Here is a 53,645-nt window from a genome sequence, read left to right on the forward strand (position 1 = left end):
ATGCGGCTCTCCAGCCGGGCTTCGAAGCCGGCGAAGCGCTCGAAATCCTTGAGGCGGGTCAGCGGCCGGTCGATGCCGGGCGAGCTGACCTCCAGCGTGTAGGCTTCGCGAATCGGGTCTTCCACGTCCAGCAGGGCCGAGACGGAGCGGCTGATGTCGGCGCAATCCTCGACAGTCATGGGCGCGCCGTCGGCGCGCTCAGCCATGATCTGGAGAATCGACCGCTGGCCGCCTGAGATCTGAACGCGCACGACCTCATAGCCCATGGCTTCGACCGACGGCGTGATGATCTGTTCGATGCGACCTGTAGCGTCCATTCCACCTAACCCAAAGCCTGCGGCCGGGATCGAACCGGACGAGGTTTCCACAACAGAAGGTTCAAAAAGCGCGCGTTTCCACACGCTGATAAAAAAATAAGTGGGCAAAAGCCCACCCGCAAAGCGTCTCGCCGGCCCGGTTGCCCGGGCCGCCGATCCGTATGGGTTCTCAGAGGGTGAATATAGTCATTCCGCCCGATGCCGCAAGCCTTTTCGGGCCTGATCGGCTTTGCCGGTCGGATTCTCAAGCGGAACGGGTATGCGTCAACGTCGCGGGCGACGGACGAACCGCATGAAGACCGGCTTGCGGCCGGCGGCGATGGCCTTTTCCTCGTACCGGGTCGCCGGCCAGTCGTCGGGCCGGACGCGCCAGTCCGACGGGCGGCGCGCCGTCCATTCGAAATCGGGATGCTTCACCGTGTGTTCAAGCATCCAGCGCACCAGACCCATGTCGTCGCTGGCCAGGCGCAGCTCCGCGCCGTCCTTCAGCACGCGGGCCAGCCGCGGCAGGTTCTCCGGTCCGATGAAGCGGCGGTCTGCATGACGCTTCTTGGGCCAGGGATCGGCGAACAGCACGAAGGCGCGGCCGATGGAGGCGTCGGGCAGGGCGTCCAGCAGCGGCCGGGCGTCGTCGGGCTGGATACGCACATTGCTCAACCCGCCGTCCTCGACCATGCCCAGCAGGCCGGCGATGCCGTTGATGAAGGGTTCGGCGCCGATGAAGCCGACATCCGGATTGTGCTCGGCCTGCCAGGCGAGGTGATGGCCCATGCCGAACCCGACCTCCAGCCAGACCTCCCGCTTGGGCGTGTCGAACAGCCCGGCGGGATCCAGGCTGTCGCCGGGCTTCGGCAGCGCGATCTGAAGCTGCGGCAGCAGTGTGTCGATCAGCTCCGTCCGGCGTTTGCGCAACGGCCGGCCCTTGCGGCGCCCGAACAGGCGGTTGGAGCTTTCGGAAAGGGAACCGGAGGTGCTGTCGTCGGTCATGTCGGAACGCTGCATGGAAATGAGGAAAGCGCAAAAGAAAGCAGGGGCCGTTTCCAGCCCCTGCCGTCTTTTCCGCATCGGCTGCGGATACTATGCCGCGAAGGCGCCTTAGAGGAAGGCGTTCCGCAGGTCGCCGACCAGATCGGTCTTCTCCCACGAGAAGCCGCCGTCGACCTCCGGCTCGCGGCCGAAATGGCCGTAGGCGGCGGTGCGGGCGTAGATCGGTTTGTTCAGGCCCAGATGCGTGCGGATGCCGCGCGGGGACAGGTCCACCAGCTGCTGCAGGATGTCGGACAGACGGTCCTCGTCGACGTTGCCGGTGCCGTGGGTGTCGACATAGACCGACAGCGGCTTCGACACGCCGATGGCGTAGGAGACCTGGATCGTGCACTTCTCCGCCAGTTCCGCCGCGACGACGTTCTTGGCGAGATAGCGGGCGGCATAGGCGGCCGAACGGTCGACCTTCGTCGGGTCCTTGCCGGAGAAAGCGCCGCCGCCGTGCGGGGCCGCGCCGCCGTAGGTGTCGACGATGATCTTGCGGCCGGTCAGGCCGGCGTCACCGTCCGGGCCGCCGATGACGAAACGGCCGGTCGGGTTGACGTACAGGTTCTTGTCGTCGCACATCCAGCCTTCCGGCAGGCAGTTGACGATGTGCGGCATGACGATCTCGCGCACGGCGTCCTGGTCCAGCCCCTCGGCATGCTGGGTCGACAGCACGATGGCGGTGGCGCGGGTCGGGCGGCCATCGATGTACTGCAGGGTGACCTGGCTCTTGGCGTCCGGGCCCAGCTGCGGGGCGGCGCCGGAATGGCGCGCCTCGGCCAGCGACTTCAGGATGGCGTGGCTGTAATAGATCGGCGCCGGCATCAGGGCCGGGGTCTCGCGGCAGGCATAGCCGAACATGATGCCCTGGTCGCCGGCACCCTCGTCCTTGTTGCCGGCGGCGTCGACGCCGACCGCGATGTCGGCGGACTGGGAGTGGACGAAGCACTTGACGTCCATCTTCTCCCAATGGAAGCCGTCCTGCTCGTAACCGATGTCCTTCACCGCGGCGCGGGCGACCTCGACCAGCTGGTCGGCCTTGATGCTGTCGGGGCCGCGGACTTCGCCGGCCAGAACGACCTGGTTGGTGGTCGCGAGCGTCTCGACGGCCACGCGGGCCTGCGGGTCGTGCGAAAGATAAAGATCGACGATGGCGTCGGAAATGCGGTCGCAGACCTTGTCGGGATGACCTTCCGACACGGACTCGCTGGTGAAGACGTAGTTGAGCTTTGCCACGGGAAACCTCGGCATTCGGCGGCACGCTATTTCATGAGCCGAAACGGCAGACCGGTACAGCGGCCGCAGACACCGGTCCAAAACCGGTTTTGACAAGGAATTCACCCGCGGTCAAGAAGACTACCGGCGGTAAGGGATCGGACCAATCAGCGCACACGCCACACGAAGGGGGAGCGCGGGCGCGCCGCGCCATCCCCTTTCGGTGGGTATCACATGCCGCACATCAACCGGCAGGAGTTACTCCGCCGCTTCCGCCACGGCTGCGCTGGCGACCGCTTTCGTCAACTCGAACAGGCGCTTGCGCACCGACGGGTCGCTGATCTTGTAATAGGCGCGGACCAGTTCCAGCGTCTCGCGCTTGGCCATCGGATCGGGCTCGTAGGCGGCGGCGGCCCGCTCGTCCGAAGCGCCCGCCTCATCGTCGTCCTCGACACGGGCGGCGGCGGCATCGGCCGGCATGTCGTCGAAGAAGAAGGAGACCGGCACGTCGAGCACGCGGCTGAGATCGAACAGACGCGATGCGCCGATGCGGTTGGCGCCGCGTTCGTACTTCTGCACCTGCTGGAAGGTCAGGCCGATCGCCTCGCCCAGCTTTTCCTGGCTCATGCCGAGAAGCGTACGGCGGAGACGGACGCGGGATCCGACATGGACATCGATGGGATTCGGCTTTCCGGTCTTCGGACGGCCCGCACCCGCACGGCGCCCGCGCGGCGCCCCAGTTTCAGTCTGCATCTCGTTTATCCCTGTAACGGTTGTGCAACCTAGTTACGACATATCCACGTATGCAGTCAAGTCCGCTCCGGTCAACCCGGTTGCACGAAATTGTTCTGCCTGTGACGGGCCTATTGCCCGTAATGCTGTGTCACCGGTGATATCGCGAGGCCAAGGCCGCCAGAAAACAGCCCAGAAGCCCTATGCCGAAAATCCAGTCGCCCATGCGGGCATAGGCTGTGACGCCGGATGGCGCTTTCGGCAGCGTGGTATCGATGAAGCCTCGTTCACCCAGACCGAGCAATTGTCGCACACGTCCGTAGGCGTCCACCACCCCGGATATTCCCGTATTCGCCACCCGGATCAGCGGCAGCCCTTCCTCCACCGCGCGGACCTGGTTGATGGCGAAATGCTGGTGAGGTCCGGCGGTGCGGCCGTACCAGGCGTCGTTGGTCAGGTTCAGCAGCCATTGCGGCCGGTCGGCGGCGTCGACCACGGCACCGGGGAAGATGCTCTCGTAGCAGATCAGCGGGCTGAAGGGCGGCAGGCCGGCGGCACTGCCCGCAAGATGCAGGGTGCGCGGTCCCGGCCCGGAGGAGAACTCCGCCCCGTTACCGGCAATGGCGCCGACCGGCAGCCACTGCCGCAACGGCATGTACTCGCCGAAGGGGACGAGGTGGAACTTGTCGTAGCTGGCGACCGCCGCGCCGCTGCCGTCCACCGCCACCATGCCGTTGTAGTAGCGCCGCTCGCCGTCCTCGCCGACGGTGGTGCGGGGCGCTCCGGTGATCAGCAGCCCGCCGCGCGGGGTGACGGATGCCATCGCCTGACGCACGCGCGCGTCGTCCTCGATGAAGAAGGGGACGGCGGTCTCCGGCCAGATGACGACGTTGGGCGGCGGCGCGGCGGGATCGGCCGGCGGGGCGGCCGACAGGGCGAGGTGGCTCTGGAAATTCTGCACCCGTTCGCCGGGCGCCCATTTCAGCCGCTGGTCGATGGCCGCCTGGACCAGCCGCAGCCGCAAGTCCGGAACCGGTTCGTCGGCCGCACCGGCCAGCCTCCAGGTTCCCCAGCCGCCGAGCACGGCCAGCAGCGCCAACCCGGCGGCGACGCCGGCCCAGGCGCGGCGCGGCGCGGTGTCGCGGTCGGGCAGGGCGGCCGGCAGCGAGGCGACCAGCACCGTCACCAGCGTCAAGCCATAGATGCCGAAGAGCGAGACGCTCTGCAGCACCGGCAGCACCCCGACCCAGCCATAGCCGATCAGGTTCCACGGGAAACCGGTGAAGACATGGCCGCGCAGCCATTCCCACAGGCACCAGCAGGCGGCGAACAGCAGCGGCCGCGCCAGCCCGGCGCCGAAGCCACGGCGGCGCAGCAGGTGGAAGCACAGGGTGGCGCCGCCGCTGAACATCGCCAGCAGGATCGGCAGGCCGACCGCCGACAGCGGCAAGGCCCACCAGAAGCGTTCGATGTCGGTGAACAGCGCAGCGCTGATCCAGTAGAGTCCCAGCAGGTGATGGCCGAAGCCGAAGAACCAGCCGACCGCGAAGGCGCCCTTCTTCGTCCCGACGCCGTCCAGCAACCAGATCAATCCGGGAAACGCCACCAACAGTACCGGCAGAAGACCGGCCGGCGGCAGCGCCAGCGTGGCGAGCCCGCCCAGCACCGTCGCGGCGGCCATCCGGCGCCATCCGGTCAGCGCGGACAGCCGCGCGGAGACGCGGCCCAGCCGGGCCGGGACGGGCAGGGTGTCGGTGGCGGTCAAGGCTGAAACTCCGGCAGCGGCAAGGGGAGGCGCGGCCATAGGTAATGCCGCCTTGCGGGAGCGCCAAGGTTCTTGTGGGCGTGGCTGGGTTGTGGAAGTGGCGACGGGGCGGATCGTGCTCCTCCCCGTTCTTCAGGCCATCTTCTGTTACGCCGTCTCCGCCAGCTCCGAACTGTTGGCCGGGACGTTGTGGACGCGCAGGCGCTTCAGGCGGCGGGAGTCGGCATCGACGATCTCGAACTCCAGGCCCGAGGGGTGGACCAGCCGCTCGCCCAGGCCGGGCACGCGGCCGGCGATGGAGACGACCAGACCGCCGAGCGTGTCGATGTCCTCGCGCTCCTCCTCCGTCAGCACAGGGCCGACGCGGTCCTCGAAATCCTCGATGGGCAGGCGGGCGTCGGCGATCAGGCTGCCGTCGGGACGTTCGACCAGTCGCGGCGCCGTGGCCTCGTCATGCTCGTCCTCGATCTCGCCGACGATCTCCTCCACCAGATCCTCGATGGTGACGAGGCCATCGATGCCGCCGAACTCGTCCACCACCAGCGCCATGTGCTGGCGGGTCTGGCGCATCTGCACCAGCAGGTCGAGCACATGCATGGAGGGGGCGACGATCTTCGCCTCGCGGATGATGCCGGTCAGGTCCGGCCTGTGGCGCAGGCCCTCCGGTGAGATCGCCTGCTTCGCCAGCAGGGTCAGCACATCCTTGATGTGGATGATGCCGACCACGTCGTCCAACGTCTCGCGGAACACCGGCAGGCGGGAATGGCCTTCCTCGGCGACGCGCTGGACCAGGGTGGGGAAGGGCGTGTCGATCTCGACCGCGATGATGTCGGCGCGCGGCACCATCACGTCGGCGACGGTGCGGTCGCGCAGCTTCAGGATGTTGGTCAGCAGCGCACGCTCGCCGGATCCCAGCGAATCCTCGCCGTCCTCGCTGGCGGCATCGTCCAGGCCTGCGATCAGTTCCTCGATCGTGCCGCGCAGGGAGGTATCCTCGCGGCCGCCCCAGACGGTGCGGAGCCACCCCTTGAACAGGTGGCCCAGGGAATGGTCTTCGGCCCCGTGGTCATCACGGGGCGTGCGACTGTCGGATATTTCGCTCATCGGTCCGGCGGTTGGTGGTTGGCGGCATAGGGGTCGGCGATTCCGAAGCTGGCGAGCAACCGGGTTTCCAGCGCTTCCATCTCCTCGGCTTCGTCGTCCGTCTCGTGATCATAGCCCAGCAGATGCAGAACACCATGCATCACAAGGTGAGTCATGTGGTCTTTGAAGTTTTTCCGCTGTTCGGAGGCTTCGCGGGCGACCGTTTCATAGGCCAGGATGACGTCGCCCAGCATGACGGGCATGCCGTCTTGCGCTTCCGGCTCTTCCGCTTCGGTCAGGGCGAAGGACAGCACGTTGGTCGGCTTGTCCTTGCCGCGATACTCACGGTTCAGCCTGTGGACCAGCGCGTCGTCGGCCAGGACGACCGACAGCTCGGCCGGTCCTTCCTCGTCGTCATAGGCGGCGCCCAGGGCGGCGAGCGCCGCGCGCTCGGCCAGCCACTCGGCATCCTCGGCCCAGTCGCCGGCTTCACGTGAAACAGTGATATCGACCGCGCTGGTCATTCCGGATCTCCAACGATACCGGCCTCGCGGTCGATCGTTTCGGGCGCGGAACCGGTACGGCGGGCCTGCTTGCGCGCCGCCTCGCGGACATCGGCCTGATCGTAGGCGCGGATGATGCGGGCCACCATCGGGTGGCGGACGACGTCGGCATCGGTGAAGCGGACGAAGCGCACCCCTTCAACCCCGCGCAGGATGTCCAGCGCGTCGCGCAGGCCCGACCGGGTGCCCGTCGGCAGGTCGATCTGCGAGATGTCGCCGGTGACGACCATCCGCCCGCCTTCGCCGAGACGGGTCAGGAACATCTTCATCTGCATGGGCGTGGTGTTCTGCGCCTCGTCCAAGATGACGAAGGCGTTGCCCAGCGTCCGGCCGCGCATGAAAGCCAGCGGCGCGATTTCGATCTCGCCGGATTCCAGCCGCTTCTTCACCTGTTCCGCCGGCAGCATGTCGTGCAGCGCGTCGTAGAGCGGACGCAGGTAAGGATCGACCTTCTCCTTCAGGTCGCCGGGCAGGAAGCCCAGCCGCTCGCCTGCCTCGACCGCCGGGCGCGACAGCACGATGCGGTCGACTTGGCCGGTGGTCAGCAGCGCCACCGCCTGCGCCACCGCCAGATAGGTCTTGCCGGTGCCGGCCGGACCGAGCCCGAAGACCAGCTCGCTCTCGGCCAATGCCTGCAGATAGGCGGCCTGGGTGGGCGAACGCGGGGTGATCGGACCGCGCCGGCGGGTGCGCAGCGCGATCTCGGCACGGGTGATGGTCGCCTGCTGGCCGGGGGCGCGCGGCTCCTCGCCCGCCGACACGCCGGCAAACCCGGGATCGGCGGTCGCCATGCGGACGGCGCCGTCGACCTCGCCGCTGTCGATGGTCTGGCCGCGGGTCAGCCGCTGGTACAGACCGTTCAGCGCCGCCTGCGCCGTCTCGGCGGCGTCGGGCGGGCCGGAGATGGTCAAGGTGTTGCCGCGGGAAATCAGCGACACGCCCAGAAGGGATTCGATGCGGGCGAGGTGGCGGTCATGCTCCCCGTACAGCATCGGCAGCAGCCGGTTGTCATCGAATTGAACGTCGATACGCCGTTCGGGCAGACCGTTCAAGCGCTTGCCTCCAAGGTTACGGCTGGCTGGAAGGGAGAGGCGGTGATGTACTCACCGGTCGTGGTTTCGGTAGTGATGACGGTGCCGGCGAGGCTGTTGGCGAGCGCGGCATCGACCCGCACCTCGACGATGCGGCCGAGCAGCCGTTCGTTCGCCTCGGCATGGACCGACTGCATCCACGGGCTGCGGCCCAGCAGCTGGCCGTCGCGGCGGCCGATCCGGTCGAACAGCACCGGGACGCTGCGCCCGACGAAGCTGTGGTTGAAGGCGACCTGCTGGGCGTTCAGCAGCTGATGCAGCGCCGCCAGCCGGGATTCCTTCACCTCTTCCGGCACCTGGGATCCCTCGACCGAGGCCGGGGTGCCGGGGCGCGGGCTATATTTGAAGGAGTAGGCCTGGGCATAGCCGATCTCGGTGACCAGCTTCAGCGTCGCGGCGAAATCGGCGTCGCTCTCGCCGGGGAAGCCGACGATGAAGTCGCCGGACATCGCCAGATCGGGCTTGGCCGCGCGCAGCCGGTCGACCAGACGGCGGTAGTCGTCGGCGGTGTGCTTGCGGTTCATCGCCGCCAGGATGCGATCGGACCCCGCCTGCACCGGCAGATGCAGGTAGGGCATCAGTTGCGGCACTTCGGCATGGGCGCGGATCAGGTCGTCGGCCATGTCGCGGGGGTGCGAGGTGGTGTAGCGGATGCGCTCCAGCCCGTCGATCTCCGCCAGTTCGCGGACCAGCCGGCCGAGGCCCCAGGTGGCGCCGTCCGGCCCGTCGCCGTGCCAGGCGTTGACGTTCTGGCCCAGCAGGTTGATCTCGCGCGTGCCGCCGGAGACGAGCCGTCTTGCTTCCGCAACGATCTGGGCGGCCGGGCGGGAGAACTCCGCGCCGCGGGTGTAGGGCACCACGCAGAAGGTGCAGAACTTGTCGCAGCCCTCCTGCACCGCCAGGAAGGCGGACACTCCCTGGCTGCCGGCTTCCTCCGGCAGGAAGTCGAACTTGGATTCAGCCGGGAAATCGGTGTTCAGCACGCTGCCGGCGGCGCGGCTGGCCTTCGCCACCATCTCCGGCAGGGTGTGGTAGGTCTGCGGGCCGAAGACCATGTCGACGAAGGGGGCGCGGGCGACGATCTCCTCGCCTTCGGCCTGGGCGACGCAGCCGGCGACCGCCAGGATCATCCGGCCGTCCTCGGCTTCCGCCTTGCGGTCCTTCATCTGGCGCAGGCGGCCAAGCTCGGAAAAGACCTTCTCGGCCGCCTTCTCGCGGATGTGGCAGGTGTTCAGGATCACCATGTCGGCGCCGTCCGGCTCATCGACCGGTTGGTAGCCCAGCGGTGCCAGGACGTCCGCCATCCGGGCGGAGTCGTACACGTTCATCTGGCAGCCCCAGGTCTTGATGAACAGCTTCTTGGTCAACCCGCACCCTTCCGCTCAGAACAAAAACGAATAGCGCGCTCACGGTGCTGCGTGGCGCGCGGCGCGCCGTCCGTCCGGCGTCGCTCCTGAAAAGATGGTATCGCGTGTGGGGCGAATCGAGTCAATCCCGCTTCACCCCACCCCTATTTGCAAACAGGGCGTTTCCACAATCCGAACCAAGGGCCCGAATGTTCACGCCGCCCCGGCCTGCAGCCCGCCGCGCCAGAACCAGTCGGTCCGCCGCACGCGATCAGTCCAGATTCGCTCCGCCGCCGTCCGGTTGAACAGGGCGCTGAAAGGGACGGGGGTGTCTCCCGTCTGGATGCCGGCCGGCATGTCGAGGGCCTGCACCAGCACCGGAGTGGCGCCGATGGCGGAGTCCTGTGCATCGGCCGGTTCCGGCTTGCCGATCATGCCGGCGGCACCCGACAGCGCGCCCTCGACCAGTTCCAGTCCCAGCAGCCGGTTCATGTCGACCGGACCCGGCATCTCCATGCCAAGCGTCAGGGCGCGGGAGAAGCCGAACCGCTCGTAATAGGGGGCATCGCCGACCAGGATCACCGACTTGTGGCCCAGCGCCACCGCCTTGTTCAGGCTCATCCGGATCAGCTTGCTGCCGAGCCCGCTGCCCTGCAGGTGGGCGGCGACCGCGATGGGGCCGAGCAGGATGGATTGGGTGGCGCCGCCGACCAGGATCGGCCAGTAGCGGATGGTGCCCACCACCACCTCGCGCCCATGCTCGTCATGCTCGATGGCGACGAGGTTCAGGGCGGGGATGGAGTCGACGCCGTCGCGCAGCCGGTAGGCGGTCTTGGTGAAGCGGTCCGGGCCGAACGACGCGTCCAGCAGGGCTTCGATGGCGGCGGCGTGCTTCGGCTCTTCGACGGTGATGATCATGCGTGGGGCTCCCGGCGGGAAGAAGGTCTTCTCAGAAGGCTTCTGAAGGGCGGATCGCGCCGCCGCCGGAAGGCCGGGGGTGTCAGGTCCCCGTTGTGCCTTTGGCGTTCGCACGCGACCCAAGGACGGCCGCAACCGCAATGCGCGGTGCGAGGCTCCGTCGTCGGATGCGAAGGGCGTGCGAACGAGACATGGACAAGGCTCTTCGGCCGTTGCTGGGACTTGCGCATATATCATCGTCGCCCCCCTGTCGCAAGACCGTGGAGACCCGGCGATGATGCATGACTGTATCCATCACAGTGCGGGCACGGTGCGGGCCGGGGACAGGGATGTCGGAGGATTGTCCGGCCGGGTTCTGGACAGTGGGGAAGGGCGACTTTATTCTGCGCTGAACCGCCGCCCAGCCACCCGGACTCCCCAGCCGCCGGCCCTTTCTCGGCCGGCGCCGTCTTCGGATCGTCTGCCAGGATCGCCAGACATGTACACCGCCGTCACCAACGACATCCGCGTCACCGTCCAGCCCGTGTTCCTGGAAGACCAGTCGGCCCCGGCCGAGGGCCGCTTCGTCTGGGCCTATCATGTCCGCATCGAGAACGAGGGCAGCGAGACGGTGCAGCTGCGCACCCGCCACTGGCGCATCACCGACGCCATGGGCCGCGTGCAGGAGGTGCGGGGGCCCGGTGTGGTCGGCGAGCAGCCGGTCCTGGAGCCGGGCGACCATTTCGAATACACCAGCGGCACGCCGCTCGGCACGCCGTCCGGCATCATGGCCGGCACCTACGGCATGGAAGGGGCGGATGGCCGCGCCTTCGACGTGACGATCCCGGCCTTCTCGCTCGACAGCCCTCACCAGCCGATGCAGCTGAACTGATCCGGGCAAGGGGGATCAGGCAGGGCTGATTGAGCAAGGCCGATCCTGGAAATCAAAAGCAGGCAAATAATACAATAGAATGCGTGTGGATTTAGAGGCTTTCAACACTTGGCTTTGACAAGCCGCATGGCTGCCCGTACCTTGCATCCTGCTTGAAGGCCATAGGACCCGTCCCATCTTGGGGCTTCCGAAGGGCACAGGCGACCGAAGCGGGGCAGGTGCGGCCACTCCGTTCGCAGAATGGGTCCTTTCGTCCTGTCAGCCATCCGGTTGATCCGCCGAGGCTCAGGTTCCGTATCGAGCTAGACATGATGGGCGCGTTGCGCGATCCCGGCCCCGGCTGTCGCCGCCGGTCTGCGCAAGTGCGCTACCCAGTAACGGAAAGGATGTTCCCGTGACGGCTTCCAAGACCCCGCTCGCCAAGCCCCAGGGCGTGGACAACGTGCTTCGCGGCCCCGGCCGTCCCCTGCCGGAGGCGGTCGCCCGTCCGTCGCGCGCGGAAGCGGAGGAAGCCGTGCGGACCCTGATCCGCTGGGCCGGCGACGATCCGGCGCGCGAGGGTCTGGTCGGCACGCCCGACCGCGTCGTCCGCTCCTACGAGGAGTTCTTCGCCGGCTACGGCATCGATCCGGTGGAAATCCTGTCGCGCACCTTCGAGGAGACGGACGGCTACGACGAGATGGTCGTGCTGCGCGACATCCGGGTGGAGTCCTATTGCGAGCACCACATGGTGCCGATCATCGGCAAGGCGCATGTCGCCTATCTGCCGCGCCGCCGCGTCGTCGGCATCTCCAAGCTGGCCCGCCTGGTCGAGGCTTATGGCAAGCGCCTGCAGATCCAGGAGAAGATGACGGCCCAGATCGCCAACACCATCGACGAGGTCCTTCAGCCCGAAGGCGTCGCCGTGGTGGTCGAGGCGCAGCACCAGTGCATGACGACCCGCGGCGTGCACAAGACCGGCGTAACCATGGTGACCAGCCGCATGCTGGGCGCCTTCCGCACCGATCCCTCCACCCGCCGCGAATTCCTGACGATGATCGGCAACCCGACCTCGCGCGGGATGGAGTGAGTTCCAGAGGCCTTTACACCCATAACGCCGCCTGCCAAGCTCCCGCCGCTATCTGTCAGTGAGCGGTGCTGTATACGGGGTGTTGGGCATGGCGGCGAAGGTGACACCGGCGGTCAATGCGGCGAAGGCGGCGGGTGTCGCCTTCCGGCTGATGGAGTACGAGTACGACCCGTCGGCCGACGCCATCGGCCTGCATGCCGCCGAATCGCTCGGGCTCGACCCCGCCATCGTCTACAAGACCCTGATCGTCCAGCTGGAGCCCAAGGCGCTGGCCTGCGCCGTCATTCCGGTGGCGGCCAAGCTGGATTTGAAGGCCATCGCCACTGCGGCCAAGGCGAAGAAGGCCGACCTTGCCGACCCGGCGCTGGCGGAAAAGACCACGGGCTTCCTGGTCGGCGGCATCAGCCCGCTGGGCCAGAAGAAGGCGCTGCCGACCTTCATCGACGCGAGCGCCGAAGCGCTGCCGGAAATGGTGGTGAATGGCGGCAGGCGCGGCCTGCAGATCGTGCTGGCCCCCGCCGATCTGGCGAAGGCGACGAAGGCGACGGTCTGCGCCATCGTCGCGCATTGATCGCCGCGCACTCAAACCGGAGTGACTGAAACCGGAATGGCGGTGGTGACCCCGGCAGGACTCGAACCTGCTGCCTCAAGTTTAGGAAACTCGCGCTCTATCCTGATGAGCTACGGGGCCACTTGCGCCGCACCTTAACGGTTTCGTTGCCAAGGTGAAAGTGGCTTTTGGGGGAAGAGCCGGGTCACGGCGTCAGTCGGAATAGCGCTCCTCCAGCCACGGGTCGGCGTGGTTGTTGTAGCCGCGGACCTCCCAATAGCCTTTGCGGTCGCCGGCCAGCAGCTCGATCCGCTTCACCCACTTCGCACTCTTCCAGAAATACAGCTTGGGCAGCACGATGCGCACCGGCCCGCCATGGTCGCGGCTGATCGGCTGGCCTTCCCAGGTCGTGGCGAGCAGCACGCCGTCGTCGTCGAAGTCGGACAGGGCGACATTGGTGGTGTAGCCGTCGAAGGAATGGAAGACGACGAAGCGCGCCTCCGGCTTGGGCCGTGCCAGTTCCAGCAGGCGGCGGGCGCTGACACCCTCCCACCGGTTGTCGTAGCGCGACCAGGTGGTGACGCAGTGAATGTCGGAGACGAAACTCTCCTGCGGCTGGGCCTGGAAATCCTCCCACGTCCAGGACAGCGGGTTCTCCACCAGCCCGTCGACCGCGAGCGTCCAGTTGGCCGTGGTCACCTTGGGCGTGATGCCGAGGTCAAGCACCGGCCAGTCCGTGACCAGCCGCTGGCCGGGCGGCAGCCGGTCGCGCGCAGGATCGGCGGCATGGCCGGTCAGCGCACGGCCGTCGCGGGCCCATTGCTCCTTGGCGGCGACCAGCTTGTCGCGGACGGCACCCTCCTGTTCGACCTCCCGGTCCGGTTCCAATCCGGTGCTGATGTCCGGTTTGGGGGGTGTATCGCTCATGGCTCGTCCTCTTCCACGTGTTCGGTTTGTCCAGCATGGGTCCCGCTTAAAAAAGGAACAGACAGTCGGGTTGGCAAGCGGAAGCGGGAGAACTAACTTCCCGAAACCCGGCATATTGGAGCCACAGTTCCACGCCAGGGTGCCGGCCGGCCGTGTCCCGCTGCCGTTCTCTGCCGCCCATATCCGAGACCACCCGAGTGATTTGCCGATGATCCGGTTCGCAGCGCCCGCCGCATCTCCCTTCGCACGCGCTTGGCGTCTATTCCTGTCACGTGGCCTCGCCGTTCTGCTGCTTGCTTCCCTGCTTTCCGGAGCGGGGACGGCCGCGCTGGCGGCTTCCCCCGTGCCCGGCGCTGCACCCACCGCTCCGGCACCCGCCGCGCCCGCCGCCGCGGCCCCGGTTGTGGTGGACGAGGCGACCGTGCAGCAGTTGGAGGCGCTGGTCGGCACGCTGGAGAACCAGGACGCCCGGTCCCAGCTGGTCACGCAGCTGCGCAACCTGATCACCGCCCAGCGCGGGCTGGCCCAGGCCAAGGAGGCGGAGGGCGAATCGGCGCTGCCGCAGACCATCGGCGCCCGGGCGCTGGCCTTCCTGGCGGCGCGGATGGACGTGGTCAGCCGCCAGCTGGTGCAGGTCGCCAACGTCTTCGCCGACCTGCCGGGCGCCCTGTCCTGGGTGCAGCGGCAGGTGCAGGACGACATGGCGCGTGAGCGCTGGGTGCAGATCGCCATCCAGCTGGCGATGATCCTCGGACTCGGCGCCGTGGCTGCGCGCGGCATCGCCTGGCTGCTCGCCCGGCCGCGCAATGCGCTGGCCTCCCGCCATGTCGGCTCCGCCCTGCTGCGCATCCCCATGCTGCTCGGCCGTGCCGTGCTGGAACTGGCGCCGATCGTCGGCTTCATCGTCGTCGCCTACACCATCCTGTCGGTGACCGAACCGGCGCCGCGCGTGCGGCTGGTGGCGCTGGCGGTGGTGAACGCCACGGTCATCACCCAGGCGCTGCTGATCCTGGTGCGGATGACCTTCGCTCCCGACGCTCCCAACCTGCGGATCGTCCAGACCAGCGACGCCGGGGCGCGCCGCTGTTACGTCTGGTCGCGCCGCCTGATCGCGGTCGCCGTCTATGGGTATTTCCTGGCGGAGGGCGCCTATGTGCTCGGCCTGCCGCTGGGTGCCTACGGCGCGCTGCTGAAGCTGCTGGGCGTGGTGCTCGCCGCCATGACGATCGTCCTGATCCTGCAGAACCGCGTTGCCGTGGCCGACTGGATGCGCGGCAACCCGCTGTCGGGCGACGGCGACCCGCTGGCCACCGCCCGGCGCGAGGCGGAAGGGCAGGGGGCGGTCCTGCGCACCGCGCGCCGCCGCTTCGCCGAGATCTGGCACGTCCTTGCCATCCTCTATGTCGTGGTGACGCTGGGCGTCTGGGTGCTGAACGTCTATGGCGGCTTCGAGTATCTCTCCCGCGGCACCGTGGTGACGGTGGTGGCGGTGGTGGTGGCCCGGCTGCTGGTGGGCGGTCTGAACCGGGCGCTACGCCGCGGCCTGACCATGAACCGCGATCTGGCCGGCAACCTGCCGCAGTTGCACACCCGCGCCTTCCACTATCTCCCCATCGTCCAGCGCATCGGCAAGATCATCATCTGGCTGGTGGCGCTGGGCGTTGCGCTGAACGGCTGGGGCGTCGACACGCTGGGGCTGGTCGAATCCGCCGCCGGCCGCCGCATCGTCGGCAGCACCATCTCCATCGGCCTGCTGCTGGCCGGCGCCATCGTCGCCTGGGAGGTGGTGAGCGCGCTGATCGAGCATCTGCTGCGCGCCACCGACAAGAACGGCACCCGGATCGAACGCAGCGCCCGCATGCGCACGCTGCTGCCGCTGCTGCGCAACGCCTTCCTGATCCTGCTGGTGACGATGGTGTCGCTGATCACCCTGTCGGAACTGGGCGTGAACATCGCGCCGCTGCTGGCCGGTGCCGGTGTCGTCGGTCTGGCCATCGGTTTCGGATCGCAGACGCTGGTCAAGGACATCATCACCGGCCTGTTCATCCTGTTCGAGGACACGGTGTCGGTCGGCGACGTGGTCGATGTCGGCGGCGGCCATTCCGGCACGGTGGAGGCGATCTCGATCCGCTCCATCCGCCTGCGCGACGGCGCCGGCGCCGTCCACTCCGTGCCCTTCAGCGCCGTGACCACCGTGAAGAACATGAGCAAGGACTTCTCGGTCACGCTGTTCACCGTCACGGTGTCCAACCGCGAGGATCCCGACCGCATCATCTCCGTGCTGAAGGAGACGGGTGCCGAGGTGCAGGCCCAGCCGCAGTTCGCCGCCGACATCCTGAACCCGCTGGAGGTGCTGGGCGTCGACAAGCTGTCCGATACCGGCATCAACATCCTGGCCCAGTTCAAGACCCGCCCGACCCGCCAGTGGGGGGTGAGCCGCGAGTTCAACCGCCTGCTGAAGAAGAAGTTCGACGAGCTTGGCATCGCCATGCCGACCCAGTCGATGCAGCTGGTCGTCGGCCAGAACCCGCACGACCGCGCGCTGGCGGAGGCGCTCAGCCAGGGGTCGTGAGGGGCAAGGCTCCGACTGCATGGAGAGGAAAGCGCCCGGCTCTGCCGGGCGTTTTCATTGCCGTCTTCGCCGTGGTGCCATCCTTACTCCGCCGGTGTCGGCGGGCAGGGCGGGCGGCGCCAGCTGCGCAGTGCGTCGTCCAGCGCGCGGGCGAAGCTGGACCGCTCGGCCGGCGACAGGAAGCTGCCGACGCCTACCGATTGGCCGTGCGAACTCAGCGTGACCTGACCGGCCGGACCGCGGCTGTCGTGGTCGGCGCGCTCGTTGTGGGTGATCCGCAGCCAATAGGGATGGAAGGACCAGCGCCGCTCCGGCGCCTTCCAGTGAACCCGCTGCACCGTCAGGGACGTTTCGGTCAGCCGCACCCGCTCGTACTGGCGGGCGGAGCGGTAGCTGACGCGGAAGGCCAGCCACAGGGCAAGCACGTCCAGCCCGCAGAAGGGAACCACCGGCCAGGCGCCGTTGGCGATGAAGATGCCGGCGACGACCAGATTCAGCAGGATCACCACCGCCATCAGCGTCCGGTAGCCGTTGCGGCCCAGGCTGCGGTGGGGGTGGAGGATGGCGTCGAAGAACACGCGCACGGGACCGCTGCCGGCGTGATCCCCCTGGGGAGCGTCGCCGGCCTGACCGTCCGGCCGGCCGTGGGGCTGGTCGCCGGGCCGGGAGTCGGAGATGTCGATGGGCATGGCGGCAATATTAGACGACCGGCGCGCTGCTGAAAACCGCCCGTTGAAAAGCGATCCGCCGATCAAGTGCCGATTAAGTATTGGAACGGCGGGGTTATGCCGCTTTCGACACCATCGGCACCACGCCGCCGTGCAGCACCCAGGCCATGGCGCTGTCCATCTTGGCGAAATCGCCAGCCGGCATCCCGTCGGCGGAAGCCTCCTCAAGCGCATCTGCGGTGTCGCCTGCCGCCTGAACGAAGATCCGTGCCTGATCGTCGGTGCCGGCGGCGATCATCGCATCGGCCATCACCGAGGCCCAATGCCAGTCGGTCATCACCACCGCACAGCGCAGCTGGCCGCAGCGCCGAGCCAGCGTCATCAGGGCGACGACGATCTCGGGCCGGAAGTCGTCGATTTCGAAACGGTCGAACTCGATCAGGCTGCTCCACGGCGTGCCGCGGCTGCCCAGGTTGGCGCACTGCACCTCCACCTGGCGGGCGACGGCATCGCGCTGGTCGATCGACAGCGGACCCTGCAACCGGACGTGCAGTCCCCAGTCCCTGACTTCCACAAGATAAGAAGCGGTCATATCCATATACCCTTATCCTGACCGCGCAATACAACCAGGAAGATCCATGGTTCAAGCACAGGCGTTCGGCCGGTGTCTTGCCGACCAGCAAATCATACGCCACCACCGGATCCGGGGAGAAGCGCCATTCCTGCGACGAATTCTGTTGGATTGGCGTGATTTCTCTCCATTTCTGTCGCAATCTGCGATGCAGCGCTGCAGTTTGGGTCGGTTCGCCGCATTCCGGCACCTGCTTCCCCGGCGCTGGCGCAACCCCGGCCGTTGCGGCTATGGTGGCTGCCATGAAGCCCGCCGCCGTCCAGGAATTCTTCCGCCGCCTGTCCGCCGCCAACCCGGAACCCCGGAGCGAGCTGGAATACGTCAATCCCTACACGCTGCTGGTCGCCGTCGTCCTGTCGGCCCAGGCGACCGATGTCGGCGTGAACAAGGCCACCGGCCCGCTGTTCAAGATCGTCACCACGCCCGAACGGATGGTGGCGTTGGGCGAGGAAGGGCTGCGCAACTACATCAAGACGATCGGCCTGTTCAACACCAAGGCGAAGAACGTCATCCGCCTGTCGGAATTGCTGATCGAACGCCATGGCGGCGAGGTGCCGCGCGACCGCGAGGCGCTGGAACAGCTTCCCGGCGTCGGTCGCAAGACCGCCAACGTGGTCCTGAACGTCGCCTTCGGCGAGGAGACGATCGCCGTCGACACCCACATCTTCCGCGTCGGCAACCGCACCGGGCTCGCACCCGGCAAGACGCCGGACGCGGTGGAGGCCAAGCTGCTGAAGGCGGTGCCGAAGCTCTACCGCCGCCATGCCCACCATTGGCTGATCCTGCACGGCCGCTATGTCTGCAAGGCCCGCAAGCCCGACTGCCCGATCTGCCCCGTGGCCGACCTCTGCGCCTTCAAGGACAAGGTCATCGCCTGACCCGTGCCCCATAATGAAGTCGAGGCACGAAAAAGCCCGGCATGGCGGGAGCCAGCCGGGCTTTTTTGCGTCTGGAGCGGTTCAGACCGCTTCGGCCGTCGGGGCCTGCTCGACCGGCGCCGGGGCCGTGATGGCGGCCGGCTTGGTGCCCGCTCCGTAGATCTGGATGTCGCCGATCAGCTGGCCGCCGGCATCGACCGCCAGCTCGCCGAAGCGGATCGACCCGGTGATCTTGCCGGTGGAGCGCACGGTCAGACGGCCGCGGACGGCGATGTCACCCTCGAACCGGCCGGCGATGTCTGCCTCCTCGATGTCGACCGAGCCCCTGAACAGGCCGGACTCCGCGATCTCGACCAGACGGCCCTCGCGCAGCTTGGCCTCCACCGTGCCCTCGACCACCAGCACGTCGCAGGACCCGATCTCGCCGGTCAGGGAGATGTCGCGGCCGACGGTCAGGCGGCGCTGCTCCGGCATGGCCGGGGCGACCGGGGCGGGCGGAACCGGAGCGGCGGCGACCGGGGCCGCCGGGGTGCCGACGGGCATCGACGGCTGGCGCGGGGCCGAGCCCGGCATGTCGACGACGCGGCGCGGCACATCGGTCTTGAAACCGGCGCCGGGCACGGACGGCGCGGTCGGGGGCTTGGGAATGCTGTTCATGTCGGGTCCCTTCGAGGCGGAAGGCATATCGGGATAAGCCGGTGCGGCGTGCTGCGCATCGGCCAGCGCGTGGGCCATGCTGGGTGCGGCGGCGCCGGCCGCGACGGCGGATGTCGGGTCGCCGCCCTGCATCTGTCCGGGCATGTGCCCAGGGATTTGGCCGGGAACCGGATTGTTCAGCGAGGCGAGCGGCGACGAGACGGCGCCGGCCTCGCCCGGTGCGTACGGACGGGCACCCGGCTGCGGTGGGGCGGGGCTGTCGGCCTTGGGAGCGGCGGGCGGAGTCTTTCGTCCGAACAGCATGAGCGGTTCCCCCAATCTGGACTACGGGTGGCGGGATGGGCCGGAGGGCTGGAGGCCCGGTGCCGGAAGGGCGCCGCCGGGCAGGCGACGGTGTGCGGCCGTGCCGCCTAGCGGCGTATCACGGTCGTCCGGCCCGCCGCAAGGGGAGCCGACATGGACTGTAGGACATGAACCATGAAGGCGCTGGCGACGACCGGGACCAGCAAATTGACGAAGGGGATTGTCGAAAGAAAGGCGATGGCGACCCCGGCCAAAAAAGGTTTCAGCGGCCGGGCCCGCCGCAGCATCCGCGCCGACGTCCGGTCCAGCCGCCGGTGGGCGACCATCTCGAAATACTCCCGCCCGATCAGATAGCCGTTGACGGTGTAGAAGACGATCAGGTTCAGGCCCGGCGCGAAGATGTAGATCGGCAACGCCACCAAGTTGATCGCCAGAACCAGGATCAGGAAGCGCAGCGCCGTCGCCAGCTCCTCCAGCCAGCCGGCCTGGCGCGGGGCGGGCAGGGCCGGATAGTGGCGCGCCTCCACCCGTTCGACCACCTCGTCCAGGAAGAAGCTCGACACCATGCCGACGGTGGCCGGGAACAGCAGCCACGCCACCACCAGCACCCCCAGCCCGCCCAGCAGGTCGATGATGGTGTCGAGCCAGACATAGCCGCTGAGCGGCGTCACCGACAGTGCCCACCACGTTCCGCCGGCCAGCAGCGCATAGGCGAGCGCCGAGACGAACATGCCGGTCCACACCACCCGGCGCACGCGGGGATCGGTCAGCTGGGAGAAGGCGAGCAGAAGGGCGCGGATCATCGGCGGTCCGTGAGGCGGTGGGGGAAGGGCGCGCGGCCGCCCGCATATCTACGGTGGGCGAGCCCCGGGTTCCAGTCCCCCATTCCGTCACCCCCGTCACGCCAAGGGGCTGAACACCAGCGCTGCGTTGGTCCCGCCGAAGCCGAAGCTGTTGGACAGGACATGACGGATACGCCGCTCCTTCGGCCGCAGCGGCACGAGGTCCAGGTCGCAGCCCTCCGACGGCGCGTCCAGGTTGATGGTGGGCGGGGCCACCTGGTCGCGCAGGGCCAGGATGGCGAAGATCGCCTCCACGGCACCCGCCGCCCCCAGCAGATGGCCGGTCGCCGATTTGGTCGAGGACATGGAAAGGCCGGCCGCCGCCGGACCGAACAGGCGCTTGACCGCCGCGATCTCCACCGGGTCGCCGGCCGGGGTGGAGGTGGCGTGGGCGTTGACGTAATCGACCTCCTCCGGCGCCAGCCCGGCCCGCTTCAGCGCGGCGCGCATGGCGCGGAAGGCGCCGTTGCCGTCCTCCGCCGGGGAGGTGATGTGGTAGGCGTCGCCCGACAGGCCGTAGCCGGTGACCTCGGCATAGATCCTGGCTCCGCGCCGTCGGGCATGCTCCAGCTCCTCCAGCACCAGCACGCCGGCTCCTTCACCCATCACGAAGCCGTCGCGGTCGCGGTCCCAGGGGCGGGACGCCCGGGCCGGGTCGTCGTTGAAGCCCGTGGACATGGCGCGGGCGGCGCAGAAGCCCGCCAGACCGAGCCGGCAGAGCGCCGCCTCGCTGCCGCCGGCCAGCATGACGTCGGCGTCGTCCATGGCGATCAGCCGGGCCGCGTCGCCGATGGCGTGCGCCCCCGTCGCGCAGGCGGTCACGACCGCGTGGTTCGGCCCGCGGAAGCCGTAGCGGATCGACACGTGGCCCGATGCGAGGTTGATCAGCATCGACGGCACGAAGAAGGGCGAGATGCGGCGCGGCCCCTTCTCGTGCAGGGTCAGCGCCGTCTCGGCCAGCCCCGGCAGGCCGCCGATGCCGGAGCCGATCAGCACGCCGGTGCGCTCCTGCGCCTCCACGTCCGCCGGGCGCCAGCCGGCATCGGACACCGCCTCTTCCGCGGCGGCGAGCGCCAGCAGGATGAAGCGGTCCATCTTGCGCTGGTCCTTCGGCGGAACCACCGCATCCGCATCGAAGACGGCATCCGGGGCCGCATCGCCGCTTTCCGGCACCTGGCCGGCGATGCGGCAGGGCAGGTCGGCGACATCGATCCCGGTTATCGCCCGTATGCCGCTCCGCCCGTCCAGAACGGCGCGCCAACTCGGCAGCACGCCGGCACCGAGCGGTGTGACCGCCCCCAGACCGGTGACCACGACTCGTCTCATTGCGTTTCGTCCTTTGCAGGGATCGTCAATTCCGGACGCAGCCGCTCCGGCCGGACCGCTTCGCCGCTGTTCCGGTCGACCAGCACCGGGTCGACGGGCTGCCCTGTCTCGCTGTCGACCAGCCGGAACGCCCCGCCGGGCAGCAGCCAACGGCTGCCCCAGTCGGCCATGGCGACCAGCACCGGCAGGAAATCCCGTCCCTTGTCGGTCAGATGATAGCCGTGGCGCAGCGGACGTTCCTGGTAGGGCCGCTTCTCCAGCAGCCCGGCCTCGACCAGGGCCTGCAGGCGGCGGGTCAGCATGTTGGTGGCAAGCCCGATGCTGCGCTGGAACTCGTCGAAGCGTGTCAGGCCGCGCATCGCGTCGCGCAGGATCAGCAGAGACCACCATTCCCCGACCTCGTCGAGGCCACGGGCGATGGGGCAGGGGACATCGGTCAGCCGGGTGCGTCGCATGGCGGCGACAGTGGCATAGTCACTTTCATCATGCAAGCTACTGCCGGCACGGGCGCAACAGGGAAACATCGGGAGTGCTTCCAGGAGCCGCACTTGTGATGTGAGCGCCCGCGGTTATACTCGCGCCGCAACATCGCCTTCACCGCTTGACCTGTCAGGAGAGCCCATGGCCGCGTCTGCCTACGACGTCACCGGCATCGGCAACGCCATCGTGGACGTGATCGCCCACGCCGACGACGCCTTTCTCGCCGCCAACACCATCGAGAAGGGGGCGATGACGCTGATCGACGCCGCTCGTGCGGAAGAGCTGTACGGCCGCATGGGTCCGGGCGTGGAGGTCTCCGGCGGCTCGGCGGGCAACACCATGGCCGGCATCGCCATGCTCGGCGGCCGCGGCGCCTATATCGGCAAGGTCGCCAAGGACCAGCTGGGCGACGTGTTCCGGCACGACATCCGCGCGTCGGGCGTCGCCTTCGACAGCGCGCCGCTGGTTGCCGGGGCGCCGACCGCGCGCTGCCTGATCCTGGTGACGCCGGACGCCCAGCGCTCCATGAACACTTATCTCGGCGCCTGCGTGGAGCTGGGGCCGGAGGACATCGACGAGGCGCTGATCGCCGGCTCGCAGGTGACCTATCTGGAAGGCTATCTGTGGGACCCGCCCCGCGCCAAGGAGGCCTTCCGCAAGGCGGCCGAGATCGCCCATGCCGCCGGCCGCAAGGTGTCGCTGTCGCTGTCCGACAGCTTCTGCGTCCACCGCCACCATGCCGAGTTCGTCGATCTGGTGGAACGCCATGTCGACATCCTGTTCGCCAACGAGCATGAGATCGGCGCCCTCTACGGCACCGACCGCTTCGAGGATGCACTGGCCGCGGTGAAGCGGCTGGGCAAGACCGCGGCGCTGACCCGCAGCGAGAAGGGCGCCGTCATCGTCTCCGGCGGCGAGGTGGTCGAGGTGGCGGCGGAGCCGGTCGAGCGCGTGGTCGACACCACCGGCGCCGGCGACCTCTATGCCTCCGGCTTCCTGTTCGGCTACACCCGCGGCCTGTCTCCGGCGGTCTGCGGCCGTCTGGGCGCCATCGCCGCGGCGGAGATCATCAGCCATGTCGGCGCCCGGCCGGAGGTGAACCTGCGCGACCTGGTCGCTTCGAAGGGCGTCCTGTAAGCGCGAATTGCGCGTCATTTCGCGACCACGTTGCCGGCCGCGTTGCATTCTGCAACTGCGGCCGGTTCCGTTTTTTGCGCTAATTCAGTTGGTCGTCCACCACCGGCCGTTCCGGCACGGTGATCCTGGCGCACAGCAGCGCCATCGCCGTCCCGCTGTCGGGGGCGGCCACCGCCCAGCGTTCCGGACGGTCCGGCCGCGGGACGGTGAGCAGCCACAGCCGGTCCTTGTCGCCGAACCGTTCGTTCAGCAGCGTGTATTCCCTGGGGCCGTGGCGGCGAAGGTCGTTCAGCCGGCGCTGAAGCTCCGCCGCCTGCGCGGTGCGCACGGCGATCGCCTCTTCTGTCTGGCGCAGTTCGGCCTCGTTGCGGCGCATGTCGCGGCGCAGCGCCTCGGTGGTCTGCGTCAGCTCGGTCCGTCCCTGGCGCAGCTGCGACTTGCGGCGCTGGACGGCGGCGATCCGGTGGCCGATCCGGATGATCGACACGGTGATCCAGCTGAGGCAGGCCAGCAGGATCACCATCTCCAGGACAAGAAGCAGCGGCGCGTCCGACGTCATCGCCCCGTCTCCCGTGTCGTGCCGTCCGCACGCAACCGATTGCCCATCCGTCCCTCCGGCACGCTCCTTGCTGCGTGCTTGTCGGCGGTTCAGCAATGGACGTGCCAAGGGCAAGCATGAAGGCAAGGGGATGGTGCGGTGATGGAGGCGGTGCGGACGATCCTCGACTCGGTGGTCCCGCTGTTGGCGGCGCTGGCGGTGCTGTGCCACCTGAGCTGGATCGGCTTCCGCCGCGGCTGGGAACGGGCGGCCGGGCTGGAGCGGATGCGGCGTTCGGTCCTGCCGCTGAAGGAACGCCAGCGCGCGGAGACGGAGGCGCTGGCCGACCTGACCTGCCGGCTGGAGGAGGCGAAGGGCCGCCTGTCCGCCGCCGAACAGCGGGCCAACCATCTCCAGCGCCAGATCGACACCCTGGACAAGGAGCCGCCGGTCTTTCTGCATGTCCTCGGCACTCCCGCCGCCAACCGGCGCGGTTTCCGGGCGGAGGTGCAGTACGACACCACCGTCGCGGCCGCCGCCCGCGCCGCCGGGAAGCCGGTGAACCCGGCTTGGCGCTATGGCAACCGGGTGCTGGTGCATGCGCTGGACATGCAGTCCGCCCGGCGCGAGGCGGAGCATGTCTTCCCGCACAAGGGGGGCTATCAGGTCTTCTTCCACGCCGCGGTGTCCTGACGTCTAGCCCCAAAGGCCGGCGCTGCGGTCTTCCGCCACCGCGCCGGCTCGGGTAAGCTGCCGCTCCCTCCGCTGCCGACAGACACGTCCACCCATGCAAGTCTACCTGCCGATTGCCGAGATGTCGGTCAACGCGCTGCTGGTGCTCGGCATGGGCTGGCTGGTGGGCTTCCTGTCGGGCATGTTCGGGGTGGGCGGCGGATTCCTGATGACGCCGCTGCTGATCTTCATCGGCGTTCCCCCCGCCATCGCCGTCGGCACCCAGGCCAACCAGCTGGTGGCCGCCAGCGTGTCGGGCGTGCTCGCCCACTGGCGGCGCGGCAATGTCGATGTGAAGCTGGGCGTCGTGATGCTGGGCGGCGGCGTGGTCGGCACCGCGGTGGGGGTGTGGATCTTCGGCATCCTGCAGCGGCTGGGCCAGATCGACATCGCCATCACCCTGTCCTACGTCTTCTTCCTGGGCACCATCGGCGGGATGATGCTGGTGGAAAGCAGCCGCGCCATCCTGCGCCGCCGCGCGCCCACGGCCAGGCGCGGCAAGCTGCACCGCCACATCTGGCTGCACGGCCTGCCGTTCAAGATGCGGTTCCAGCGCTCCAAGCTCTACATCTCCGCCCTGCTGCCGGCGGGGATCGGGGCGGTCGGCGGCATGCTGGTGGCGATCATGGGCATCGGTGGCGGCTTCCTCCTGGTGCCGGCGATGATCTATCTGCTGAACATGCCCGCCGGTCTGGTCGCCGGCACCTCGCTGTTCCAGATCATCTTCACCACCGCGGCGGCGACCCTGCTGCAGGCCGCCACCAACCAGACGGTGGACGCCATGCTGGCGCTTCTGCTGCTGATCGGCGGCGTGGTCGGTGCGCAGTTCGGCACCAAGGCCGGCAGCCGCCTGCGCGGCGAGAACGCCCGTCTGGCGCTGGCGACGATCGTGGTGGCGGTGGCGCTGAAGCTGGCCTTCGACCTGTTCTCGCGCCCCGACGACCTGTTCACCCTGACCATGGGGGTGCGGTGATGGCCGTGTGGACCAAACGTAGGCCCACGAAACGCTTGCTCGTGCAGGGGGCGGCGGCGCTGGCCGGGCTGCTGCTGGGCGGCACGGTTGCGGCAACGGTGTGGGCGCAGCAGCTGGTCGCCGACCTGTCCAGCCACCTGATCGCCATCACCACCGGCTTCACCGGAACGGAGGTCGTGCTGTTCGGCACCACCGACGGGGCGGGCGACGTCGCCATCGTCGTCACCGGCCCGCGGGCGCCCGCCACCGTCCGCCGGAAGGAGCGGGTGGCCGGCATGTGGATGAACACCGACAGCCTGCGCTTCGACCAGGTGCCCAGCTTCTACACGGTGGCGGTCAGCCGCCCGCTCGACCAGCTGGTCGGCCGCCCGGTGCTGGAGCGCCACCAGCTGGGCCTGCCGCAACTGCAGCTGCCGGCCGACGCCACCCTGCCGCCGGAACAGCTTGCCGCCTACCGCAGCGCGTTGATCCGCAACAAGCAGCGCCAGGGGCTGTACGCCATCTCAATGGGACAGGTCGCCTTCCTGGGCGAGCGGCTGTTCCGCACGAACATCTATTTTCCGGCCAATGTCCCGACCGGGCTGTACAATGTCGAAGCCCTGCTGATTCGTGACGGCGACGTGGTCAGCGCCCAGACCACGCCGCTGGTGGTGTCCAAGATCGGGTTCAGCGCCGAAGTGTCGGACTTCGCCCGCAACCGCCCGGTCACCTACGGGGTGGCCGCCGTCATCGGCGCCATCGCGGCCGGCTGGGCGGCCGGCGCCGCATTCCGCCGGGTCTAAGCCGAGAGGGATATCGAGATGACCGACGCGACGCAGACTCCCACGCCCGTGCGCATCTTCCTGGTGGTGGTCGACGACAGCCCCGAGCTGAAGGTGGCGCTGCGCTATGCCTGCCTGCGCGCCCGCAAGTCGGGCGGCAAGGTGGCGCTGCTGACCGTGCTGGAACAGGGCGAGATGCAGCACTGGCTGGCGGTGGAGAACCTGATCCGCGAGGAACAGCGCGCCGAGGCGGAGCAGAAGCTGCAGAAGCTGGCGCGCGAGGTCAACCAGCTGACCGGCACCCTGCCGGCGCTCTATGTCCGCGAGGGCAACCGGCTGGAGGAGGTGCTGGCCCTGATCGCGGAGGAGCCCAGCATATCCATCCTCGTCCTGGCCGCCGGCACCGACCCGGAAGGCCCCGGCCCGCTGATCTCCTACTACACCGGCCGCGGGCTGGGGCGCCTGCGCATTCCGCTGACCATCGTCCCCGGCGGCCTCAGCAACGAGGCGCTGGACGCGATCACGTAAGCGAGAACACGCAGGTAAGGATAGCGGCGCATGCCGGATGCCGAATACCCACACAACCGGGGTCCTTGATCCGCCCGGCGTTTCGGCCCAGATTTCCCCCAATCGTTTTGCGTCCCGATCCCGGGCGCTCCGGCGGTTCCATTCCGCCGCCGATGGAGGACCAGACCATGTTCATTCAGACCGAGCAGACGCCCAACCCGGCGACTCTCAAGTTCCTGCCGGGGCGTGACGTGCTCGGACGCGGCACCGCCGACTTCACCAGCCGCGAGGATGCCGCCCGTTCGCCGCTCGCCCAGCGCCTGTTCGAGATCGAGGGGATCGTCGGCGTGTTCCTGGGCGCCGACTTCATCACCATCACCAAGACCGACGCGCGCGACTGGTTCCTGCTGAAGCCGTCGATCCTCGGCGTCATCATGGAGCATTTCACCGCCGACCGCCCGGTCCTGCTGGAGGACGGCGGCGACGGCCATGCCGCGGCGTCGAACGCCGACGACGAGGAGATCGTCGAGCAGATCAAGGAGCTGCTGGACACCCGCGTCCGCCCGTCGGTCGCCCAGGACGGCGGCGACATCACCTTCCAGGGCTTCGAGAAGGGCGTGGTCTATCTGGCGATGAAGGGAGCCTGCTCCGGCTGCCCCAGCTCCACCGCCACGCTGAAGCACGGCATCGAGAACATGCTGCGCCACTACATCCCCGAAGTGGTCGAAGTCCGCGCCGTCCAGTAAGACTGTAAGCCAATCGGTTCAAGCCCCTCTCCCTCGATGGGAGAGGGGTTGGGGTGAGGGTGGCGTCGGCAGACTTGCCGGGCCGAAGTTTGCCTTCGCCTTTGCAGGCCGAGCAGCACCCCTCACCCCAACCCCTCTCCCGCAAGGGGAGAGGGGCTTTATGTTGTACGTCAAAGCGTCAGGCAACCAGCTGTTGATGCCGGCCCGCCCTTGATGCGGCGGGCCGGCATTCCCATGCTGGCTGCATGATCATCTCCGCCAGCTACAAGACCGACATTCCCGCCTTCTACGGGCGCTGGTTCCTGAACCGCCTGGATGCCGGCTATTGCCGGATGGTCAATCCCTATGGCGGCCAGACCTACCGTATCGACCTGACCCGGCCGGCGGTCGATGGCTTCATCTTCTGGACCAAGAATCTGGGGCCGTTTCTCGGCGCGCTCGACAGCGTGGCGGAACGGGGCTTTCCCTTCGTCGTGCAGTACAGCGTCACCGGCCTGCCGACCGCGCTGGAGCGTTCGGTTCCCGATTGGGAGACGGCAGTCGGCCATATGGCACGGGTGCGCGAGCGCTGGGGACCGCGTGCGGCGGTCTGGCGCTACGATCCCATCGCGCTGACCGAGGCCACGCCGCCGGACTGGCATCGCGAGACCTTCGCCGCCATCGCGCGCTCGCTGCGCGGGGCGACCGAGGAGGTGGTGGTGTCCTTCCTGCAGCCCTACCGCAAGACCGCCCGCAACCTCGCCGCGGCCGGCATCGGCTGGCGCGATCCGGAAGGGGCGGAGAAGCGTGAGCTGCTGACGGATTTGGCCGGCATCGCGGCGGGGGAGGGGATGGCGCTGACGCTCTGCACCCAGCCGGAGCTGGTGGACACGCCCGGCACGGCGCCGGCCCGTTGCGTCGATGCGGTTCGGCTGTCGGACGTGGCGGGGTATCCGGTCGCGGCAAGGGAGAAGGGCAACCGGCCCGGCTGCCTGTGCGCGGAGAGCCGAGACATCGGCGACTACGACAGCTGTCCGCATGGTTGCGTCTACTGCTACGCCGTCGCCGACCGTGGCAAGGCACAGCAGCGCTTCGCTGCGCATGACCCCGAGGGGGAGTTTCTGGTGGCGCGGCCTCTGCGCTCCGAAGTCCCCTCTCCCCCCCGGGGAGAGGGTTAGGGTGAGGGGGATGCGCGGCGAGGATTTTCAAAGATCGCGCAGTTTCCGCTCCTCACGTAATCCACCCTATGCATCCCCCTCACCCCGACCCTCTCCCCGGGGGGGAGAGGGGGAAATCCCGGAGAGAGACGGCTTACGGACAGACCTTCCGCACCGTCTCCACCAGCTTTTCCGGATTGAACGGCTTCACCAGCCAGCCGGTGGCGCCGGCTTCGCGGCCGGCGGTCTTCTTGGCGGGATCGGCTTCGGTGGTCAGCAGCAGGATCGGGGTGGCGCGGTTGAGGGCCGAGGCGCGGATGGCGCGGGTCAGGGCCAGCCCGTCCAGGCCCGGCATGTTCAGGTCGGTGATGATGCAGTCGAACTTGCGCTGGTTGACCAGGGCGAGGCCGGCAGTGCCGTCCGACGCCTCCGCCACCTCATAGCCGGCGCCTTTCAGCGTGAACCCCACCATGTCGCGGATGGTCTTGGAATCGTCGACGGTCAGAACGCTCTTGGGCGCAGAGGGGGGCATGGAACGCGGCTCCGGTTGCTCGGCCGAAAGGAATAAGGGAAAGGCCTAGGCAATTTCCCGGTGACCGTCAACCGCTGGCGTCCCCTATTCCGAACAACGCAAAGCCCCCGGCCCGGCGGCATCGCCGCTGAACCGGGGGCTTTGCGGAGACTGTATGCTTACGCCTTCGTATCGACGTGCTGCCCGCCGGCGTCGCCGCCCTTGGCAACGCCGACCATCGCCTCGCGCAGCAGGCGGCCATGGATGGTGTAGCCGGGCTGCAGCACCTGGACGACGGTGCCGGCGGCCTTGCCGGTGTTCTCGATCTCGAACATGACCTGATGGAAGTTCGGGTCGAACGGCTCGCCGGCCGGATCCAGCTTCTTGATGCCGGCGCGATCGAAGGCGGCGAACAGCTGACGCTCGGTCGCCTCGACGCCGACGGCGAGGCCCTTCAGCATGTCGTCCTGCTCGCGGCCCTCGGCCGGGACGGCGTCCAGCGCACGGCGCAGGTTGTCGGCGACCGACACCAGTTCCTTGGCGAAGCTGGACACGGCGAACTTGGTGGCGTCCTCGCGGTCGCGCTGGGCACGGCGGCGGGTGTTCTCCGTCTCCGCCATGGCGCGCAGAAGCTGGTCCTTCAGGCTGGCGACCTCCGCCTCCAGCTTGGCGACGCGGTCCTCGGGCGAACCGGCATCGGCACCGTTGGGGGCACCGTTGGCGGCGCCCGTGTTGGCGGTCTCGGCGGTGGCCTCGGTCGGCTCCACGGTGGCGTCGGCGGGCTTGTTCTGCTCTTCGCTCATGGTTTTCTCAATTCTTGCTTGGTCAGTATGGCGGGGAGTGAGGCGAGGTGGGGGTGGTCAGCCGATCAGCCGGCTGACCACCTTGGCGGTGTAATCCACCAGCGGAATGATGCGGGCGTAGTTGATGCGGGTCGGGCCGATGACCCCGATGGCGCCGATCACCTGCTCGCGGCTGTTCTGGAACGGGGAAATGATCATCGAACAGCCGGAGTGGTTGAACAGCACGTTCTCCGCCCCGATGAAGATCTGCACGCCGTCGCCGCGGCCGGTGGCGTCCAGCATGCGCAGCATCGTTTCCTTCGTCTCCAACGCCTCGAACAGGGCGCGCACGCGCTCCAGGTCGGACAGCGCGGTGACGTCCTCCAGCAGGCGGGACTGGCCGCGGACGATCAGCTGGCCGGCATTCGACCCGCCGCTGCCGGCCCAGGTGGCCAGCCCGGCGGCGACCACCTTGCGCGACAGCTCGTCCAGCTGGGTCTTCTGCTGTTCGATCTCCTGCAGAACCTCCTGCCGGGCCTCGTCCAGCGTGCGGCCGGCGAGCTTGGCGCTGAGGAAGTTCGACACCGTCTGCAGGGTCGAGGTGGGGACCCCCATCGGCACTTCGATCACCCGGTTCTCGACCAGCCCATCCTCGTTCACCAGAACGACGAGGGCGCGGCCGGGGCCGAGCGACACGAACTCGATATGCTTCAGCGGCCGGTCGGTCTTGGGCGCCACCACCAGCCCGGCGCAGTGGGACAGGCCGGACAGCATGGTCGACGCCTCCCCCAGCACGTCGGCGAAGGCGCGGCCGGAGGCGGAGCATTTCGCTTCGATCGAGGCGCGCTCGTCCTCGGTCAGCGACCCGATCTCCAGCAGGCCGTCGACGAACATGCGCAGGCCGGCGTCGGTCGGGATGCGGCCGGCGGAGGTATGCGGGGCGTAGAGCAGCCCCTGCTCCTCCAGGTCGGCCATCACGTTGCGGATGGTCGCGGGCGACAAGGCCATGCCAAGCCGCCGCGAAATGGTGCGCGAGCCGACGGGTTCGCCGGACGCCACATAGGCGTCGACGATCAGTCGGAAGACTTCGCGCGATCGCTGGTTCAGCTCGTTGATCATGGACGTCGAAGAGGACCGTCGTTTCGGATGCGGTCGACGCGGACTGGAAATCCCGTCGACCGGTCCGAATTTAGGCAGGTCCAATCACCGAATCAACGTGCGGGGCGAAGATGCCCCGCTCACCTGCGACCGTGGGACGTCCTTACTGCTCCGCCAGGAAGGCGCGGTACTGGGCGCCGATGGCGCCGACCGCGGCCTCGTACAGGCGCTGGCCGTGCTCGGGGCGGGCAAGGCCGGGGGCGGAGCCGATGCGGCCGTCCGGGTAGCGGCGGCGGAAGTCGCGGGCGTCGTGGAACCCGCCGGCCGGCGCCTGTTCCGGTTCCATCACCGCGGTCTTGATCGAATCGGGATAGGCGTATTGCGTTACCGACACCTCGCTGGGCGTGGCGTGCGAACCCTCCTTGCCCTGGTACAGCTCGCGCGACAGGCGGCCGACCTCGCCGTTCTCCCACCAGTTCACCAGGGTGCAGCGCAGGTCCGGCGCATCGCGGCCGCGCAGCGCCCGGTTCTCCGCATAGATTTCGTAGAAGGCGGCGCGCAGCGTGGCGATGTTGCCGCCATGGCCGTTGACGAAGAAGAAGCGCTCGAACCCGTGTTCGGCCAGCGAGCCGACATAGTCGCGCAGCACCGCGATCAGCGTCGACGGCTTCAGCGTCATCGAGCCGGGGAATTCCATGTGATGGACGGCCATGCCGACCGGGATCGTCGGGCCGACCAGCGCGCCGGTGGCGTCGCCGACCCCCTTCGCGATGACTTCGGCGCAGATGGCGTCGGTGCCGACCAGCCCGTTCGGCCCGTGCTGCTCGGTCGAGCCGATCGGCATGATGATGCCCTTGGAGGTCTTCAGGTAGGCCTCGACCTCGGCCCAGGTGCTCAGGTGAAGCTGCACGGTGGCGGTTCCTTTTCGACGATGCGTGCCGGGAATGCGGCCGGGAATGCGGTTGCCCTCATGTTAGGCGGCGCGCCGGCTGCGACAACCGTTCCCTGCGCCGGGCGGGCATGCCGGAGCCGGAGCGACCGCATGCACTCATCCCGCGCTGGCGCAATGATGTTGCGATGACTACAATCGCGTGCATTATGCCCGAGCGGGCGTCTCTTCCGGGGTGAAGTGGTGGTTGCGCGCGTCAACACGGTGGCGTTCCAGGGCATCGAGGTGCTGGGGATCGACGTCCAGGTCCAGATGTCCGGGGGGATTGTCGCCTTCACCGTTGTCGGCCTGCCCGACAAGGCGGTGGGCGAAAGCCGGGAGCGGGTGCGCGCCGCCCTGCACGCGCTGGGGCTGGCGCTGCCCGCCAAGAGGATCACCGTCAACCTTGCTCCCGCCGACGTGCTGAAGGAGGGCAGCCATTTCGACCTGCCGATCGCGCTCGGCCTGCTGACGGTGATGGGAGTGCTGCCGGATGCGGAGATCGCCCGCTACGTGGCGCTGGGTGAGCTGGCGCTGGACGGGGCACTGACCCCGGTGGCCGGCGTGCTGCCTGCCGCCATCGACGCGCTGGCCAACGACCGCGGTCTGATCTGTCCGGCGGCTTGCGGTGGCGAGGCGGCCTGGGCCGGTCCCGATCTAGACGTGCTGGCGCCGGCCAACCTCCTGGCCTTGATCAACCACTTCAAGGGCACCCAGGTGCTGACCCCGCCCAAGCCGCGGCTGCAGGAACAGGACGCGCCGCCGCCCGACCTGCGCGACGTGAAGGGGAACGAGACCGCCAAGCGCGCGCTGGAGGTCGCCGCCGCCGGCTCGCACAATCTGCTGATGATCGGACCGCCCGGTTCCGGCAAGTCGATGCTGGCCGCCCGCCTGCCCGGCCTGCTGCCGCCGCTCGACCCGGCGGAGGCGCTGGAGGTGTCGATGATCCACAGTGTCGGCGGGCTGCTGGAGGAGGGACGGTTGCTGCGCCAGCGCCCTTACCGCTCGCCGCACCAGTCGGCCAGCCTGCCGGCGCTGGTCGGCGGCGGCACGCGGGCTAAGCCGGGCGAGATTTCCCTGGCGCATCAGGGCGTGCTGTTCCTCGACGAGTTGCCGGAGTTCCCCCGCCCGCTGCTGGAGGCGTTGCGTCAACCGCTGGAGACCGGCAAGGCGGTGGTCAGCCGCGCCAACCACCATGTGACCTATCCGGCGCGCGTGCAGCTGGTGGCGGCGATGAACCCCTGCCGCTGCGGCCATCTCGACGACGCCTCGCTCGCCTGCGCCCGGGCGCCGAAATGCGCCATGGAGTATCAGTCGAAAATCAGCGGACCGCTGTTCGACCGCATCGACCTGCACATCGATGTGCCGGCGGTCAGCCCCGCCGACCTCAGCCTGCCGCCCCCGGCGGAGGGCAGTGCCGACATCGCCGCCCGCGTCGCCGTCGCCCGCGCCATCCAGGCGGAGCGCTATGGCGGCTTCGGTCCTTACCCGGCCGGCCGGGCGGTGCGGACGAACGCCGAGGCGGACGGCGAACTGCTGGAAAAAGTAGCCTCTCCCGACGCTCCCGGCCGCGCCCTGCTGACCGAAGCGGCGGAGCGGCTGAAGCTGTCCGCCCGCGGCTACCACCGGGTGATGCGGGTGGGGCGGACGCTGGCCGATCTCGACGGTGTGGAGGGGGTCAGGCGCCGCCACATTGCGGAGGCTCTGAGCTACCGGCGGATCGCGCCGGGGCGGTGAGGGGGGTGGGCTGACGAATGCCCCCTCCCTAACCCTCCCCCTCTTCGAGGGAGAGGGGACTGCCGCTTCCTGTCCCTCCACCGCCAAAGGAGGGGGAGGGAAGGACCCGCGGCGAAGCCGTGGGAGGGAGGGGGCAACCAAACTTGACGCCCTCACGGCCGCTCGAACACCGGCGGCTTGGCCGCTCCCGGACAGACGGTCGCCGGCACCGACTCCTGCTCGACGAAGGTCACCGCGGCGGCCATGGCGCAGTCCTCGCTGGAGGTCACGATGTGGCTGGCGGCACGGAAGACCAGATGACGGCTCTTGGGCAGGGTGGCGGCGGCGCGGTCGCCCCATTCCGGCGGGGTGACCGGGTCGTAGGCGCCGGACAGCAGCAGGACCGGAACCGGGCTGGCGACCGGCAGCCGTTCGGCCGCTTCCTGGTGGCCGGCGGGCCACAGGCGGCAGACGCGCTGGCCGGGATCGTCGGTGGCGACGAGGCCGTAGGGCGCATAGCGACGGGCATTGTCGGCACGCTTCAGCGGCTCGGCGCTGTTGACCGACTCCCGGCACTCGGTGGAGAAGACCAGCCCGTCGGCGATTTCCGGGTCGCCCAGCCAGTTGGCCGGCGCCCATTCTGCGAGGGTCGCATACTGGCCGCGGGCGGCGCGGTCGATGATGGTCGGCACGAGGGGGACCGCCTCGCTGATCGCCAGCGCTTCGAGCCCGGCGGCGATCGCCATCCCGCCGGTCATCCGCAAGGCGCGGCGCGTCTCGTGGTCGCCGACGATGATGTCGACCGGGTTGCGCTCCAGCCGCTCCACCAGGTCGAGGAAGCGCTTTTCCAGATCGGGGAAGGCCGACCGGCAGCCGCGGTTGGCGGCGCAATCGTCGAACAGCCGGCGATAAGCCCGCTGCGCCAGCCAGCCGGCCTCCTCCTGCGCGTTGACGTCGGGTGGGTAGACGCTGTCGAACACCGCGGTGCGGACACGGCCGCCCTGCCGCCGCAGGATCTCCAGACCCACCCGCGTGCCGTAGGACACCGCGAACAGGTTGATCCGCTGGGCGCCCAGCGCGGTGGCGATGTCGAGCGCATCCTCCGCCGCGACGGGGGTGGAGAACTGGGTGCCGTCCAGCCCGGCCGCCGTCAGCCGGGCGGCGCAGGCGCTGACCGCCGCCCGTTCCGCCGCCGCCCGCTGTTCGCGCGTCAGCGGCCGGGTGCCGCGGGTGGGGGCGACGCCGTCCAGTTCGGGACAGTCGGTGTCCGGCTCCGCCCGGCCGACGCCGCGCGGATCGAACAGGATCAGGTTGCGGGCGCGGCGGAAGGGGGCCGACAGCTCCCACCACACCTCCATCCGCTCTTCCGTCGCCTCGCTGCTGCCGAAGGGGGACGCACCGGGACCGCCCTCCAGGAACAGCACGGGGTCGGGGGCGGGCTGGCGGGCGGTGCTCAGCAGGACGGCGACCGGCAGGCGCAGGCTGCGGCTGTTGGGGCGGTCGCGCCGTTCCGGAACCGCCACCGTTCCGCACAAGGCCGCCTCACCCTCCGGCACGGTGAACCAGCAGGGACCTGGGGTGAAGCGCGCCTCCGCTGCCGCCGGACCGGTCCACAGCACCGCCATCGTCGCGACGGCCATGGCCACCGCCGTCGCCACCACCGCCGGGACCGCCCGCCGCGTCAGGGCGGAGCGCACCGCTGTCGGCCATACGGGGTGGAGGGCGATCAACACGAATGGACGATCCGGAACCGATGGATAGGAAGCCGATGGACGGAGTACCGCCGACGGCTTTGTTTGACCGACCAGCCCCCTGCTTGTCCATAGGCGCCCGCCGCCATCCCGCCCGTTGGAGAAACCGTGCGCGAGCGGTGCCGATTTGCCACAGGCGTGCGGCAATGGTCACGCCGCTCCCGAATGGACACGCCGATCCACCGACGGACAGGTTGACGGAACACATCCGACTGCGGAACTATTTCGCCTCCAGAGCCCCCGGCATTCGGGGCCTTTCAGGCAAAGGAGCAGATCATGCCGACCTTATGGACGGCGTTGCGGAGCCGCTGGCTCGATTCCGGGGCATCCTCCGGACCGGGCCGATTGTGCGACCACCTGCGGCGCGACATCGGACTGGCGGACGGAGAGGCCGGGGACGGAGAAGAGCCTCCACTCGCGTGCCGTCTTCCGCCTTTTCATATCCGCGATCGGAACCTATCGGACGCGCGGACATTTTTGACCTTGCAACCGTATCGCTGAGCGGCGATACCGGATCCGCCGGCCTCTCACGCCGGCATCACTCAACCCCTGGAGAGTATCGATGAAAGCCATCGTAACCACCGCCCGGACTCGCCGATCGGGCGATCCGGCCGCCACCGCCGCCAATTGGGCCGCCCATATGGCCGCCAATCATGCCCAGCCGGCCCGCCTTCTTCCCGCACCCTTCGAACGTGAATTCCGGATATCGAGAGGATCCCATGTGTGTCTTTCTGGGTTTTTGCGGTCACCGTCTCTTCGTTGAACACGCCCGCTGGGCATCGCCGGCCGGGTCCTTCGACCTGCGGCGTGAAAACGGGGAAGTCATCCTATGGCTTGGACGCCTGAACATCATCTACACACCGGCCCGTTGGGGACCACCCTCCCGCGCTGCATAGCGCGCGGCGCCGCGGAGACCTGCTGAATGCCGGCCCGCGTTCGTCATGACGAGGTCCTTACCGTCGTCCAGGTGCTTGAGGCGTTCCGCAAGCTCGACCCCGACCTGCCCATCCAGTATGCGCTGAGTTTCATGACCATCGCGCAGAGCGAAGGCATCTCCATCGGCGAACTGGCGGAACGCCTGGGCATCGCCCAATCCTCCGCGTCGCGCAACGTCGCGGCGCTTAGCCGCTGGCACAGCTTCGGCAAGGCCGGCCTCGATCTGGTGCAGGCGCAGGAAGACCCGCGCGAGCGCCGCCGCAAGATCGTCACCCTGACCGACAAGGGCCGTGAGTTCCTGGACGCGTTGCGCGCCATCGTGAACCCGCCCGACCAGCGCCGTCCAGCCAAGACGGCCTGATCTTATCTTCAGGCGATCCCGTTCAGCGCCGTGCGCAGCATCCTCACCAGCGTGCGCACCGCCAGTTCCTGCCGCTCCAGGCTCAGCCCGCCGAAGCGGCGCAGCGTTGCCGCGCGTTCCGGCAGCGGCGGCATGTGGAAGAAGCCGTAAGGGACGTCCAGGTCGGCGCTTTCGATGACGTGGCGCGACCGGTAGAACAGATGGTTGCCGAGGAAGCCGCCGGAAAAGTCGCCGAAGGTCACCGGCATCCCGGCCATCGACAATTCCCGCATCACCCGCGGCACCGGCAGGGTGCTGCCATAGGCGGTCGGCCCGTCCGGCACGATGTCGGCGTGTTCGCGCACCGTGCCGGCGGCGTCGGCCAGCGGGCTTTCGTCGCGGTTCCAGGCCAGACGTTCCAGCCGGATGTAATCGCTCGCTTCCCAATAGGCGAAGCCGAGCGCAGCCAGCGGCCGGTGTTCGGCCAGCAGGTCGGCGAAGGCTTCGCCGCAGGCGTCATAGAGAGGGGGGAGGGTGGCGGTGACGACCCCCGGCTCCCCCGCCAGCCGGTCCATCAGCAGGGCGGTTGGATCGGCGGCCCAGGGGTGCTCCGAAGCGGGGTTCGGCTCGCCGTCCGGGGATGTCCCGAACGGCGCGAAGCCGGTGAGCAGGATGGGGGCCGTCACGGGCAGGACATCCTTATGGTTGCATCCTTACGGCCGCAGCAGGCCGATGATGTCCTTCACGTCGTTCAGGTTCTTCTCCGCAATGGCGGCGGCGCGCTCGCCGCCCTTCTTCAGCAGCCGGTCGATCTCCGCCTTGTCGGCCAGCAGTTCCTTCATGCGGGTGGTGATCGGTGCCAGCTTCTCCACCGACAGGTCGACCAGCGACTTCTTGAAGTCGGAGAACTGGGCACCCGCGAACTGCGCCAGAACCTGTTCGCGCGACTGGCTGGCCAGCGCACCGTAGATGGTGACGAGGTTGTCGGCCTCCGGGCGGGCCTCCAGCTCGGTCACGGTCTCTGGCAGGGGTTCCGGATCGGTCTTCGCCTTGCGGATCTTCTGCGCGATGGTGTCGGCGTCGTCGGTCATGTTGATGCGCGAATATTCGGACTCGTCCGACTTCGACATCTTCTTCTTGCCGTCGCGCAGGCTCATCACCCGCGTCGCCTCGCCCAGGATCTGCGGCTCGGGCAGCGGGAAGAACTCGGTCTCATAGCGGCGGTTGAAGGCGCCGGCGATGTCGCGCGCCAGTTCCAGATGCTGCTTCTGGTCCTCGCCCACCGGCACATGGGTGGCCTTGTACAGCAGGATGTCGGCGGCCATCAGCGTCGGGTAGGCATAGAGGCCGAGATTGGCCATGTCCTTCTGCTTGCCGGCCTTTTCCTTGAACTGCGTCATGCGGTTCAGCCAGCCCAGCGGCGTGTGGCAGGACAGGATCCAGCTCAGCTCGGCATGGCCGGAGACGACCGACTGGTTGAACAGGATGTTCTTGTCCGGGTCGATGCCGGCGGCGATGTAGGCCGCGGCGACCTCGCGGATGTTGTTGCGCAGGACTTCGGGGTCCTGGTCGATGGTCAGCGCATGCAGGTCGACGACGCAGAAGATGCACTCGTAGCTGTTCTGCAGTTCCACCCAGTTGCGCAGCGCCCCCAGATAGTTGCCGAGGTGAAGCTGCCGGGTCGGCTGCATGCCGGAGAAAATGCGGTTCACGGGTGGTCTCGCTCGAAAACTCTGGGAGGCGGCAGTTATCGCCCCCCGAAGCCCACCGGTCAAGGCGCGGCGCACGGTTGATCGCCGTCCGCGCGGATCGTCGCGGATGGGTGGCCCCGGTTGTATTGAATGCGCTTGTGTGCTACCGCCGCGTTCGTGTGGTTGGGAGGGGGCGGACCCGCCGCCCCCGCCACACGAGAAGGAGAAGAAGGATGAAACAGATCCTTACCCTTCTGGTCCTTGTCCTGGAGATCATCAAGCGGTTGCTTGACCTCTACCAGGGCTAAGGCTGGACCAGGGAGCGGCGGGGTACGAGCCGCCGCTCCCACGGTTCAAGATAAGTCCGGAGCCGATTGCCCGCAAGGGTATGCGAGCCTCGGCTTCCCGAAAAAATTGCACAAACCCTCGTCTCGCTCCCGCGTACGCTATCCTTACTTCCCCGCGCGTCGGCGCGTTCTTACTTCCCCGCGCGGCGGCGCTCGATGGCGTCCCACAGCAGGGCTTCCAGCTGCACGCCGTCCAGGCGGTTGATCTCCTGGATGCCGGTGGGGGAGGTGACGTTGATCTCGGTCATGTAGTCGCCGATCACGTCGATGCCGACGAAGACCAGGCCCTTCTCGCGCAGCACCGGGCCGATAGCGGCGCACATCTCGCGCTCGCGCGCGGTCAGCTCGGTCTTCCTGGCGCTGCCGCCGGCGTGGAAGTTGGCGCGGGCCTCGCCCTCCATCGGCATGCGGCTGACCGCGCCGGCCGGTTCGCCGTCGATCAGGATGATGCGCTTGTCGCCCTGGCGGATTTCCGGAAGGTAGCGCTGGACGATCACCGGCTCGCGGTAGAGTTGGGTGAACATCTCCAGCAGCGAGCCGAGATTCTCGTCGTCGGGCTTCAGGTGGAAGACGCCGGCGCCGCCGTTGCCGAACAGCGGCTTGACGATGATGTCCTTGTGCTCCGCCCGGAAGTCGAGGATCGCCTGCTTGTCGCTGGTGATCAGGGTCGGCGGCATCAGGTCGGGGAACTTGGTGATGAACAGCTTTTCCGGCGCGTTGCGCACCTCGGCCGGGTCGTTGACGACCAGAACCTTGGGCTGCACATGCTCCAGCAGATGGGTGGAGGTGATGTAGGCCATGTCGAAGGGCGGGTCCTGCCGCAGCAGGATGACGTCCATCGTCGACAGGTCGGTCGCCACCGGCTCGCCCAGCATGTAATGGGCACCGCGCTGGCGCACCACCGTCATCTCGCGCACGCGGGCGGTCAGGCGGTTGCCGGTCAGGATCAGGTCGCGCGGGTGGTAATGGTACAGGCGATGGCCGCGCTTCTGCGCCTCCAGCGCCATCATGAAGCTGGAATCGGTGTCGATGTTGATCGACTCGATGGGGTCCATCTGGAAGGCGACGGCGAGGCTCATGACGGGTCCCTCTGGAACGGGGTCAGTTCAGGCGGTTCTTCAACTGCTGGATCAGCGAGGCGGTCTGGTGCCGGTGATGGTCGTCGCCGGTCAGCGCCATGAAGGTCTCGAGCGCGGTGATGGCGTCCTTCAGGTTGCCGGCATGGGCCTCCAGAAGGCCGGTCTCGCGCCACAGCGCCGGCTCGTGCGGCGCGAACAGGCGCATCGCCTCCAGCACCTCCAGCGCCTTCGGCACATCGTGTGCCGACAGGTGGCGCAGCTTGATGTTGTTCTGCAGGCGCAGCAGCACGTCGCGGTTCGACACCGGCTGGTAATGGCCGGGCTCCAGCTCGGCGGCGCTGCCGGCGGTGGCCTTCAGCAGGTCGCGCAGGTCGACGACGCTGCGGGTCTGTCCCTCGTTGAAGGGGTCGATGATGGCGCGCGCCCCGTCCTTCTCGATGCGGACCAGGAAATGGCCGGGAAAGTTCAGCCCCACCATCGGCCAGCCCTGCGAGCGGGCGGCATGCATATAGAGGATGCCCAGCGCCACCGGCAGGCCGCGCCGGCGGTCGATCACCCGCAGCAGGTTGGCGTTCTGCAGGTCGTCGTAGGTGTCGTGGTCGCCGGAATAGCCGTGGCGCCCGCCGATCACCGCGTGGAGATGGGCGATGCGTGCTTCCAAGTTGTCTTCCGCCCGATCCTGCGCCGCGACGCGGGCGGCCAGATCCTCGACGATGGCGCGGATATGGGCGCGGTAGGGGGCGAGGTCGGCGTTCGGCAGCTCCAGCGCGCCCAGCGCCAGTGCGGCTTCGGCCAGATCGATCTCGTCGTCCGGCTGGTCGCCGATGCGGCGCAGGATTTCGCGGGCTTCCGCGCGGTTGCTCAAGACTGTCGCCCCCTCAAATTCATCCCCTCACAGTCTCCAGGCATCGACCAGATGACGGGGCCAAGCCCAAGGGGTAACCAGCATCACGTCGAAGCGCAAGACATAGCCGGCATAGCGCGGATTGGCGCCCAGGAAGGCATGGGCGGCACGGGCCAGCCGTCCGCGCTGGCGGGCGTTCAGCGCCTCGTTGGCGGTGTCCCAGTCGCCCCGCGCCTTCACCTCGACGATGGCGATGGTCTTTCCGCGCTTCGCCACGATGTCGATCTCGCCCATCGGCGTGCGCAGGCGGCTGGCCAGGATGCGGTAGCCGCGCAGCCGAAGCGACAGGCGGCACAGCGCCTCCGCCCGGCGGCCCAGGCTTTCGGCACGCAGGCGCCGCGCATCCAGGTCGGTCATTTGCCCTTCTCCTCCCGCGCCAGTTCCAGCGCACGCGCATAGACGGTGCGCTTGTGCTGGCCGGTGCGGGCGGCGACGTCGGCGGCGGCGTCGCGCACCGACAGGCGGGTCAGCGCCTCGCGCAGCAGGGCGTCGACGTCGGCCTCGCCGGGCGTCGCCTCCTCGCCCGGCGGGCCGATGACCAGCACGACCTCGCCGCGCGGCGGGCCGGCCTCGGCGTAATGGGCCGCCAGTTCCGGCAGGGTGCCGCGCCGCACCTCCTCGTACAGCTTGGTCAGCTCGCGGGCGACGGCGGCCTCGCGCGGGCCGAGGATGTCGGCGAGGTCGGCCAGCGACTCCGGCAGGCGCTGCGGCGATTCGAAGAAGACCAGCGTGGCCGGCACGCCCTTCAGCTCGCCTGCGGTGGCGCGGCGCGCGCTGCTCTTGTTCGGCAGGAAGCCGGCGAACAGGAAGCGGTCTGTCGGCAGGCCGGACAGCACCAGCGCCACCAGCGGGGCGGAGGCGCCGGGCAGGGTGGTCACCGCCACCCCTTCCGCCACGCATTCCCGCACCAGCTTGTAGCCGGGGTCGGAGACCAGCGGCGTGCCGGCATCGGTGACCAGCGCGATGGCCTCGCCCTTTTTCATGCGGCCGATCAGGACCGGACGCATCTTTGCGGCGTTGTGCTCGTGGTAGGAGACGAAGGGGGTGTGGATGGCGTGGATGCCCATCAGCTTGGCGGTGACGCGGGTATCCTCGCAGGCGATGGCATCGGCCCGCTTCAGCGTGTCGAGTGCCCGCAGCGTGATGTCCGCGGCGTTTCCGATGGGGGTAGCGACGACATGGAGTCCGCCCGCGAGTTTACTTGGCGCGGCGAGGGGGCTACCTTGAGCGCCACTTTGAACCATGCCTTGGGTCTCGCCTTCGGTATCGGCGGCCGTTTCAGCAGATGTGGAGATGATTGGTGGCACGCTTGGCAACAGCTTTCTCACAGGGTCTGAAACGTCACGGCGTGGCAGCCTTGCTGGTCGCCGGCCTGTTGTCGGCCTGTTCGACTGTAAGCGCGCCGCCGCGGGTGGCACAAGCGCCGCAACCGGTTCCGGCTCCGGTGGCTCCCCTGCCCGACGCGCAGAGCCCGGTCAAGGTGGCGGTCCTGGTGCCGCTCAGCGGCCAGAGCGCGGCCATCGGACAGGCCATGCTGGACGCAGCGCAGATGGCGCTGTTCGACATGGCCGGCGACCAGCTGCAGCTTTTGCCGCGCGACACCAAGGGCACGCCGAGCGGTGCGGCAGACGCCGCGCGCCAGGCGCTGGCCGAAGGCGCCCGCCTGATCATCGGCCCGCTGTTCGCCGCCGACGTCGCCGCGGTTCGGCCGATCGCCCAGAATGCGGGCGTCGACGTGCTGGCCTTCACCAACGACGCGACCCAGGCAGGCAACGGCACCTATGTGATGGGCTTCGTCCCGGCCGATCAGGTCGGCCGCGTCGCCGGCTTCGCCCGCTCGCGCGGTGCGACGCGCTTCACCGTTCTGGCGCCGCGCTCTCCCTATGGCGATGCCGTTGTCAACGCCATGCAGGCCATCGGCCCGCGGCTGGGCACAATGACCACACAGGTCGAGCGCTATGACCCGGCGATCACCGATTTGTCGGTCCCGGCCAAGCAGGTCGCGCAGGTGACGCCGCAGCCGCAGGCGGTGATGCTGGCCGAGGGCGGGCAGCGCGCCCAGGGCATCGCCCAGGCGCTGGCGGCGGGCGGCGTGCAGCCGCAGCAGGTCAAGCTGCTGGGCACCGGCCTGTGGGACGACAGCTCGCAGGGCGCCCTGGGGCAGGAGCCGGCGCTGGTCGGTGCCTGGTACGCCGCCCCGGCGCCGCAGACCCGCGCCCGCTTCGAGTCGCAGTTCGAGCAGGTCTATGGCCGCAAGCCGCCGCGCATCGCCACGCTGGCCTATGACGCGACCTCCATCGCCGCGGTGCTGACCCGCAGCGGCGGCCCGGTGCCCTTCGACCGCATGGCGATGACCAACCCGAACGGCTTCGAGGGTCTGGACGGCCTGTTCCGCCTGCGCGCCGACGGCATGGTCGAACGCGGGCTTGCGGTGATGGAGATCACGCCCAACGGATCGCGCGTGGTCGACCCGGCCCCGCCGTCCTTCGAGATGCTGGGGCAGTGAGGTGATGGTCCCTCTGCCCGCTGGGGAGAGGGTTGGGTGAAGGAAGTGCGCCGCGGTCGTCTCGGGACGAGCCGCGGCGTTTTCTTTTCTCAGGTAAGGATACTCGGGGATTGTCGCTGTGCGTCCCCCTCACCCTGACCCTCTCCCCGCTTTCGGCGGACCGAAGGTCCGCCTGTCGCGTCAGCGCAAACGAAGTTTGCGCGTGAGCGGGGGAGAGGGGACATCGTCGCAGGGGATAAGGGCGCTATCCTTACCTACGCCCGCGCCCGCAGGTAGGGGGTCAGGCGCCATTCGGCGAATTTGATCAGGCGGGTGGCGACGAAGTTCAGCACCAGATAGATCGCCCCGGCGACGATGAACAGCTCGAAGACCGCAAAGGTCTGGGCGATCATGCGCCGGGCGATGCCGGTGACCTCCATCAGCGTGATGGTGCTGGCGAGCGAGGTCGCCTTCACCATCAAAATCACCTCGTTGCCATAGGCCGGCAGCATCTGGCGGATCGCCACCGGAAGGACGATGCGGCGGAAAGCGAGCGCCCGCGACATGCCGCAGGCCCGTGCCGCCTCCACCTGCCCCTGCGGCACCGACAGGATGGCGCCGCGCAGGACCTCGCTGGTGTAGGCGCCGGTGTTCAGCGTCAGCGCCAGGATGGCGCACCAGTAGGGTTCGCGCAGGAAGGGCCAGAGGATGCTCTCGCGGATGAACTCGAACTGGCCCAGCCCGTAATAGACCAGGAAGATCTGCACCAGCAGCGGCGTGCCGCGGAAGACGAAGACATAGGCCGCGGCCAGCGTCTCCACCACGCGGTTGCCGGACAGCCGCAGAAGCGCGACGCCGAAGGCCACCAGCGCGCCCAGCGCCAGCGATCCGACGATCAGCTGCAGCGTCAGCGACAGTCCGCCGAGCATGCGGGGCAGGCTGTCCCACATCAGTTGCCAGTTCATGGCCTCATGCCCTCCGGACGCCGCGGTTGGCGGAGATTTCGGCGCGGTTGAACAGCGCCGTCGAAACGGTGGTCAGCAGCAGGTACAGCACGGCCGCGGTCCCATAGAACAGGAAGGGCTGGCGCGTGGCGCCGGCCGCCAGATGGGTCACGCGCATCAGCTCCGCCAGGGCCGTCACCGACACCAGCGCCGTGTCCTTCAGCGTCAGCTGCCAGACATTGCCGAGGCCGGGCAGGGCGAAGCGCAGGGTCTGCGGCACCAGCACCCGGCGCAGGATCAGCCAGCGGCTCATCCCGCAGGCGCGCGCCGCCTCGATCTGGCCGAAGGGGACCGACTGCACCGCACCGCGGATCACCTCGGTCGAATAGGCGCCGGAGATCAGGCCGACCGCCAGCACGCCGATGGTGAAGGCGTTCAGGTCGACCCGCCCGTCATAGCCGAAGGCGGCGGCGATGGAGGTGGCGACGCTGCTGCCGCCGAAGAACAGCAGATAGATGACCAGCAGTTCGGGGATGCCGCGGACGACCGTGGTGTAGATGTCGGCCACCACGTTCAGCGCCAGGGAGTGGCTGAGCTTGGCCGAAGCGCCGAGCGATCCGACGAGAATGCCGAAGGCGAAGGCCGACACGGCGACCGCGACCGTCATCGCGGTTCCCATCAGAAGCTGTCCGCCCCAGCCATTGGGACCGAAGGAAAGGAGTTCCAGCATTGGCACGCCCGGTAAGGCCCGCCGGGCGCGGCACGGGAAGGCCGGCCGTACGGGGTCAGCTAACGACGATCAGGCAACGGCTGGCGCCCGGTTGCCGCAAAGGCCGCCGGGCGCCGTTCCGATCAGATGGGCGGACCGGAGGTCCGCCTGTCCTGGTCGCCTTACTTGGGGGAGATGTCGTAGCCGAAATGCTGCGTGCTCAGCTTCTTGACGGTGCCGTCCTTCAGCGCCTCGCCGATGGCCTTGTCGAACATCGCCTTCAGGTCGGCGGTGTCCTTGCGCAGGCCGACGCCCATGCCTTCGCCGATCACGCCGCCGATGAAGTTCGGGCCGACGACGACCATCTTGCCCGGCGTCGCCTTCAGCACCGCCTCGACCACCGACCGGTCGCCCAGCATGGCGTCGACGCGGCCGGAGTTCAGGTCGATGCCGGCATTGTCGATCTTGTCGTAGGTGCGCATGGTCACCTTCGGCAGATGCTTGTCCATGAAGTCGGCCTGGATGGTCGACACCTGGACGCCGACGGACTTGCCCTTCAGCGCCTCGGCCAGCTTGTCCAGCACCGGCTTGGCGGCGGCCTGGTCGTTCAGGTCGATGCGGTCGGCGCCGAGGTTCAGCGCCTTGCCCAGCGGCGAGTCGGTCAGAACGGCGAAGACCGACGGCTCGGTGCCGTAGGGGGCCGAGAACTCGATGACCTTCTTGCGCTCGTCGGTGATGGTCATCGCCGACATGATGGCGTCGTACTTGCCCTGCTGCAGGGCCGGGATGATGCCGTCCCAATCCTGGGCGACGAACTCGCAGGTGACCTTCATGCGCTTGCACAGGTCGTTGGCGAGGTCGATCTCGAAGCCGATCAGCTTGCCCGAGGTGTCGGTGGCGTTCCACGGAGGATAGGCGCCCTCGCTGCCGATGCGGACCGTCTTCCACTCTTTGGCGCCGGCGGCGCCCGCCGCGGCCACAGCCATCATGGCGCCCAGCGCCAGGGCCGAAACGATCTTCTTCAACGCACACACTCCTCTGTTCGGTTCGCCCGTTCTTCCGCCCTTGTCGGGGGCCGGGCTGTTTCTGACGGTCCGGTCCTGCCCTCTGCCTCGTCCCCTCACGCCGCGCCGGACAGATGGCGCGAGAGGAACTGCCGCACCCGGTCCGAGTCGGGGTCGGTCAGCACCTTGTCGGGTGACCCCTCCTCCTCGATCCGCCCCTGGTGCAGGAATACCACCTTGGACGCCACTTCGCGGGCGAAGCCCATCTCGTGCGTCACCAGGATCATCGTGCTGCCTTCGTCCGCCAGCTGGCGGATGACGCGCAGAACCTCGCCGACCAGCTCGGGGTCCAGCGCCGAGGTCGGCTCGTCGAACAGCATCACCTTCGGCTGCATGGCGAGCGCGCGCGCGATGGCCGCGCGCTGCTGCTGCCCGCCCGACAGCTGGACCGGGTAGGCGTCGGCCTTGCCCAAGATACCGACCTTGTCCAGGAGCCCGCGGGCGCGGTCGACGGCTTCCGCCTTCGGCACGCCCAGCACATGCACCGGCGCCTCGATCACGTTTTCCAGGATCGTCATGTGGGTCCAGAGGTTGAAGCTCTGGAACACCATGCCGAGGCTCGTGCGGATGCGCTCCACCTGACGGGTGTCGGCGGGGACGGTGGAGCCGCGGCGCGTCTTCTTCAGCCCGATGGCCTCGCCGCCGATGACGACGCGCCCATCGTCCGGGATCTCCAGCATGTTGATGCAGCGCAGAAGCGTGCTCTTGCCCGAGCCGGAGGAACCGATCAGCGTGATCACGTCGCCTTCGCGCGCTGTCAGCGACACGCCCTTCAGCACCTCCAGCTCGCCGAACCGCTTGTGCAAATCCTCCACGACGACGGCGGCGGGTGCGGAGTCGCTGACGGGCGGATGGCGATGCATGCGTGGGAACCGGCAGGGTTGTGGGGACTGGTTATGGTCTGACCATTGCGGCACAGGCTAGACCGGCGCGTAGGCGTTCCGCAACGCGGATTTCACACGCCGCGCACGTTGTGCCGCTTGTGTCGGAAAATGATGCGTCACCACAACAAAAGTACCAGAATCTGCGGCCCCAGGATGCGCAGGCACATCGCCAGCGGATAGACCGTGGCATAGGCCAGCGCCGGAGCCTCCGACGCGACCAGCGCGTTGGCGTAGGCCAGCCCCGGCGGGTTGGTCTGGGCGCCGGCCAGCACGCCGCAGATGGTCAGGAAGTTCAGCTTCATCAGCCCGCGCGCGATCAGCCCGGTCAGCAGCAGCGGCACCAGCGTCACCAGCACGCCCCACATCATCCACGGCCATCCGGCGCCGCTGGCCAGGGTGGCGACGAAGCGGTCGCCCGACGCGATGCCCAGCACGGCCAGGAAAAGGACGATGCCGATCTCGCGCAGCGCCAGGTTGGCGGCAGGCGGCATGAACCACACCAGCGGCCCGACATGGCCGACGCGGCCCAGGATCAGCGCCACGATCAGCGGCCCGCCGGCAAGGCCCAGGCGCAGCGGCGCCGGCATCCCCGGCAGGAAGATCGGGATGGCGCCCAGCGCCGCGCCCAACGCGATGCCCAGGAACAGCGGGATCATCTCCACCTGCTGCAGCTTGCGGGCGGAGTTGCCGAAGACCTGACCGACGGCGGCGAGGCTTTCGGGCCGGCCGATCACCGTCAGGATGTCGCCGAACTGCAGCTTCAGCGCCTGGGTCGGCACCAGTTCCACGCCCGACCGGTTGACGCGGCTGACCACCACGTCGTGGGCCTCCTGCAGGTTCAGGGCGGCGATCGACTTGCCCAGCACGCCATTGCTGGTGACGACGATGCGTTCCCATTTCAGGTCGGTGCCCTTGGTGGTCAGCGGCTGTTCGAACTCCTGCCCCAGCAGTGCCCGCACCTGCTCCAGCTTCTGTCGCGGCCCGACCACATGCAGCACGTCGCCCAGCTTCAGGCGGGTGTCGTCGTGCGGGACGCAGAGCTTGCCGTCGCACAGCAGGCGCGAGGCGATCACCCCCTGGCCGCACAGCAGGTCGATGGAGCCGAGCGCCTTGCCCTCCAGCTCCGGGTTTCGCACGGCCAGATCCATCGTCTCCAGCTTGGACACCTCGGCCCGCCGGCACTCCTCGAACCGGGCGGCTTCGGCCTCCGGGTCGATGCGGAACAGGATGCGGACCGCGGCCATCGCCAGCAGGTTGCCGGCGATGCCGAACGGGTAGGTGACGGCGAAGGCAAGGCCGGGCAGGGCCATCACCGCCGCGTCGGCCCCGACCTCCGTCAGGACCTGCTGGGTGGCGGCGAGCGCCGGGGCGTTGGTCACCGCGCCCGCGAACACTCCCAGCGAGGACCCCAGCGAAAGCGATCCCGACGACACCAGCGCCGCGGTCAGCAGGATGCTCGATCCCACCATCAGCAGAGCCAGCCCGTTCAGCGCCAGCCCGGTGCGGCGCAACGCCGCGAAGAAGCCGGGTCCGACCTGAATACCGATGGTGTAGACGAACAGGATCAACCCGAAGTCGCGGATGAAGTCCATCATCTCCGGATTGAAGGCGATGCCCGCCTGCTTGGCGATGTGGCCGCCGGCGATGCCAGAAAACAGCACGCCGCCGATCCCCAGCCCGACCCCCCGGATCTTGATGTGACCGAGCGCCACGCCGGCCGCCGACACGAGGCCGAGCATGAGGACCACCCGCGCGATCGGCGGCATGGCCTGGAGAATGTCTGCGAAGGCCGACGTGAAGGCCGACATGGGAGGACTCGCTTGCTGAACACGATTGGGCGGGGTTCCGGCATGCCCCGGACGGGTTCCGGGTAAGCCGCGACACTCCCAGCGGATGGGGAACGACGGCGCCACGATGCGGCAGGGCGGCGGGGTAAGGCGTTGATTCAGAACAAGCGGCCAGGCTTTAGTCCTGCCGTTCCCGGCACCCCCGCGCTGCATCCCGCGCATGGGAGCGCAGCGCTGCGATGCCGCCTGTCCGCGGCAGGACAACGTCCGATTGCTCGAACTGCATCCAAATTTTGCCACTTTCTCCCAATAGATTTTACCTCAAGCAACCGGCGACGCATGTCGCGCGCATCGGCGTCCCCCCTAGCGCCATCGCAGCGACGAACGGACGCCGTTCCATCGAGCATCGTCTGGCCGGACCCGGCCGGGCGCGCGGCCATCGCGAGAACCCCCTCGCGGTGGCCTTTTTCTTTGCGCGGCTCATGCAGCGGCGACGCCATTCTTGCTCCGGCTTTTCCCCCGCCCTGTGCTATAGCAGCGCCTCCCTCAACCGGAGGCGCGACCCGTCCCATGCCCGTTTTTTCCGGATCCGAGCTGACCTGCCTGCGTGGCGACCGGCTGGTCTTCACCGGGCTGGAGTTCCGCATCGCTCCCGGCGGCGCGCTGGTTCTGCTCGGCCCCAACGGCAGCGGCAAATCCAGCCTGCTGCGGGTGATGGCCGGCCTGCTGAAGCCGCTGCGCGGCACGCTCGGCTGGGACGGGGTGCCGGTTGCCGAGGATCCCGACGGCCACCGGGCGCGGGTGCAGTATGTCGGCCATCTGGACGCGGTGAAGCCGGTGCTGACGGCGGCGGAGAACCTCGCCTTCTGGGCGGCGCTGGCCGGGGCCGCCGATCCGGCCGCCAATGCGCGGACGGCGCTCGACCGGCTGGGGGTGCCGCACATCGCCGGGGTGCCGGGCCGCTACCTGTCGGCCGGGCAGAAGCGCCGGCTGAACCTGGCGCGGCTGCTGGCCGCACCGGCAACCTTGTGGCTGCTGGACGAGCCGACCGTGGCGCTCGACCGCGCCGCCATCGCCCTGTTCGAAGGGCTGATCGCCGAACACCGCGCCGAGGGCGGCATGGTGGTGCTGTCCACCCACACCGACATCGCCACCCCCGGCGGCGAGGAACTGCATCTGGACGACTTCACCCCCTACGCCGACGATGAAGAGGGTGGCGGCGAAGACCTTGAAGAAGAGGGAGCCGGGCCATGAACCGTTTCCTGCGCCTTGTGGCGCGCGACCTGCGGCTGGCCCTGCGCCAGGGGTCGGACGCCACCATCGCCGTCATGTTCTTCGTCCTGTGCGTGGTGCTGTTCCCCTTCGGTGTCGGGCCGGAGCCGAACATCCTCGCCCGCATCGCCGCCGGCGTGATCTGGGTGGCGGCGCTGCTCGCTTCGCTGCTGTCGCTGGAGCGGCTGTTCCAGACCGATTACGAGGACGGCTCGCTGGAGCTTCTGTCGCTGTCCTCCCTGCCGCTGGAGGCCGCGGTGCTGGCGAAGACGCTGGCCCACTGGCTGGTGACCGGCGTGCCGCTGATCGTCGCCGCCCCGCTGCTGGCTGTCCTGCTGAACATGGATGCGCAAGGCTTCGGCGTGCTGGTGCTGACCCTGACGCTGGGCACGCCGATCCTCAGCCTGATCGGCTCCATCGGCGCCGCGCTGACCCTGGGGGCTCGGCGGGGCGGCGTTCTGCTGTCGCTTCTCATCCTGCCGCTCTACATCCCGGTGCTGATCTTCGGCGCCGGCGCCATCGATGCCGCCATCAACAGCCTGACCCCGCGCCCGCACCTGCTGCTGCTCGCCGGCATCCTCGCCGCCGCCCTGCCGCTCGCCCCCTGGGCGGGTGCCGCCGCTCTGCGTCAGGCGGTGGAGTAGGGGAGGGGCCTGCGTCGCTTTCCCCTTACGACTTCGGCGCCTTCTCCGGCAGCAGCTTCTCGATCGCCTCGCGCACCTTGTCCGCTTCGGGGTCGGTCATGGTGGAGAACCAGGACACCAGCTTGCCATCCGGGCCGACCAGATATTTGTGGAAATTCCAGCGCGGCTTGGCGAGGAAGCCCATCTCGTCCGACGCCCAGCGGTAGAAGGGGTGGGCGCCGTTGCCCGACACCACCGTCTTGTCCGTCATCGGGAAGTCGATCCGATAGTTGACTTCGCAGAAGTCCTTGATCTGGTTCGCAGTCCCCGGCTCCTGCCCGCCGAAGTCGTCGGACGGCACGCCGACCACCACCAGCCCACGGTCGCGGTAGCTCTGCCACAGCGCCTGCAACCCCTTGTATTGCGGGGTGAAACCGCATTGCGACGCGGTGTTGACCACCAGGATCGCCTTGCCCTCGAACTGCGACAGCGGCAGCGGCTGTCCGTCGATGCCCTGGAAGGTGAAGCTATAAGCGTTGGTTTCGCTGCTGGCGGCCATGGCGCTGGTGGCTCCCATCATGGAAAGGACCGCAGCCACGGCGGCCAGTGCGACGGTATGAAAACGGGTCCGGACAGTCATCGGTGCGGCTCTGCGGCTGGGGTCGATATCGGCGGCGTCGGAGACGCGGTGGACGGCGACATCCTTACATACGATGCCTCATACGCTCTCCGGCGCCTATCGGATCAAGCGGACGGCGGAAAGGATCCGTCATCCGCCCGCTGCATCCGGCCTACCCCTACCGGATGGGTAGCGATACCGCCCCCTGATCAACAGCTTCATGGGTAAGGATGCGCGGCGCCCAGACCGCCGCCGCAATCGTTTCCGCCGGACACCGCCCGAAAAATGTCTCACCCGGTCCAGTCCAAGCCTGAGCATAAGAGCCTATCCCATCGAAATGGGTACGCGGCCCTCCGCCGTCCCTATCCCCGCCCCCGTCCCCGTCAATACCCAGCCGCCACAAGCGCAGCCGCAAGCCCATCCGAGGAGACCAGGCCGATGAACGCCGGAGCCATCATGCAGCAATCCCGGACGCCGGAAACGGCCGTGCGCCGCGTGTCCGGCGCAGTCGCCAGGACGGCCGGTGCGGCGGTTGCCGTCCTGTTGCTCGGCGCCGCTCTGTCGACGCCGTCCTTCGCCGATCCGGGGGAACATGGCCGCGGCCATGCCTGGGGCCATCACAAGCACAAGAAGAAGCATCATCACCATGACGACGGCCCGGTCGTCATCTATGGCGCGCCGCCGCCGGTGGTCGTGGTTCCCGCTCCGCCGCCCCCGCCGCGGGTCGTCTATGCGCCGCCCGCCGTCGTCTACGCCCCGCCGCCCCCGCCGCCGGGCGTCAGCGTCCAGATGAACATTCCGCTCCGCTAACGACCCGCATGCTTCAAGCGCCCCGGCTGCCCGGCCATGCCCGGCCGCCGGGGCGTTCCTGTATTCCGGCTGTGACCATCCTGTGTCCTCCCTGCTGTCCCGGTCACCGCCCCGGTCTCCTCCGGCAGCCTGCCTCCGCTCGACCGGCGGTCCGCACAGCCTGAAAAGCCTGCACCGCCAGTCCTTTCGTGACAGGACCCATCCGCACCGGTAGGATCGCGCGGCCTGTCGCGAAGGCGGTAGACCGTTCGGGTGGTTTACGGAAACTCAACCGATCTCCGGCCTTCTGTCGGTCGGATGCATCCTGCGGTCCGTGGCGGGTAGGGTTAGGGAGAAGACCGGATGTTCGTGATCATCGGTTTGGTCATCGTGGTGGTCAGCGTATTCGGCGGCTACATCCTCGGCGGCGGCCACATGGGCGTGCTGTGGATGCCGTTCGAGTTCATGATCATTCTCGGATCGGCCGCCGGGGCGTTCTTCATCGCCAACCCCAAGTCCGTGGTCACCCACACCGGCAAGGAACTGGGCCACCTCTTCAAGGGCCCGAAATACAAGAAGGAGGACTTCCTGGAGGTCCTCACCATGATGTACCAGGTCTTCAAGATCGCGAAGACTAAGGGCTTGCTGGCGCTGGAGCAGCACATCGAAAAGCCGGAGGATTCCCCGCTTTTCCAGCAGTTCCCGAAATTCTACGGCGATCACCATGCCATCGCCTTCCTCTGCACCTATCTCCGTCTGATGTCGCTGGGCGCCGACAACCCCCACGAACTGGTCGACCTGATGGACGAGGATATCGAGACGATGCACCACGAACACCAGCGCATCGCCGACGCCATCCAGGCGGTTGCCGACGCGGTGCCGGCGCTGGGCATCGTCGCCGCGGTGCTGGGCGTGATTCACACCATGGGCTCGATCACCGAACCGCCGGAGGTGCTGGGCAAGCTGATCGGCGGCGCGCTGGTCGGCACCTTCACCGGCATTCTGGTCGCCTACGGCTTCCTCGCCCCCATCGCCAGCGGCCTGAAGAACATCTACCACGCCGAAGGCAGGTACTATCACGCGATGAAGACCGGCCTGATCGCGCATCTGTCCGGCTACGCGCCCGCAATCTCGGTCGAATACGCGCGCAACGTGCTGGAACCGGAATACCGTCCGAGCTTCGCCCAGGTGGAAGAGGCGACCTCCGCCCTGCCGCCGGCCTGATCCGGCGGCCTGATTCATCGGAGGCCCCGATGCCAGACATCGACATCGCCTGGAACGAGGGCACGGTCGGCGATTGGGACGCCCTGTTCGCCCGCGCACCCCGCTCGACCCTGCTGCAGAGCTTCGCCTATGGCCGCGCCATGGGCCGCACTTATGGCCATGTCCCGCGCCTGGGCGTGATCCGCCGCGGCGGAGAGCCGCTGGGGCTCGTCCAGACGCTCGACCGCCGCATGCTGAAGCTGTTCCACGACCGCCAGTGCTACCGCGGCCCGCTCTGGGTCGACGGCACGATCCCCGATGCCGACACGCTGGAGCCGGTGTTCCGCCTGCTGCGCCGCGCCTGCCCGCGCTCGCCGCTCAGCCGCGCCAGCTTGCTGCCGGAACTGCCCGCCGGACCGGAGACGGAGGCGCTGCTCGCCCGCTGCGGCTTCCGCAAGGTCGGCCCCGGCTACCGGACCGTCTGGTTCGACCTGACCCGCAACGAGGAGGCGATGCGTGCCGGCCTTGCCCGCGACTGGCGCCAGCGTCTGCGCGGGGCGGAGAAGGCCGGTCTCGTCCTCGACGTCGATTGGAAGGCAGACAACCTGCCCTGGCTGATGAAGCAGGAGCACGACCAGGCACTCGGCAAGGGCTTCCGCGCCATGACCGGGCCGCTGGCCGTCCGCCTGCGCAATGCCATGGTCAAGGGCGGCGGCCGCACCGATGGGGCGCTGATGGTGACGGCGCTCGACGGTCGCAAGCCGGTCGCTTGCGGCCTGTTCTTCCGCCACGGCATCTGCGCCACCAGCCAGATCAGCTG

The 53,645-nt window shown here is 68.5% G+C and carries 55 protein-coding genes and 1 tRNA gene (2 of these 56 only partly in view); 20 read left to right on the forward strand and 36 right to left on the reverse strand.

The window, feature by feature from the left end; all coding sequences use genetic code 11:
• From rimP to ACWPKK_RS12850, 10 genes are all read right to left on the reverse strand, one after another.
• Positions 1 to 317 carry the 5' portion of a ribosome maturation factor RimP gene (gene rimP, locus ACWPKK_RS12805; RefSeq protein ID WP_194913331.1) on the reverse strand. The gene continues 184 nt to the left of window position 1, outside the view, so the window shows 317 of its 501 coding nt (coding positions 1-317); its start codon is at positions 315 to 317; its stop codon lies off the left edge, out of view.
• Between the two features lie 264 nt (positions 318 to 581).
• Positions 582 to 1,304, reverse strand: a complete 723-nt coding sequence (trmB, locus tag ACWPKK_RS12810; RefSeq protein ID WP_324867255.1) for a tRNA (guanine(46)-N(7))-methyltransferase TrmB — start codon at positions 1,302 to 1,304, stop codon at positions 582 to 584.
• 108 nt (positions 1,305 to 1,412) lie between these two features.
• Positions 1,413 to 2,582: a methionine adenosyltransferase gene (metK, locus tag ACWPKK_RS12815; RefSeq protein WP_324867257.1), complete on the reverse strand. Its 1,170-nt coding sequence runs from the start codon at positions 2,580 to 2,582 to the stop codon at positions 1,413 to 1,415.
• Positions 2,583 to 2,819: 237 nt separating this feature from the next.
• Complete coding sequence (locus ACWPKK_RS12820; protein WP_324867259.1) at positions 2,820 to 3,314, reverse strand: helix-turn-helix domain-containing protein; 495 nt, start codon at positions 3,312 to 3,314, stop codon at positions 2,820 to 2,822.
• 130 nt (positions 3,315 to 3,444) lie between these two features.
• Complete coding sequence (gene lnt / locus ACWPKK_RS12825) at positions 3,445 to 5,058, reverse strand: apolipoprotein N-acyltransferase (RefSeq protein ID WP_452004445.1); 1,614 nt, start codon at positions 5,056 to 5,058, stop codon at positions 3,445 to 3,447.
• A gap of 147 nt (positions 5,059 to 5,205) precedes the next feature.
• Entirely contained in the window at positions 5,206 to 6,162 is a 957-nt protein-coding gene (locus ACWPKK_RS12830) for a hemolysin family protein (protein WP_452004447.1), read from the reverse strand.
• Positions 6,159 to 6,665, reverse strand: a complete 507-nt coding sequence (gene ybeY, locus ACWPKK_RS12835) for an rRNA maturation RNase YbeY (protein WP_014249225.1) — start codon at positions 6,663 to 6,665, stop codon at positions 6,159 to 6,161. The genes ACWPKK_RS12830 and ybeY overlap by 4 nt, the downstream gene beginning before the upstream one ends.
• Positions 6,662 to 7,696 (reverse strand): PhoH family protein, encoded by a 1,035-nt coding sequence (locus ACWPKK_RS12840; RefSeq protein WP_452004785.1) that lies wholly within the window; start codon positions 7,694 to 7,696, stop codon positions 6,662 to 6,664. Before ACWPKK_RS12840 ends, ybeY begins: the two co-directional genes overlap by 4 nt.
• Before the next feature lie 56 nt (positions 7,697 to 7,752).
• A complete protein-coding gene (gene miaB / locus ACWPKK_RS12845; RefSeq protein ID WP_452004450.1) occupies positions 7,753 to 9,162 on the reverse strand; it encodes a tRNA (N6-isopentenyl adenosine(37)-C2)-methylthiotransferase MiaB in 1,410 nt (469 codons plus the stop codon).
• Positions 9,163 to 9,354: 192 nt separating this feature from the next.
• Positions 9,355 to 10,059 (reverse strand): GNAT family N-acetyltransferase, encoded by a 705-nt coding sequence (locus ACWPKK_RS12850; RefSeq protein ID WP_452004452.1) that lies wholly within the window; start codon positions 10,057 to 10,059, stop codon positions 9,355 to 9,357.
• Positions 10,060 to 10,537: 478 nt separating this feature from the next.
• On the opposite strand from ACWPKK_RS12850, the gene apaG reads away from it, so the two are divergent.
• From apaG to ybaK, 3 genes are all read left to right on the forward strand, one after another.
• On the forward strand, positions 10,538 to 10,930 hold the full coding sequence (gene apaG, locus ACWPKK_RS12855) for a Co2+/Mg2+ efflux protein ApaG (RefSeq protein ID WP_149223700.1): 393 nt from the start codon (positions 10,538 to 10,540) through the stop codon (positions 10,928 to 10,930).
• A gap of 442 nt (positions 10,931 to 11,372) precedes the next feature.
• The gene (gene folE, locus ACWPKK_RS12860) at positions 11,373 to 11,999 is read left to right on the forward strand and encodes a GTP cyclohydrolase I FolE (protein WP_414637109.1); all 627 of its coding nucleotides are present in this window, start codon (positions 11,373 to 11,375) and stop codon (positions 11,997 to 11,999) included.
• An 88-nt stretch (positions 12,000 to 12,087) separates the two neighbouring features.
• Complete coding sequence (gene ybaK, locus ACWPKK_RS12865; protein ID WP_324867273.1) at positions 12,088 to 12,570, forward strand: Cys-tRNA(Pro) deacylase; 483 nt, start codon at positions 12,088 to 12,090, stop codon at positions 12,568 to 12,570.
• Between the two features lie 43 nt (positions 12,571 to 12,613).
• Here the strand turns inward: ybaK and ACWPKK_RS12870 are convergent.
• Positions 12,614 to 12,690 (reverse strand) — tRNA-Arg (locus tag ACWPKK_RS12870).
• A 72-nt stretch (positions 12,691 to 12,762) separates the two neighbouring features.
• Positions 12,763 to 13,476, reverse strand: a complete 714-nt coding sequence (locus tag ACWPKK_RS12875; RefSeq protein ID WP_452004455.1) for a sulfite oxidase-like oxidoreductase — start codon at positions 13,474 to 13,476, stop codon at positions 12,763 to 12,765.
• A 343-nt stretch (positions 13,477 to 13,819) separates the two neighbouring features.
• Between ACWPKK_RS12875 and ACWPKK_RS12880 the strand changes: the two genes are divergently transcribed.
• Positions 13,820 to 16,048 carry a mechanosensitive ion channel domain-containing protein gene (locus ACWPKK_RS12880; RefSeq protein ID WP_452004458.1) on the forward strand — a complete coding sequence of 743 codons (2,229 nt, stop codon included), beginning with the start codon at positions 13,820 to 13,822 and terminating at the stop codon, positions 16,046 to 16,048.
• An 83-nt stretch (positions 16,049 to 16,131) separates the two neighbouring features.
• Here the strand turns inward: ACWPKK_RS12880 and ACWPKK_RS12885 are convergent, their stop codons facing one another.
• Both ACWPKK_RS12885 and ACWPKK_RS12890 read right to left on the reverse strand, forming a co-directional pair.
• Positions 16,132 to 16,737 carry a DUF2244 domain-containing protein gene (locus ACWPKK_RS12885; RefSeq protein WP_452004460.1) on the reverse strand — a complete coding sequence of 202 codons (606 nt, stop codon included), beginning with the start codon at positions 16,735 to 16,737 and terminating at the stop codon, positions 16,132 to 16,134.
• A 94-nt stretch (positions 16,738 to 16,831) separates the two neighbouring features.
• Complete coding sequence (locus ACWPKK_RS12890) at positions 16,832 to 17,314, reverse strand: hypothetical protein (RefSeq protein WP_452004462.1); 483 nt, start codon at positions 17,312 to 17,314, stop codon at positions 16,832 to 16,834.
• 275 nt (positions 17,315 to 17,589) lie between these two features.
• On the opposite strand from ACWPKK_RS12890, the gene nth reads away from it, so the two are divergent.
• Entirely contained in the window at positions 17,590 to 18,225 is a 636-nt protein-coding gene (gene nth, locus ACWPKK_RS12895) for an endonuclease III (protein ID WP_452004465.1), read from the forward strand.
• An 81-nt stretch (positions 18,226 to 18,306) separates the two neighbouring features.
• Here nth and ACWPKK_RS12900 read toward each other — a convergent pair whose 3' ends face one another.
• The 4 genes from ACWPKK_RS12900 to ACWPKK_RS12915 form a co-directional block, all read right to left on the reverse strand.
• Positions 18,307 to 19,185 carry a polymer-forming cytoskeletal protein gene (locus ACWPKK_RS12900; RefSeq protein ID WP_452004468.1) on the reverse strand — a complete coding sequence of 293 codons (879 nt, stop codon included), beginning with the start codon at positions 19,183 to 19,185 and terminating at the stop codon, positions 18,307 to 18,309.
• A 107-nt stretch (positions 19,186 to 19,292) separates the two neighbouring features.
• On the reverse strand, positions 19,293 to 19,988 hold the full coding sequence (locus ACWPKK_RS12905; RefSeq protein ID WP_324867286.1) for an EI24 domain-containing protein: 696 nt from the start codon (positions 19,986 to 19,988) through the stop codon (positions 19,293 to 19,295).
• Between the two features lie 96 nt (positions 19,989 to 20,084).
• A complete protein-coding gene (fabF, locus tag ACWPKK_RS12910; RefSeq protein ID WP_452004472.1) occupies positions 20,085 to 21,353 on the reverse strand; it encodes a beta-ketoacyl-ACP synthase II in 1,269 nt (422 codons plus the stop codon).
• Complete coding sequence (locus ACWPKK_RS12915; RefSeq protein WP_324867290.1) at positions 21,350 to 21,808, reverse strand: winged helix-turn-helix transcriptional regulator; 459 nt, start codon at positions 21,806 to 21,808, stop codon at positions 21,350 to 21,352. The genes fabF and ACWPKK_RS12915 overlap by 4 nt, the downstream gene beginning before the upstream one ends.
• Before the next feature lie 166 nt (positions 21,809 to 21,974).
• Here ACWPKK_RS12915 and ACWPKK_RS12920 point away from each other — a divergent pair, with 166 nt between their 5' ends.
• Entirely contained in the window at positions 21,975 to 22,970 is a 996-nt protein-coding gene (locus ACWPKK_RS12920) for an adenosine kinase (protein WP_452004475.1), read from the forward strand.
• Between the two features lie 79 nt (positions 22,971 to 23,049).
• On the opposite strand, the gene ACWPKK_RS12925 is transcribed toward ACWPKK_RS12920, so the two are convergent.
• Positions 23,050 to 23,529 (reverse strand): hypothetical protein, encoded by a 480-nt coding sequence (locus ACWPKK_RS12925; RefSeq protein WP_452004478.1) that lies wholly within the window; start codon positions 23,527 to 23,529, stop codon positions 23,050 to 23,052.
• Positions 23,530 to 23,670: 141 nt separating this feature from the next.
• Between ACWPKK_RS12925 and ACWPKK_RS12930 the strand changes: the two genes are divergently transcribed.
• The 6 genes from ACWPKK_RS12930 (at position 23,671) to ACWPKK_RS12955 (ending at position 28,384) form a co-directional block, all read left to right on the forward strand.
• Positions 23,671 to 24,201, forward strand: a complete 531-nt coding sequence (locus tag ACWPKK_RS12930) for a hypothetical protein (protein WP_452004480.1) — start codon at positions 23,671 to 23,673, stop codon at positions 24,199 to 24,201.
• Positions 24,202 to 24,295: 94 nt separating this feature from the next.
• On the forward strand, positions 24,296 to 25,213 hold the full coding sequence (locus ACWPKK_RS12935) for a sulfite exporter TauE/SafE family protein (RefSeq protein WP_324867298.1): 918 nt from the start codon (positions 24,296 to 24,298) through the stop codon (positions 25,211 to 25,213).
• Positions 25,214 to 25,254: 41 nt separating this feature from the next.
• Positions 25,255 to 25,995: a TIGR02186 family protein gene (locus ACWPKK_RS12940; protein WP_452004787.1), complete on the forward strand. Its 741-nt coding sequence runs from the start codon at positions 25,255 to 25,257 to the stop codon at positions 25,993 to 25,995.
• An 18-nt stretch (positions 25,996 to 26,013) separates the two neighbouring features.
• Complete coding sequence (locus ACWPKK_RS12945) at positions 26,014 to 26,502, forward strand: universal stress protein (RefSeq protein ID WP_452004482.1); 489 nt, start codon at positions 26,014 to 26,016, stop codon at positions 26,500 to 26,502.
• 167 nt (positions 26,503 to 26,669) lie between these two features.
• Entirely contained in the window at positions 26,670 to 27,227 is a 558-nt protein-coding gene (locus tag ACWPKK_RS12950; RefSeq protein WP_149223685.1) for a NifU family protein, read from the forward strand.
• Positions 27,228 to 27,472: 245 nt separating this feature from the next.
• Complete coding sequence (locus tag ACWPKK_RS12955; protein ID WP_452004486.1) at positions 27,473 to 28,384, forward strand: DUF1848 domain-containing protein; 912 nt, start codon at positions 27,473 to 27,475, stop codon at positions 28,382 to 28,384.
• 133 nt (positions 28,385 to 28,517) lie between these two features.
• On the opposite strand, the gene ACWPKK_RS12960 is transcribed toward ACWPKK_RS12955, so the two are convergent.
• From ACWPKK_RS12960 to ACWPKK_RS12975, 4 genes are all read right to left on the reverse strand, one after another.
• On the reverse strand, positions 28,518 to 28,895 hold the full coding sequence (locus tag ACWPKK_RS12960; protein WP_324867305.1) for a response regulator: 378 nt from the start codon (positions 28,893 to 28,895) through the stop codon (positions 28,518 to 28,520).
• Positions 28,896 to 29,053: 158 nt separating this feature from the next.
• On the reverse strand, positions 29,054 to 29,677 hold the full coding sequence (grpE, locus tag ACWPKK_RS12965; protein ID WP_324867307.1) for a nucleotide exchange factor GrpE: 624 nt from the start codon (positions 29,675 to 29,677) through the stop codon (positions 29,054 to 29,056).
• A gap of 57 nt (positions 29,678 to 29,734) precedes the next feature.
• Complete coding sequence (hrcA, locus tag ACWPKK_RS12970) at positions 29,735 to 30,775, reverse strand: heat-inducible transcriptional repressor HrcA (RefSeq protein ID WP_149223681.1); 1,041 nt, start codon at positions 30,773 to 30,775, stop codon at positions 29,735 to 29,737.
• Positions 30,776 to 30,917: 142 nt separating this feature from the next.
• The gene (locus ACWPKK_RS12975) at positions 30,918 to 31,664 is read right to left on the reverse strand and encodes a creatininase family protein (RefSeq protein WP_452004491.1); all 747 of its coding nucleotides are present in this window, start codon (positions 31,662 to 31,664) and stop codon (positions 30,918 to 30,920) included.
• Positions 31,665 to 31,886: 222 nt separating this feature from the next.
• On the opposite strand from ACWPKK_RS12975, the gene ACWPKK_RS12980 reads away from it, so the two are divergent.
• The gene (locus ACWPKK_RS12980; RefSeq protein WP_452004493.1) at positions 31,887 to 33,419 is read left to right on the forward strand and encodes a YifB family Mg chelatase-like AAA ATPase; all 1,533 of its coding nucleotides are present in this window, start codon (positions 31,887 to 31,889) and stop codon (positions 33,417 to 33,419) included.
• A gap of 152 nt (positions 33,420 to 33,571) precedes the next feature.
• Here ACWPKK_RS12980 and ACWPKK_RS12985 read toward each other — a convergent pair whose 3' ends face one another.
• A complete protein-coding gene (locus tag ACWPKK_RS12985; protein ID WP_452004496.1) occupies positions 33,572 to 35,131 on the reverse strand; it encodes an alpha/beta fold hydrolase in 1,560 nt (519 codons plus the stop codon).
• 940 nt (positions 35,132 to 36,071) lie between these two features.
• Between ACWPKK_RS12985 and ACWPKK_RS12990 the strand changes: the two genes are divergently transcribed.
• A complete protein-coding gene (locus ACWPKK_RS12990; RefSeq protein WP_149223645.1) occupies positions 36,072 to 36,446 on the forward strand; it encodes a MarR family winged helix-turn-helix transcriptional regulator in 375 nt (124 codons plus the stop codon).
• An 8-nt stretch (positions 36,447 to 36,454) separates the two neighbouring features.
• On the opposite strand, the gene ACWPKK_RS12995 is transcribed toward ACWPKK_RS12990, so the two are convergent.
• The 6 genes from ACWPKK_RS12995 to rsmI all read right to left on the reverse strand — a co-directional run bounded on the left by ACWPKK_RS12995 (position 36,455) and on the right by rsmI (position 41,690).
• A complete protein-coding gene (locus tag ACWPKK_RS12995) occupies positions 36,455 to 37,111 on the reverse strand; it encodes a pyroglutamyl-peptidase I family protein (protein WP_452004499.1) in 657 nt (218 codons plus the stop codon).
• Positions 37,112 to 37,138: 27 nt separating this feature from the next.
• Positions 37,139 to 38,137: a tryptophan--tRNA ligase gene (gene trpS / locus ACWPKK_RS13000; RefSeq protein WP_452004502.1), complete on the reverse strand. Its 999-nt coding sequence runs from the start codon at positions 38,135 to 38,137 to the stop codon at positions 37,139 to 37,141.
• A gap of 457 nt (positions 38,138 to 38,594) precedes the next feature.
• Entirely contained in the window at positions 38,595 to 39,542 is a 948-nt protein-coding gene (gene gshB, locus ACWPKK_RS13005; RefSeq protein ID WP_452004505.1) for a glutathione synthase, read from the reverse strand.
• A gap of 22 nt (positions 39,543 to 39,564) precedes the next feature.
• Entirely contained in the window at positions 39,565 to 40,407 is an 843-nt protein-coding gene (locus ACWPKK_RS13010; RefSeq protein WP_324867322.1) for a SirB1 family protein, read from the reverse strand.
• Between the two features lie 27 nt (positions 40,408 to 40,434).
• Positions 40,435 to 40,803 carry a YraN family protein gene (locus ACWPKK_RS13015; protein WP_085090497.1) on the reverse strand — a complete coding sequence of 123 codons (369 nt, stop codon included), beginning with the start codon at positions 40,801 to 40,803 and terminating at the stop codon, positions 40,435 to 40,437.
• Positions 40,800 to 41,690: a 16S rRNA (cytidine(1402)-2'-O)-methyltransferase gene (gene rsmI, locus ACWPKK_RS13020; RefSeq protein ID WP_452004508.1), complete on the reverse strand. Its 891-nt coding sequence runs from the start codon at positions 41,688 to 41,690 to the stop codon at positions 40,800 to 40,802. The genes ACWPKK_RS13015 and rsmI overlap by 4 nt, the downstream gene beginning before the upstream one ends.
• A gap of 104 nt (positions 41,691 to 41,794) precedes the next feature.
• Between rsmI and ACWPKK_RS13025 the strand changes: the two genes are divergently transcribed.
• On the forward strand, positions 41,795 to 42,952 hold the full coding sequence (locus ACWPKK_RS13025; RefSeq protein ID WP_452004511.1) for a penicillin-binding protein activator: 1,158 nt from the start codon (positions 41,795 to 41,797) through the stop codon (positions 42,950 to 42,952).
• 254 nt (positions 42,953 to 43,206) lie between these two features.
• Here ACWPKK_RS13025 and ACWPKK_RS13030 read toward each other — a convergent pair whose 3' ends face one another.
• From ACWPKK_RS13030 to ACWPKK_RS13050, 5 genes are all read right to left on the reverse strand, one after another.
• The gene (locus ACWPKK_RS13030; protein WP_149223637.1) at positions 43,207 to 43,896 is read right to left on the reverse strand and encodes an ABC transporter permease; all 690 of its coding nucleotides are present in this window, start codon (positions 43,894 to 43,896) and stop codon (positions 43,207 to 43,209) included.
• A gap of 4 nt (positions 43,897 to 43,900) precedes the next feature.
• Positions 43,901 to 44,605, reverse strand: coding sequence for an ABC transporter permease (locus ACWPKK_RS13035; protein WP_014249266.1), 705 nt, complete (start codon positions 44,603 to 44,605; stop codon positions 43,901 to 43,903).
• 161 nt (positions 44,606 to 44,766) lie between these two features.
• Positions 44,767 to 45,618 carry a lysine/arginine/ornithine ABC transporter substrate-binding protein gene (locus tag ACWPKK_RS13040; RefSeq protein ID WP_452004515.1) on the reverse strand — a complete coding sequence of 284 codons (852 nt, stop codon included), beginning with the start codon at positions 45,616 to 45,618 and terminating at the stop codon, positions 44,767 to 44,769.
• A gap of 86 nt (positions 45,619 to 45,704) precedes the next feature.
• Positions 45,705 to 46,511: an ABC transporter ATP-binding protein gene (locus tag ACWPKK_RS13045; protein WP_452004518.1), complete on the reverse strand. Its 807-nt coding sequence runs from the start codon at positions 46,509 to 46,511 to the stop codon at positions 45,705 to 45,707.
• 137 nt (positions 46,512 to 46,648) lie between these two features.
• Positions 46,649 to 48,340, reverse strand: a complete 1,692-nt coding sequence (locus tag ACWPKK_RS13050) for a putative transporter (RefSeq protein WP_452004521.1) — start codon at positions 48,338 to 48,340, stop codon at positions 46,649 to 46,651.
• Between the two features lie 510 nt (positions 48,341 to 48,850).
• Between ACWPKK_RS13050 and ccmA the strand changes: the two genes are divergently transcribed.
• Positions 48,851 to 49,573 carry a heme ABC exporter ATP-binding protein CcmA gene (ccmA, locus tag ACWPKK_RS13055; RefSeq protein WP_452004789.1) on the forward strand — a complete coding sequence of 241 codons (723 nt, stop codon included), beginning with the start codon at positions 48,851 to 48,853 and terminating at the stop codon, positions 49,571 to 49,573.
• On the forward strand, positions 49,570 to 50,235 hold the full coding sequence (gene ccmB / locus ACWPKK_RS13060) for a heme exporter protein CcmB (protein ID WP_324867344.1): 666 nt from the start codon (positions 49,570 to 49,572) through the stop codon (positions 50,233 to 50,235). Before ccmA ends, ccmB begins: the two co-directional genes overlap by 4 nt.
• A gap of 25 nt (positions 50,236 to 50,260) precedes the next feature.
• Here ccmB and ACWPKK_RS13065 read toward each other — a convergent pair whose 3' ends face one another.
• Positions 50,261 to 50,854, reverse strand: a complete 594-nt coding sequence (locus ACWPKK_RS13065) for a glutathione peroxidase (protein ID WP_452004524.1) — start codon at positions 50,852 to 50,854, stop codon at positions 50,261 to 50,263.
• A 417-nt stretch (positions 50,855 to 51,271) separates the two neighbouring features.
• On the opposite strand from ACWPKK_RS13065, the gene ACWPKK_RS13070 reads away from it, so the two are divergent.
• The 3 genes from ACWPKK_RS13070 to ACWPKK_RS13080 form a co-directional block, all read left to right on the forward strand.
• On the forward strand, positions 51,272 to 51,643 hold the full coding sequence (locus ACWPKK_RS13070; RefSeq protein ID WP_452004527.1) for a hypothetical protein: 372 nt from the start codon (positions 51,272 to 51,274) through the stop codon (positions 51,641 to 51,643).
• Between the two features lie 342 nt (positions 51,644 to 51,985).
• Positions 51,986 to 52,846 carry a flagellar motor stator protein MotA gene (motA, locus tag ACWPKK_RS13075; protein WP_194914455.1) on the forward strand — a complete coding sequence of 287 codons (861 nt, stop codon included), beginning with the start codon at positions 51,986 to 51,988 and terminating at the stop codon, positions 52,844 to 52,846.
• A 29-nt stretch (positions 52,847 to 52,875) separates the two neighbouring features.
• On the forward strand, positions 52,876 to 53,645 hold the 5' portion of the coding sequence (locus ACWPKK_RS13080) for a lipid II:glycine glycyltransferase FemX (RefSeq protein ID WP_452004530.1). 190 nt of this gene lie beyond the right edge of the window; 770 of the gene's 960 nt are visible here — the first part of the coding sequence; its start codon is at positions 52,876 to 52,878; the stop codon falls past the right edge of the window.

It is taken from the genome of Azospirillum largimobile, assembly GCF_977007025.2.

Bases quoted from the DNA above. Each gene is read 5' to 3' on its own strand.
- ACWPKK_RS12875 (WP_452004455.1), bottom strand. From the start codon at position 13,476: ATGAGCGATACACCCCCCAAACCGGACATCAGCACCGGATTGGAACCG.
- ACWPKK_RS13050 (WP_452004521.1), bottom strand. From the start codon at position 48,340: ATGTCGGCCTTCACGTCGGCCTTCGCAGACATTCTCCAGGCCATGCCG.
- ACWPKK_RS12960 (WP_324867305.1), bottom strand. From the start codon at position 28,895: ATGCCCCCCTCTGCGCCCAAGAGCGTTCTGACCGTCGACGATTCCAAG.
- ACWPKK_RS12900 (WP_452004468.1), bottom strand. From the start codon at position 19,185: ATGCTGTTCGGACGAAAGACTCCGCCCGCCGCTCCCAAGGCCGACAGC.
- ACWPKK_RS12850 (WP_452004452.1), bottom strand. From the start codon at position 10,059: ATGATCATCACCGTCGAAGAGCCGAAGCACGCCGCCGCCATCGAAGCC.
- rsmI (WP_452004508.1), bottom strand. From the start codon at position 41,690: ATGGTTCAAAGTGGCGCTCAAGGTAGCCCCCTCGCCGCGCCAAGTAAA.
- ACWPKK_RS12920 (WP_452004475.1), top strand. From the start codon at position 21,975: ATGGCCGCGTCTGCCTACGACGTCACCGGCATCGGCAACGCCATCGTG.
- ACWPKK_RS12830 (WP_452004447.1), bottom strand. From the start codon at position 6,162: ATGAGCGAAATATCCGACAGTCGCACGCCCCGTGATGACCACGGGGCC.
- nth (WP_452004465.1), top strand. From the start codon at position 17,590: ATGAAGCCCGCCGCCGTCCAGGAATTCTTCCGCCGCCTGTCCGCCGCC.
- ybeY (WP_014249225.1), bottom strand. From the start codon at position 6,665: ATGACCAGCGCGGTCGATATCACTGTTTCACGTGAAGCCGGCGACTGG.
- ACWPKK_RS13070 (WP_452004527.1), top strand. From the start codon at position 51,272: ATGAACGCCGGAGCCATCATGCAGCAATCCCGGACGCCGGAAACGGCC.
- ACWPKK_RS12945 (WP_452004482.1), top strand. From the start codon at position 26,014: ATGACCGACGCGACGCAGACTCCCACGCCCGTGCGCATCTTCCTGGTG.
- ACWPKK_RS13065 (WP_452004524.1), bottom strand. From the start codon at position 50,854: ATGACTGTCCGGACCCGTTTTCATACCGTCGCACTGGCCGCCGTGGCT.
- gshB (WP_452004505.1), bottom strand. From the start codon at position 39,542: ATGAGCCTCGCCGTCGCCTTCCAGATGGACCCCATCGAGTCGATCAAC.
- grpE (WP_324867307.1), bottom strand. From the start codon at position 29,677: ATGAGCGAAGAGCAGAACAAGCCCGCCGACGCCACCGTGGAGCCGACC.
- ACWPKK_RS12840 (WP_452004785.1), bottom strand. From the start codon at position 7,696: ATGCTGTACGGGGAGCATGACCGCCACCTCGCCCGCATCGAATCCCTT.
- ACWPKK_RS13035 (WP_014249266.1), bottom strand. From the start codon at position 44,605: ATGCTGGAACTCCTTTCCTTCGGTCCCAATGGCTGGGGCGGACAGCTT.
- ACWPKK_RS12820 (WP_324867259.1), bottom strand. From the start codon at position 3,314: ATGCAGACTGAAACTGGGGCGCCGCGCGGGCGCCGTGCGGGTGCGGGC.
- ACWPKK_RS12955 (WP_452004486.1), top strand. From the start codon at position 27,473: ATGATCATCTCCGCCAGCTACAAGACCGACATTCCCGCCTTCTACGGG.
- ybaK (WP_324867273.1), top strand. From the start codon at position 12,088: ATGGCGGCGAAGGTGACACCGGCGGTCAATGCGGCGAAGGCGGCGGGT.
- trmB (WP_324867255.1), bottom strand. From the start codon at position 1,304: ATGACCGACGACAGCACCTCCGGTTCCCTTTCCGAAAGCTCCAACCGC.
- hrcA (WP_149223681.1), bottom strand. From the start codon at position 30,775: ATGATCAACGAGCTGAACCAGCGATCGCGCGAAGTCTTCCGACTGATC.
- apaG (WP_149223700.1), top strand. From the start codon at position 10,538: ATGTACACCGCCGTCACCAACGACATCCGCGTCACCGTCCAGCCCGTG.
- ACWPKK_RS13045 (WP_452004518.1), bottom strand. From the start codon at position 46,511: ATGCATCGCCATCCGCCCGTCAGCGACTCCGCACCCGCCGCCGTCGTC.
- ACWPKK_RS12915 (WP_324867290.1), bottom strand. From the start codon at position 21,808: ATGCGACGCACCCGGCTGACCGATGTCCCCTGCCCCATCGCCCGTGGC.
- ACWPKK_RS12890 (WP_452004462.1), bottom strand. From the start codon at position 17,314: ATGGATATGACCGCTTCTTATCTTGTGGAAGTCAGGGACTGGGGACTG.
- ACWPKK_RS12905 (WP_324867286.1), bottom strand. From the start codon at position 19,988: ATGATCCGCGCCCTTCTGCTCGCCTTCTCCCAGCTGACCGATCCCCGC.
- ACWPKK_RS12930 (WP_452004480.1), top strand. From the start codon at position 23,671: ATGGAGGCGGTGCGGACGATCCTCGACTCGGTGGTCCCGCTGTTGGCG.
- ACWPKK_RS13030 (WP_149223637.1), bottom strand. From the start codon at position 43,896: ATGAACTGGCAACTGATGTGGGACAGCCTGCCCCGCATGCTCGGCGGA.
- ACWPKK_RS12925 (WP_452004478.1), bottom strand. From the start codon at position 23,529: ATGACGTCGGACGCGCCGCTGCTTCTTGTCCTGGAGATGGTGATCCTG.
- ccmB (WP_324867344.1), top strand. From the start codon at position 49,570: ATGAACCGTTTCCTGCGCCTTGTGGCGCGCGACCTGCGGCTGGCCCTG.
- ACWPKK_RS12990 (WP_149223645.1), top strand. From the start codon at position 36,072: ATGCCGGCCCGCGTTCGTCATGACGAGGTCCTTACCGTCGTCCAGGTG.
- fabF (WP_452004472.1), bottom strand. From the start codon at position 21,353: ATGAGACGAGTCGTGGTCACCGGTCTGGGGGCGGTCACACCGCTCGGT.
- motA (WP_194914455.1), top strand. From the start codon at position 51,986: ATGTTCGTGATCATCGGTTTGGTCATCGTGGTGGTCAGCGTATTCGGC.
- ACWPKK_RS13015 (WP_085090497.1), bottom strand. From the start codon at position 40,803: ATGACCGACCTGGATGCGCGGCGCCTGCGTGCCGAAAGCCTGGGCCGC.
- ACWPKK_RS12935 (WP_324867298.1), top strand. From the start codon at position 24,296: ATGCAAGTCTACCTGCCGATTGCCGAGATGTCGGTCAACGCGCTGCTG.
- ACWPKK_RS12885 (WP_452004460.1), bottom strand. From the start codon at position 16,737: ATGCCCATCGACATCTCCGACTCCCGGCCCGGCGACCAGCCCCACGGC.
- ACWPKK_RS12950 (WP_149223685.1), top strand. From the start codon at position 26,670: ATGTTCATTCAGACCGAGCAGACGCCCAACCCGGCGACTCTCAAGTTC.